Consider the following 56311-nt stretch of genomic DNA (forward strand, 5'->3'; position numbering starts at 1 on the left):
CCGACCCGCCCCTCGTTGGCGCGGAACTCCTCGATGATCTGCTGGTTGAACTCGTTGGCCATTGCGACTCCCGGTTAATCGGAGGACTCTCCGGTTCGGAGCTTAACCGGAGATCCCTCCGGTTGCCAGCGGTATGCTCCATCCGTGCGCGGACGTCGATTGCTGCCCGTGGTCGGGCAGCCCCAGCCGGAGCGGGCCGACGCCGCGCGGAACCGGCAGAAGATCATTGAGGCGGCGACCCGGATGCTCGCCGAGCGCGGCGCCGACGAACTCTCGCTCGACGAGGTGGCCAGGGTCGCGGGCGTCGGCGTCGGCACCGTCTACCGCCGCTTCGGCGACCGGGCCGGACTCCTCTACGCGCTGATCGACGAGCGGGAGCGGCGCTTCCAGGCCGCCTTCCTCTCCGGGCCGCCGCCGCTCGGCCCCGGCGCCCCCGCCGCCGATCGGATCGAGGCGTTCCTGTACGCGCTGGTCGACCGCATCGTGGCGCAGCAGGGGCTCTACGTGTCGCTGGAGAAGGGCGGCGGCATGAACAAGTTCTCCGGGCCGTACCGGGTGCACCACGTCCACCTGGCCACCCTGATCGCCCAGGCCCGCCCGCGCGCCGCCGCCCCCTACCTCGCCGACGCCCTCCTGGCGCCGGTCAGCGCCTGCCTGATCGCGTTCCAGCGGGAGGAGCGCGGCATGAACGTCGACGACATCAAGGCCGGCCTGACCTCGCTGACCGCGGCCGTCATACGCGGCCGCGTGCCGGGGTAGCAAAGTCACCCGTGCACGCCAGCGCGTGAGCATGTCACTGTGAGTACGAGGCCGACTCACGCCAGGCGAGGAGGAACATCGAAATGATCCCAGGCTGCGGCAACTGTGACTGTGGCGACGTGCTTCACGAAGGGACCCCGTCGCACTGGACGGCGCTGCACATCGAGTAGCCCCGGCAGATCAGCCCGCCGTCACCGCGGTCACGGCGGGCTGGCCGGTCAGCGGCGGCGCTTGCGGCGAGGTGGCTCCTTGACCTTGACGTCCCCCACGAGGTTCGTCGTGCGCACCTCGACGACCGGCGCGCCGGGGTCGGTCGGCTGCTTGGTCAGGCGGACGGTTCTGCCCTTGGCGACCCGGATCACCTCGAGTCCCTCCGGCACGTGGATCTCCAGCCCGCCGAAGACGAGGGTGGCGTTGATGATGACCTGCCGGTTCTGCAGGATCGCGTCGCGGAAGTCCAGCTTGGTGGTGCCAAACATGGCCGTCACGTCCAGCTCGGCCGGCACGACCCAGCGCCCCCCGCGCTGCTCCTGCTTGAAGATGGCCGACACGGGGCGGCCGTCCAGGTTGAGCGGCTGCTGGTCGGCGGGGAGCAGGTCGGTGGTGAGCTCGGCCAGTTGGCCGAGCGTGCGCGCGGAGTAGAGGACCCCCAGCCGCTCCTCCAGCTCGTCGAGGGTGAGCCGGCCGTCGGCGTGCGCGTCCTGGAGCACCTGGGCGATGCGCTCCCGGTCGGCGTCGGACGCGCGGAGCTCGTGGGGTGGCGGCACGTCGCCGGCCGCGTGTGGTCGCCGGGCCGACACGAACTCCTCGGCCAGCCGCTCTCCGACTTCCTGCAGCTTCGGCAACCACGATCCCGCGCGTTCGTTCACACATCCGACGATAACCGGCGCCCGCGGGAATCGCTCGCGCCGGACGGACCCGCATCACCGGATTCGCGCCAGAAGTCCGGCAATCTCCTCTGCCAACTCCGCGTTCACCTCGGCGTGGCGGTTGAGCAGCCGGTACCACATCGCGCCGAACACGAGGTCGACGGCCAGCTCCAGATCCACGTCCTCCGGTACGGCGCCGTGCGCCAGCACCGAGCGCAGGGCGGTGCGGCGCGGCTCGATGAGCTTCGCCCGCAGCTCGGCGGCCAGGGCGGGATCGGACTGGGCGTCGGCCATCAGCCCCACCACCACCTGCCCCGCGACCCCCTGCGCCAGCGTGAACGTCTGCTCCAGGAACGTCACGAGATCAGTTCGCGCGTCCCCCGTGTCCGGCGGATCGGGGATGTCCTCGGCCAGCACGTCGGTCAGGCTCTCGAGCAGGACCTGAGCCTTGCTCTGCCACCAGCGGTAGACCGTCTGCCTGCCGCTGCCGGACGCCTCGGCGATGCCCTTCATGGTGACGCCCTGGTATCCGTCGCGGGCGCACAGGTCGAGCGCCGCCTGAAGGATCGCTCTCCTGGCCACTTCGCTGCGTGGTCTGCCTACCATGGCGCCCACTTTACAAGACACGATGCCTCGTTTATATTCGAGGCATGATGTCTCGTATTGAGAGGGATTCAGAAATGCGCGTAGTGATCGTCGGCGGCACGTCCGGCATCGGTCTGGGGACCGCGGCCCGGCTGGCCGCGGGTGGCGCGGAGGTGTTCGTCACTGGCCGCTCGGAAGAGCGCCTGGAGGCGGCGTTGAAGCAGCTCGGCGACCAGGCGAGCGGTGAGGTGGTCGACGCCCGCGACACCGGCGCGATGCGGGCGCTGTTCGAGAGGCTGGGCGCCGTCGATCATGTCGTCATCACCGTGACGCGCCGCGGCGGCGCGGGGCCGCTGAGCTCCCTGACCAGCGACGCGATCACCGGGGCGGTGCAGGACAAGCTGGTCCCGCACCTGCTGACCGCACAGGCCGCGCTCGGCGCGCTGCGCCCCGGCGGCTCGATCACCTTCGTGACGGCGGCGTCCGCGGGCGCGGCTCTCGCCGGAGTCTCCGTGCTGGCGGCGGTGAACGGGGCGATCGAGGCCGCGGTGCCCGGCCTCGCGGTCGAGCTGGCGCCCATCAGGGTGAACGCGGTCTCCCCCGGCGTGATCGACACCGACTGGTGGTCGGGGCTGGGGGACGAGGCGCGGGCCGCGTTCCTGGAGGGCACCGCCGCCGCCCTGCCGGTCGGACGCGTCGGCACGCCCGAGGACGTGGCCGTCACGATCGAGTACGTGGTGCGCAACTCGTTCGTCACCGGGACCGTGCTGACCGTGGACGGAGGCGGGAGGCTCAAGGCCTGAGGACGGGACGGACGGAATCTCCGCGCCCTCCCCTCCGTTGATCTCGGCAAAGGGAGGTGTACGTGCATCAACCGGCGCGATGGGGTCTCGGCGCGGCAGGCGCGGGCATAGCGGTGATCGTGGTCCTGGAGCTGACCAGCTTCGACGAGATGAACCCGCTCAGGCGGACCATCAGCGAGCACGGCCTCGGCCCCGACGGGTGGATCTTCGGGCTGGCCGTGGGGCTGCTCGCGGCCGGGTCGGCGGCCATCGGGGTGTCGCTGGCGCGCAAGCGGCTGGCCGGGATCTTCGGCACCATCGCGCTCATGGGATGGAGCGTGGGGCTCTTCATGACGGCGTGGTTCGAGAAGAACGACTGGGCGGTGGGGCCGAGCCTGCACGGGAGCATCCACCGAGTGGGCAGCTTCATCGCCTTCCTCAGCCTGCCGCTGGCCGCCGTGATCATCGCGAGGCCCTGGCGGCACCGCGAACGGTCGAGGGCCACGCTGGTGGCGTTCGGGCTCGGGATCTGCTCGGTGCTGTGGGTCGTGGGCATCGCCACGGTCATGCTGGTCGGGGCGAGGCAGGGGCTGCCGTGGTGGCGCGCCATGCCGCTCGGGCTGGTGGAGCGCGGCATGGCCGTCACGGAGGTCTCCGCCCTCCTCGCGCTCGGCGTGTGGGCCGCCGCCCGGCAACTCGACACCACGGTGAAGGTCGCCTCGGAAGAGCCGCGCTGACGGGAGATACCGGGCGGACGGCGGGCCGGTCGTGGGTGGCGGAACGGAGTGGCGGGCCGCTAACCTGACCCCGCCTCACGTTTGATGTCCCCCCGATCAGGAGGCCGTAGTGCCGTCCGTGCGTGATTTCCAGGCCCGGCTCGCCACGTACGTCGTCTACGCCGTACAGGGCCTGTCGTTCGCCTCGCTCCTCATCCAGGTCGCCAACCTGCAGGCCAAGCACGGCCTCGATGACGGGACCCTGACGCTCCTGCTGCTGATCGTGCCGGTGTTCGCGGGGGTAGGCAGCGTGGCGGCAGGCACGTTCGCCAGCCGGTACGGCAGCAAGCTGCTCCTGCGCATCGCCCAGCCCGTCGTCGCGGCCGCCGTGGTGCTCATCGGGCTGGCACCGAACGTGCCGCTGCTGCTGCCGGTGCTCCTGCTCTTCGGGCTGGGCGTGGGCGCGGTGGACGCGGGCATGAACATGCAGGGCGTGGCGGTCGAGCGCAGGTACGGCGTGCAGGTGCTGAACGGGTTCCACTGCGTGTGGAGCGCGTTCAGCGTGGTCGGGGCGGCATGGGCGTCGGTGGCCGCCGATCTCCCACTCCCGTTGATCATGTCGATCCCGATGGTGTTCGCGGTGGCGGGCTCACTCGCCTGCGCTCGGTACCTGTGCACGCCCGAGGAGGAGAAGGTCGAGGACGCCCCGGCGGCCCCGGCCACCGGCGGGTTCCCCTGGCGGCCGATCATCCCGCTCTGCCTGGCCATGGCCTTCCTGTACGTCGGCGACGCCGCGGTGTCCAACTTCAACACCGTCTTCATGAAGAACGTGCTCCATGCGAGCGCGCAGGTGATCCCGCTGGCGTACGTCGCGTACCAGGCGACCACGCTGGCCGTCCGGCTCTGCGGCGACCTCGCGGTCAGGCTGTATGGCCCCGCCGCCATTGTCAGGATCGGCGGCGTGATCGCCACCGTGGGCTTCCTCGGCGTCGTCCTCGCCCCGAACCAGCCGCTGGCCATCGTCGCCTTCGGGCTGACCGGGGTGGGGCTGTCGGTGGTGGCGCCGCAGTCGTTCTCGGCGGCGGGCAAGCTCGACCCGGCCGGGACCGGGGTGGCCATCGCCCGGGTGAACCTTTTCAACTACGTCGGCTTCATCGTGGGCGCCGCACTGGTGGGCGGCATCGCGGACGCCACGGACATGCGGGTGGCCTTCGCCGCGCCCCTGGTGCTGGCCTCCGCCATCATCGCCCTCGCCGCGGGCTTCCAGCCCAAGCGCCAGGCCCCCGACCCCTCCACCGCCTGACCGCACGGCGATCAGTGCCGCACCTCCACCACCTCGACGGCACGGCGATCAGTGCCGCACCTCCGCGACCTCGACGGTACGGCGTTCGCGCAGCGACAGGTCGGCGGCCTCGGCCACGTAGAGCGCCTCGAGCGCGTCCTCGATCGTGCACAGGCTCTTGTCCCCGGCCAGGAAGGCGTCGATCTCCTCGCGGTAGGCGGTCTCGAAGCGGGTGACGAAGTCGGGCCAGGGCTCGCCAGGGCCGGGCAGGCCCTCGGTCGAGTGCAGCGGGGCGCGCGGGCCGAGGCCGACGGCCTGGGTGCGCCTGGTGCCGGCCAGCTCCATGCGCACGTCGTACCCGCCGCCGTTGTAACGCGAGCCCTGCAGGGTGGCCAGCGTGCCGTCGTCCAGGGTGAGCAGCGCGGCGCTGGTGTCCACGTCGCCCGCCTCCGCGAAGAACGACGCCCCGCGGTTCGCCCCCGTCGCGTGCACCGAGACCACCTCGCGGCCCGTCACCCAGCGCAGGATGTCGAAGTCGTGGATGTGGCAGTCGCGGAAGATGCCGCCTGAGGTCGCGATGTACTCGGCGGGCGGCGGCGCGGGGTCGGCGGTGATCAGGTGGACGCGGTGCAGCTCCCCCAGCTCCCCGGCGCGCAGGGCGTGCGCCGCCGCCACGTACCCGGGGTCGAACCTGCGCTGGAACCCGATCTGCACCCGGTTGCCCGCGCTCGCCTCCAGCACCTTGACGGTCTCGGCCACCGTGCTCGCGACCGGCTTCTCGCAGAAGGCCGGTATGCCCCGCTCGCAGGCCCTGACGATGAGCTCGGCGTGCGTGCCGGTCGGGGTCGCGATCACCACGGCGTCCGACTCGAAGGGATCCCCCGGCCTGCCGTACGGCGACGTACGCACGGGATCGGCCACGATCAGCTCGTCCACCAGCGGATGCGCGGCCAGGGTCGCGGCGTGAAAGGCTCCGATCCGGCCCAGACCCAGCAGTCCCACACGCATGACGCCTCCAATCGGAATCAGGCTTTCTTTCTAGGCGAGGTCTTCTCCCTCAGTCAACCTTTTGTCCTGACATTCTGACTTTTAAGCCTCGGACGGCCTCAGCGGCCTTGTGCGCCGGCAGCCGGGCGAACCCCACCACCACGGCCGCGGGCCCCGGCGACGCGCGCATCGGCCCCACGGGCTCGGTGGACAGGCCGAGCTCCTGCGCGGCCCGCGTGGTCCTGAGCTCGTCCCAGCCGTCCGGCAGCTCCAGGTAGACGTGCAGGCCCGCGTCGATGCCCTTGACCCGGACCTCGGGCAGCTCCTCGGCCAGCGACGCGACCAGGGCGTCCCGTCGGCGGCGGTACTCCCGGCGCATCCTGCGCAGGTGCTTGTCGTAGCCGCCGGTACGCAGGAAGTGCGCCAGCGCGTACTGCTCGATGACCGGCGAGCCCAGGTCCAGCTCGCCTCGCGCCACGCGCACCGCCTCGGCCAGGTCGGGGGGCGCCGCCACCCAGCCCAGGCGGAGGCCCGGCGCCATCGCCTTGCTCACGCTGCCCGACAGGATCACCCGGTCGGGGGCCAGGCCCTGGAGGCAGCCCACGGGGTCGCGGTCGAAGCGGAACTCGGCGTCGTAGTCGTCCTCCAGGATCGCCCGGTCGCCCGCGTACGCCCACTCCATCAGGGCGGCCCGGCGCGGCGGCGAGAGGACCACGCCGGTCGGGTACTGGTGCGCCGGCGTGACCACGACGGCGTCGCCGCTCAGCCGCCGCACGTCCAGACCCTCCTCGTCCACGGGGACCGGCACGAGCTGCGCGCCCGCCCGCCTGAGCAGCGGCACCTGACGGTGGCTCGTCGGGTCCTCCACGGCCAGCCGGAGCGGGCGCCGCCGGCCCAGCACGTGCAGGACCAGGCTCAGGCCCTGGGCCACGCCGCCCACGATGACGAGGTTCTCCGGGCGCACGTCCGCCGCCCTGACCCGCCTGAGGTAACCGGCCAGCTCTTCGCGCAGCTCGGGCACTCCCCCGGGGTCCCCGTAGTCGAGGGCGTCCGAGGGAACGGTGGTCAGGACGTGCCTGACGGAGGCGAGCCAGCGCTCGCGCGGGAAGTGGCCGAGGTCAGGAGAGGTGGGGCGATGCCCGTAGTACGGCCCGCACACGGTGGCGGCATTCGGGCGCGCCGGCTCGGGCGGGGGCGACGCCTTCGGCCGGGCGGCGGCCTTGGGGGCGGCCTTCGGGGTGACCTGGGTGCCGGCGCCCACCTTGGAGACCAGGAAGCCCTCGGCGACGAGCTGCTCGTACGCCTCCACCACCACGCCCCTGGAGACCTGGAGGTCGGCGGCCAGGTCGCGGGTCGCGGGGAGGCGGGTGCCCGGGGCGAGCCGCCCGCCCCTGATGGACTCGCGCAGTACGGAGGCGATCTGCCCAGCAATCCCGCCCTCATCACGATTTATCTGGATATGGAGGTCAGCCATATTGGTCCTGTCTTTTGGCGGGACATTGGACTGTTTGTGAGTGCCATTGTCTCCCTAGCATCCTCCGCATGAGAAACGGCATCTTTGGGGCCGCCTCCGCCATGTTCCTCGTCGGAACGCTGGCCGGGGTGTCCGGGCTCGTGGACGGCTATCCCCTGTACGGCGGACAGGCGATCCGGTATCTGGCGGCCGCGGTCATCCTGCTTCTCATCACGCGCGCGCTCGGCCTGCGATTCGTCCGGCTCACGCTGCGCGAGACCCTCTACCTCGGCGGGCTCACCCTGCTCGGCCTGGTGATCTTCAACGTCTGCGTGGTCGAGTCGACGCGCGCCGCCGGGCCCGCCCTGGTCGGCACCGTGCTCGGCACCGTGCCGCTGGCCCTCGCGCTGGCCGGCGGCCGCCCGGCGCCCCGGCTGCTGGCGGGGGCCTGCGTGGTGGTGGCCGGGGCGACGCTGGCCACCGGGCTCGGCAGCGGCAACCTGCCCGGGCTGCTGTGGGCGCTGGGCGCGCTCGTGGGCGAGGTGAGCTTCTCCATGCTGGCCATCCCGCTGCTGCCGAAGCTGGGGGCGATCAGGGTCTCGGCCTACTCGACGGCGCTGGCCGTGCCCCTGCTGGCCGTGGCCGGGCTGGCGGACGACGGGGTGGCGGGGATGTTCCGGCCGCCGACGTGGGCGGAGTCGCTGGGGTTCGCGTACCTGGCGGTGGTGGTGACGGTCGGGGCGTTCTTCCTCTGGTACAGCTCGCTGCCCAGGCTGGGCCCCGGCCGCGCGGGACTCTTCGCGGGGCTCATCCCGGTGGGCGCCATCGTGACGGGCGCGGTGCTCGGGGTGGCGGCGCCGTCCACGTACGACCTGCTGGGCGCGGGACTCGTGATCGTGGGCATCCTCGTGGGCCTCACCGCGGAGCACTCGCGAACGGTCTCGGAAGTGGCCGCCCCCGGAGGCGCGTAATCTCTTGGGGGATCGAAAGGATGGACATGGGCGACTTCGACTACACCGACCTGCTGCCGCTGGGAGCCGATGAGACCGAGTATCGGCTGATCACATCGGAGGGGGTGCGGAAGGTCGAGGCGGCCGGGCGTACGTTCCTCGAGGTCGAGCCGGAGGCGCTGCGCCTGCTGACCGAGACGGCCGTCCACGACATCTCCCACTTCCTGCGGGCCTCGCACCTCGCCCAGCTGCGGAAGATCGTCGATGACCCCGAGTCCAGCGGCAACGACCGGTTCGTGGCGCTCGACCTGCTCAAGAACGCCTCCATCTCCGCCGGCGGCGTGCTGCCCATGTGCCAGGACACCGGCACCGCGATCGTCATGGGCAAGCGCGGGCGCCACGTGCTGACCGACGGGCTCGACGCCGAGCACATCTCGCGGGGCGTGTACGACGCGTACACCAAGCTCAACCTGCGTTACTCGCAGATGGCCCCGCTGACCATGTGGGAGGAGAAGAACACCGGCAGCAACCTGCCCGCCCAGGTCGAGCTCTACGCCGAGGACCCGCACGGCCATCCGGACGAGTACAAACTGCTCTTCATGGCCAAGGGCGGCGGCTCGGCCAACAAGTCGTTCCTGTACCAGGAGACCAAGGCCGTGCTCAACGAGAAGCGCATGATGGCCTTCCTGGAGGAGAAGATCCGCTCGCTGGGCACCGCGGCCTGCCCGCCGTACCACCTGGCCGTCGTCGTGGGCGGCACGTCCGCCGAGTTCGCGCTGAAGACCGCCAAGTACGCCAGCGCCCGCTACCTCGACTCGATCCCGACAGAGGGGTCGGCCTCCGGGCACGGCTTCCGCGACCTGGAGATGGAGGCCAAGGTCTTCGAGCTGACGCAGAAGCTGGGGATCGGGGCGCAGTTCGGGGGCAAGTACTTCTGCCACGACGTGCGCGTCATCCGCCTGCCCCGGCACGGCGCCTCCTGCCCGGTGGCCATCGCCGTCTCCTGCTCGGCCGACCGCCAGGCGCTCGCCAAGATCACGCCCGAGGGCGTCTTCCTGGAGAAGCTGGAGACCGACCCGGCGCGCTTCCTCCCGGAGACCACCGACGAGCACCTCTCGGACGACGTCGTACAGATCGACCTCAACCGCCCCATGCCCGAGATTCTCGCTGAGCTGACGAAATATCCGGTCAAGACGCGCCTCTCGCTGACCGGCCCCCTGGTGGTCGCCCGCGACATCGCCCACGCCAAGATCGCCGAGCTGCTGGACAACGGCGGCGAGATGCCGCAATACCTGAAGGACCACGCCGTCTACTACGCCGGACCGGCCAAGACCCCCGAGGGGTACGCCTCCGGCTCGTTTGGGCCGACGACGGCCGGGCGGATGGACTCGTACGTGGAGCGCTTCCAGGCGGCGGGCGGGTCGATGGTCATGCTGGCCAAGGGCAACCGCTCCAAGCAGGTCACCGAGGCCTGCCAGAAGCACGGCGGCTTCTACCTGGGCTCCATCGGCGGGCCCGCGGCGCGCCTGGCGCAGGACTGCATCAAGAAGGTCGAGGTGCTGGAATATCCGGAGCTGGGGATGGAGGCGGTGTGGAAGATCGAGGTGGTGGACTTCCCCGCGTTCATCGTGGTGGACGACAAGGGTGACGACTTCTTCGCCGACCGCACCGGCCCGGTGCTGACCATCGGCCGCCGCGCCTGAGAAGCGCCCTCTTTCCGACGAACGGCCATCGCCGGGCGGACGCCCCGTCCCCCGGCCAAGGCCCGTAGTCGGGGGGCGGCGCCCATCGCGATGGGGGGTGATGGGGTCTCAGGCGGCCACCGGAGCCCGGTGCGGCGCCACCACGGTGCCGTCGGGCAGCAGCAGGCCGGTGTCCTCGAACAGCACGACGCCGTTGCAGAGCAGGCTCCAGCCCTGGTCAGGGTGGGCCGCGATCACGTGTGACGCCTCACGGTCGGGCGAGTCGGCACTGGGGCAAACGGGGTAGTGACAGCACATCGCGCACCTCTCAGATTGCGCTCCGGATTCGTGGCATTCAAAAGGGCAACGGGCGCCCCGATGGCGTGCGAAGGTCCAGCGTGGCTCCTGTCGGCTTCTTGGGCCGGGGGCGAACCTGGGTCTGGCGCATCTTCATCACGTCCCTCAATAGCCGGTCGTCAGTAGTGGAACCTCGGCGTACACCCTCAGTCTGACCATCGTGTCCGACAGTTTGCGGACCTTTGGAAGAACGCCCTCTCTCTTGGCTGTACCATGCCCCGCCCCCCTTTCGGCACCCTTACAAGTGGCTGACAGCATCCCTGAACTTCCTGACAAGCCTGGCCTGCCGTACCCCTTGAAAGGCCCCTACCAGGCATCATGCACATTTATCCGCGACGCGGGTGTGCCGCACGACACACATCCGGGGCGGTCGCCGCCGCCGGCTTCGGGCTGCGGCGGACCCTCTGGGGAGTACGCGTACTATCTCCAAGAGCCGAGAAACTTTGTGCCTTCGTGAACGGGACGGATGCGGCCGAGAGGTTTGCTGACGTGACGAGTCAGGCGGGTTGACTTAAGTTCGCAACAATTTATCGGCCGCGCCTCTACTGGTCGGTTTACACAAATAGGTAAGCTGCCAGGCATGCGTGCGCCCTCTGGTTACCTACTCGCCGCGCGCTACCGGCTTCTGGAACCGGTCGGACGCGGCGGCATGGGCACCGTTTGGCGGGCGCGTGACGAGCTGCTCGACCGCGACGTGGCGGTCAAGGAGGTGCGGCTGCCGACCGTGCTCGACGAGGAGCTGCGCGCCGAGCTCTGCGCGCGCACCGAGCGCGAGGGCAGGGCGACCGCGATGGTCGCGCACCCGTCGGTCATCACCGTCTTCGACGTGGTCACCGAGGACGACCGGCCGTGGATCGTGATGGAGCTGCTCCATGCCAAGTCCCTGGAGCAGCTCATCCAGGAGGAGGGACCGCTCCATCCGCGCCGGGCCGCCGAGATCGGCCGGCAGATCCTCGGGGCGCTGCGTGCCGTCCACGCCAAGGGCATCCTGCACCGCGACGTCAAGCCGAGCAATGTGCTGGTGACCGAGGACCGCGCGGTGCTCACCGACTTCGGGCTGGCCGCACTCGAAGGTGACGTTTCCATCACCCAGGTGGGCATCGTCCTGGGGTCCGCGGGCTACATCGCTCCAGAGCGGCTGCTCGGCTCGAAGGCCAGCCCCGCGGGGGACCTGTGGTCGCTCGGCGCGACCCTCTACACCGCCGTCGAGGGCAGGGGCCTGCACGGCCGCCGTACGGCCGCCGCCGCGCTGGCGGCGCTGACCAGTGGCGAGCCGATCCCGATGACCAAGGCGGGGCCGCTGGCTCCCGTGCTCGACGCGCTGCTCAGGATCGACCCCCAGACCAGGCTCGACTCCGTGCGGGCCTCGCTCATGCTGGCCAGGGTGGCCGCGGGAGGCTCGGCCGAGGAGCCCCTGCCGCCGCGCAAGTCCGTACGCATGGGCACCACGACCATCACGCCGCCGTCTTTCGCGCGCAGGCCCACGCACCGCGGGCTGCACAGGGCGGACGTCACCACGACAGCGCTGTCTTCTGTCCCGCCGCCGCGCCAAGAACGTAAATCCGGTGAAGGCGTGCACAGGAAACGCGTTGAAGCGCGGCCGACACCGTCCGCTTATGCCCGTTTCAAAGCGGCGGTGATAAAGTTGTGTCTCCCTCGACGGTTCTGGCCAAGAGAACTTCGCAAGCGAGGTTAAAGCACTTCCCAAGCGAGAATCGATATCTTCTTCTCATGCCGGAACAGCAGACACGCCTGCTCGCGGAGCGCTACGAGCTCATAGCCCCGCTCGGCCGGGGCACCATGGGCACGGTGTGGCGCGCCCGAGACCGCGCGCTCGGGCGCGAGGTGGCGGTCAAGGAGATCCGCCAGGACCCCGGTCTCACCGAGGAACAGCGGGCCGAGCTGCGCGAACGCATGGTCCGTGAGGGGCGCGTCGCCTCACGCATCAACCACCCCTCCGTCGCCGCCATCCACGACGTGCTGATCCAGGACGACAGCCCGTGGATCATCATGGAGCTCATCCATGCCCGCTCGCTGGAGCAGGTGATCGAGGAGGAGGGGCCGCTGCCGCCGCGCCTGGTGGCGGAGATCGGCGTGGACCTGCTCGGGGCGCTGCGCGCCGCGCACGCCCAGGGCATCACCCACCGCGACGTCAAGCCGGGCAACGTGCTCATCACCGAGCACGGGCGCGTGGTGCTGACCGACTTCGGCATCGCCAAGGCCGAGGGCGACTCGCGGCTCACCAAGACCGGCATGGTGATCGGCTCACCCGGCTACACGGCACCGGAACGTGCCAGAGGCGAGTACACCGGCCCCGAGTCCGACGTCTGGTCGCTCGGGGCCACGCTGTACTTCGCCGTCGAGGGGCGGCCTGCGTACGAGCGGGCCACGATCGCGGAGACGCTGGCGGCGCTGCTCACCGAGAGCGCCGACCCGCCGACGCAGGCGGGGCAGCTGCGTCCCATTCTGAACGGCCTGCTGAACAAGGACTACCGGCAGCGGCTCGGCGCTGCCAAGGCGGAGATGCTGCTGCGCATGCTCGCCGAGACCCCCACGAGCGAGATGCCGGTGCTCACGGCCGAGACTCTTATGGCGCAGGAGGGACCTATGCCCGATTCGTTCGCCGCCCCCAAGAGCTCCGCCGCTCCCCAGCCTCCCGCAGGCCAACCCTGGAGCCACGGCCCGGGGGCACAGGGCCCCGGTGGACCACAGGTGAGCGCTCCGGGCCACGGCCCGGGGGCGCAGGGCCCCGGTGGACCGCCTGTGGGCGCTCCCGGCCGCCCCGCGCCGGGAGGGCGCGGCAACCCGATGCCCGTGGGACCCGCATCGGGTGGGCCTGGCGCTCAAGGGCCCGGTGGGCCGGGACAGCGACCGGTTCCGGCGGCCGCGTCAGGGCCGCAGGGGCCGAGCGGCCCCGATGCGCCCACCGCCCCGCGGCTCACCCCGCCCGGCCGCCCGCTGCCGGGGTCCGGCGGCGCGCCGCAGGCCGGCGTCCAGGGCGCCGCGTCCCCTGAGGCGCCGTACGACCCCGAGCGGACGATCAGCATCGCCCGGCCCAAAGGACCGCTCCCTCCGGCTGTCGAGCGGCCCCAGCCCCCGCAGCAGCCCACCGACGAGGGCGCCGTCGCCACCCAGCGCATCCAGCTCCCGCCGCCGCCCGGCCAGCAGGTGTATCCGCTGCCCACGCAGCCGGCAGGCCAGCCCCAGCCCGCCCCCCAGCAGCCCGTCATGCCACAGCAGCAGGGCCGGCCGCAGGTCCCCCCGCAGGTCCCGCATCAGAGCAAGGGCCTGGGCACGGACCTGTTCGCCATCTCGGGAGCCCCGGAGCAGCAGACCACCGGCCGCCGCAACGGCATGCTGGTGCTCATGACCGTGGCCGCCGTCGCGGCCGTGGTGATCGCCGTCCTCATCGTGGCCCTGTTCTCCGCCTGAGTTCGCGAGCCGGCCACCCGCTCCTCGGGGAGCGCGCGGCCGTGGGCCAGACTGGAAGTCATGAGCGAGTTCAGAATCGAACATGACTCGATGGGCGAGGTACGCGTGCCCGCAGGCGCTAAGTGGCGCGCGCAGACCCAGCGGGCAGTGGAGAACTTCCCGATCTCGGGGCGCCCTCTTGAGCCGTCCCACATCGCCGCGCTCGGCCTGATCAAAGCGGTGGCCGCCGAGGTCAACGGCGAGCTGGGCGTGATCGACAAGGACATGGCCGAGGCCGTCGCCCAGGCCGCCGCCGACGTCGCCGAGAACGAGCACGACGCCCACTTCCCGATCGACGTCTTCCAGACCGGCTCCGGCACCTCGTCCAACATGAACGCCAACGAGGTGATCGCGACGCTGGCGGAGGAGCGCCTCGGCCGTCCCGTGCACCCGAACGACCACGTGAACGCCTCCCAGTCGTCCAACGATGTCTTCCCTACGTCGATCCACGTGGCGGCGGCGACCGAGGTGACGTTCCATCTGCTGCCCTCGCTCCAGCACCTGGCGGCGGCGCTGCGGGAGAAGGCGATCGAGTTCGACGGGGTGGTGAAGTCGGGGCGCACCCATCTGATGGACGCGACCCCGGTGACGCTCGGCCAGGAGTTCGGCGGCTACGCCACCCAGATCGAGCGGGGCGTCGTACGGGTCTCCGCGGCCCTCGAGCACGTCCTCGAGCTGCCGCTGGGCGGCACCGCCGTGGGCACCGGCATCAACACCCCGTCCGGCTTCGCCCAGGAGGCCATCGCGAAGCTCCGCGAGGCGACCGGCATCCCGTTCGTCGAGGCCGGCGACCACTTCGAGGCGCAGGGCGCGCGCGACTCGATCGTCGAGCTGTCGGGCCAGCTCAAGGTGGTGGCCGTCTCGCTCACCAAGATCGCCAACGACCTCCGCTGGATGGGCTCGGGCCCGAGGGCCGGGCTGGCCGAGATCAACCTGCCGGATCTGCAGCCCGGCTCGTCCATCATGCCCGGCAAGGTCAACCCGGTGATTCCGGAGGCCACGGCCATGGTCGCGGCCCAGGTCATCGGGAACGACGCGGCGATCACGTTCGCCGGCGCGTCCGGCAACTTCGAGCTGAACGTGCAGCTCCCGGTCATCGCGCGCAACATCCTGGAGTCGATCAGGCTGCTGGCGAACGTGTCGCGGCTGCTCGCCGACCGCTGCGTCTCCGGCATCACGGCGAACGTCGAGCGCCTGCGCGAGTACGCCGAGTCGTCCCCGTCGATCGTCACCCCGCTGAACAAGTACGTCGGCTACGAGGAGGCGGCGAAGATCGCCAAGCAGGCCCTGGCCGAGCGCAGGACCATCCGCGAGGTCGTCATCGAGCGCGGCCACGTGGCCAACGGCACCCTGACCGAGGAGCAGCTGGACGCCGCGCTCGACGTGCTGTCAATGACGAGACCCTGACGCCGGTGCCCGGGTGGCCTCGGCCCAGCGGGTGAGCAGGGCCATTGCGGCGCCGGAGTCGACCGCGTCCGCGGCCCGCTTGTAGGCGGCGTCCAGGGCGGCCGTGAGCTCGGGCGCGGGCGGCGTGCCCTCGCCGGCCACCACGGCGGCGGCCGCGTTGAGCAGCACGACGTCGCGCACCGGCCCCCGCTCCCCGGCGAGCACCGCCCGCGCCACGGCGGCGTTGTGCCGGGCGTCGCCGCCGCGCAGGTCCTCGGGGCGCGCCCGCGGGATCGACAGGTCGGCCGGGTCGAAGGCGGTACGCGTCACGGTGCCGCGGCGTACCACCCAGACCGTGGAGGGGCCCGAGGTGGTGAGCTCGTCGAGCCCGTCGTCGCCCCTGAAGACGAGCGAGGAGCAGCCGCGCTCGGCCAGCACGCCCGCGATGACCGGCGCCATCCCGGGATGGAAGACGCCGACCGCCTGGGCCGGCGGCAGCGCGGGGTTGGTGAGCGGGCCCAGGAAGTTGAAGACCGTGGGGACGCCCAGCTCGCGGCGCGGCCCCGAGGTGCGTCTCAGCCCGGGGTTGAACGCGGGCGCGAAGCAGAACGTGATGCCGACCTCGTCCGCGACCCGCACCACGGCGGCCGGCGGCAGGTCGACGACCACGCCCAGCTCCTCCAGCACGTCCGCCGCGCCCGCCATGGAGGAGGCGGCCCTGCCGCCGTGCTTGACCACCTTGACGCCCGCGGCGGCGGCGACGACGGCGGCCATCGTGGAGATGTTCACCGTGTTGGCGCGGTCGCCGCCGGTGCCGACGAGGTCGACGGGGTCGCCGGAGACCCTGATGGCGGCCGACCTGGACAGCATGCCGTCGGCCAGCCCGGACACCTCGGCCACGCTCTCGCCCTTGGCCCGCAGCGCGACCGCGAAGGCGGCGATCTGGGCGTCCGTCGCCGCCCCCGAGATGATCTGCTCCATGGCCCAGCGGGCCTGGCGTGAGGTGAGGGAGACGCCCTCGAGCAGCATGGTGAGCAGTGCGGGCCAGGTCGTCATGGGGTGCGCCCCTTTCGTCAGTGCTCGACGGGGGCGCCTGGCAGAAATGCCGACGGCCGCCTCGTCGAGGCGGCCGTTGTGCGTATACGCCGGGAGGTCCGCCTAGGAGGCGGGCCACCACTGGGACGAATACGCGATCACGCGCTCAACATAGCAGATTCCGTAGATCCACATAGATCGGCGCTCAGCTATGTCGTCCGCACCCATGCGTCGAAGCGCGGCGACCGCCTAGGGTTCGGGGTATGGCGAAGGAGCTGACGGGGCGGACCGCGCTTGTGACGGGGGCGGGAGGCGGCATCGGGGCGGCCTGCGCCCGGCGCCTGGCCGCCGAGGGGGCCAGAGTTCTGGTCGTCGACATGCGGGCCGAGCCCGCCGAGAAGGTGGCCGCCGAGATCGGCGGCGCGGCCGTGGTCGCCGATCTGAGCGATCCCGGCTTCGTGGCGTCGCTGCCGGACGAGCCGGTGGACATCGTGGTGAACAACGCGGGGTTCCAGCACGTCGCGCCGGTCGAGGAGTTCCCGCCCGAGGTCTTCTCGACGATGCTCAAGGTGATGGTCGAGGCGCCGTTCCTGATCGCGCGGAAGGTGCTGCCCGGCATGTACGCCAAGGGCTGGGGCCGGTTCGTGAACATCTCGTCGGTGCACGGGCTGCGGGCCTCGCCGTACAAGTCGGCCTACACGACGGCCAAGCACGCCCTGGAGGGGTTCTCCAAGGTCGTGGCGCTCGAAGGGGCGCCACACGGGGTGACCTCGACCTGCGTCTGCCCCGCATACGTGCGGACGGGGCTGGTCGAGGCGCAGATCGCCGACCAGGCTAAAGTGCACGGCATCGAGCCGGACGAGGTCGTGGGGGGCATCATGCTGCAGCCCGCCGCCATCAAGCGGCTGATCGAGCCGGAGGAGGTGGCCGAGTTGGTCAACTATCTGTGCGGCCCGGCGGGGTCGTTCATCACCGGCGTGTCGCTGCCAGTGGACGGCGGTTGGACGGCGCGCTAGTGAGCAGGCGCTATCTGGAACTGCTGGCCAGGGAGGCCTCCGCCGTCGAGTTCGAGGGGCCGATCATCGCGGCCCGGGCGGCCGGGGCGGACCCGGCGATGATCGAGGAGCTGGAGCAGGCCAAGGTCGAGGCGCTCAAGGTGCGCGAGCTGCTCAAAAGGCGTGCCAGGCGCGAGGCCGAGCTGTCGGCGCTGTACGACACGGCCGGCGACCTGGCCGCGCTGCGCGACCTCGACGCCGTGCTGGAGGCCATCGTGCACCGGGCCAGGCAGCTCCTGGCCACCGACGTCGCCTACATGACGCTGCACGACCCCGAGCAGGGCGACACGTACATGCGGGTCACCGACGGCTCGATCTCGGCCAAGTTCCGCGCGCTGCGGCTGGCCATGGGGGCGGGGCTGGGCGGGCTGGTGGCGCAGACGGCCACGCCGTACTCGACGGCCGACTACTTCGCCGACTCCCGCTTCCGGCACAAGGAGCACATCGACGAGGCCGTCACGGAGGAGGGCCTGGTCGCCATCCTGGGCGTGCCGCTGCGGCTGGGCCAGCGGGTGATCGGCGTGCTGATGGCGGCCAACCGCAGCGCGCGGCCGTTCCACCAGGAGGAGGTGTCGCTGCTGGCCAGCCTGGCCGCGCACGCCGCCGTCGCGATCGACAATGCCAGGCTGCTGCAGGAGACCAGGAACGCGCTGGAGGAGCTCTCCCAGGCCCACAGGGTCGCCAGGGAGCACGGGGAGGCCGTGGAGCGGGGCGCGCTGGCCCACGACCGGATGACCTCGCTGGTGCTGCGCGGCGGCGGGATCGAGGACGTGGCGGCCGTGGTGACCGACGTGCTCGGCGGCTCGCTGGCCGTGCTGGACGACCTGGGCCGCCCGCTCACCGGTGACGTGGGCGAGCTCGACGCGGGCGTGTTCGAGGCGGCGCAGGCGTCCAGGGCGCTGGGGCGTACCGTGCGAAGGGGCGACCTGCTGATCGCGTCCGTGGACGTCGGCGGCGAGCCGCTGTGCACGCTGATCCTGCGCAGCGACGACGCCGACGAGCGCATCCTGGAGCGGGCGGCGCTGGTGTGCGCGCTGCTCCTGCTGTTCCGCAGGAGCGTGGCGGAGGCCGAGGGCCGGGTCAGGGGCGAGCTGCTCGACGACCTGATCTCCCGGCCCGACTCCCCCGGGCTGGCCGACCGGGCGCGGAGGCTCGGCGTGGACCTGCACGCGCCGCATGTCGTGGTGGTCGCCAAGCACGGCGGTCAGCGGGAGCGGGCCGCGTTCTGGGCCTCGTCGCAGGCCGCGCTGAGGCACGGGCTGGCGGCGGGTCGGGGTGACGAGGTCGTGCTGCTGCTGCCCGGCGAGAACGCGGGCCGCGTCGCCCAGAACGTGGCCACCGAGCTGAGCGCGTCCCTGCACAGCCCGGCCACGGCGGGCGCGTCCAAGGCCACCCTCGACGGTGACGCCGCCGGTGACGCCGCTGGTGACGCCGCTGGTGACGTCGCTGGTGACGTCGCCGGGGCGTACCAGGAGGCCCGCAGGTGCGCGGAGGCGCTGATCGCGCTCGGGCGGGCCGGTGACGGCGCGAGCGCGGCCGAGCTGGGGTTCGTGGGGCTGCTCGTCGGCGACGGCCGCGACGTGCTCGGCTTCGTCAGCAGGGTGATCGGCGCCGTGATCGACTACGACGCCCGCAGGGGCACCGCGCTCACCGACACGATGGCCGCCTACTTCGGCTCCGGCGGCTCGCCCTCCCGTACGGCCGAGGCCATGCACATCCACGTCAACACCGTCACGCAGCGGCTCGACCGGATCGGCAAGCTGCTCGGCGACGGCTGGCTGGAGCCGGAGCGCGCGCTCGAGATCCAGCTCGCCCTCCGCCTGCACCGGCTCGGCCACACATCCACCCCATAGACTGTGGGCTCCGGCCCCATATGAGTGATGCCGGTCACTCCCTACCGTGACCGGCATGGCCACTTCCATCAAGAAGATCGTCGCCGCGAGCCTGATCGGCACCACCATCGAGTGGTACGACTTCTTCCTGTACGGCTCGGCAGCCGCCCTCGTCTTCAACAAGCTCTTCTTCCCCGAGTCCGACCCCCTGACCGGCACGCTGCTGGCGTTCCTCACCTACGCCGTCGGGTTCGTCGCCCGCCCGCTCGGCGGCCTGGTCTTCGGCCACTTCGGCGACCGGCTCGGCCGCAAGACGCTGCTGGTCGTCAGCCTGCTGACGATGGGCGCCGCGACGTTCCTGATCGGCTGCCTGCCGACGTACGAGACGCTGGGCCCGTCCGCGGCGCTGCTGCTGACCGCGCTCCGGCTCGTGCAGGGCTTCGCGCTCGGCGGCGAGTGGGGCGGCGCGGTGCTGATCGTCTCCGAGCACGGGGAGACGGACCGCCGCGGCTTCTGGGCCTCGTGGCCGCAGGCCGGCGCTCCCGGCGGCAACCTGCTGGCCACCGGCGTCCTGGCGGCCCTGGCCGCCTGGCAGTCGGACGAGGCGTTCCTGGCCTGGGGCTGGCGGGTGCCGTTCCTGCTGTCGGGCGTGCTGGTGCTGATCGGGCTCTGGATCCGGCTGACGATCAGCGAGTCGCCGGTGTTCCAGCAGGCGCCGCCGGAGAAGGCGCCGCCCATCAAGGGGGTGTGGCGGTATCACCGCAAGGACGTGCTCACCGCGATCGGCGCGCGTCTCGCGGAGAACATCTCGTTCTACCTCCTCACGGTCTTCGTCATCACGTACGCGAAGTCAGCCAAGATCGACAACTCCACCGTGCTGAGCGCGGTGCTGGTCGCCTCGGCCATCCACTTCGTCACGATCCCGATGTGGGGCGCGCTCTCCGACCGGGTCGGCCGCCGCCCGATCTACCTGGCGGGCGCCGCCGGCATCGGCGTGTGGATCTTCGCGTTCTTCCCGCTCGTGGACACGGGCAACTTCTTCGTGATCACCCTCGCCGTCACCGTCGGCCTGCTCTTCCACGGCATGATGTACGGCCCGCAGGCGGCCTTCTTCTCCGAGCTCTTCGGCACGAGGATGCGTTACACCGGCGTCTCCATCGGCGCCCAGCTCTCGGCGATCGTGGCCGGCGCGCTCGCCCCGATCATCGCGGTCGCGCTGCTGAAGAGCTACTCCACCAGCGTGCCCATCTCCGCCTACCTCGGTGTGGCGGCCGTGCTCACCCTGGTCGCCGTCTACGCCGCGCGCGAGACCCAGGGCCGCGACCTGGCCGAAAGGGTCCACGCGAAATGAAGGTCCGTACGCCGAGGCTCACCCAGAACGTCCTGACCGTCGAGGGCAGGGACACCGGCGAGCCCGTGCTGTTCGTGCACGGCAACGTCTCCTCCTCCGCCTTCTGGCGCGACAGCATGGCGGCGCTGCCCGACGGCTACCGCCCGCTCGCGGTGGACCTGCGCGGGTTCGGCGAGAGCGACCCCGCGCCCGTGGACGCCACGAGGGGCCTGCGCGACTACTCCGACGACGTGCTCGAGCTGGTCGAGGCGCTCGACCTGGACGGGGTGCACCTGGTCGGCTGGAGCCTGGGCGGCGGCATCGTCCTGCAGGTCCTGCGCGACCGGCCGGCCGCCGTCAGGAGCGTGACCCTGGTCAACCCGATCAGCCCGTACGGCTTCGGCGGCACGGAGGGCCCGGACGGCCGCCTCACGCACCCCGACGGCACGGGGGCGGGAGCCGGGGCCGCCAACCCCGACTTCGTGGCCCGGCTCAAGGCGGGCGACATGTCGGACGAATCTCCCACGTCACCCCGCAGCGTCTTCCGCTCCGCGTACGTCAAGCACCCCGAGGTCGCCGACGAGGACTTCTACGTACGCTCGATGCTCACCACCCACGTGGGCGAGGCCAACTACCCCGGCGACGCCGTGACCTCCTCCGAGTGGCCGGGCGTGGCCCCCGGCAAGACCGGCCTGCTCAACGCCATCGCCCCCACCAACTTCCGGCTGGACGACCTCCACGAGATCGATCCCAAGCCGCCCGTCCTGTGGGTCAGGGGCGCCGACGACGTGATCGTCTCGGACACGTCGCTGTTCGACCTGGCCCACCTGGGCGCGCTCGGCGTGGTGCCCGGCTCCCCCGGCACGCCCGCCCAGCCCATGGTGGCCCAGACGAGGGCCGTGCTCGAGCGTTACGGGCCGTACCGCGAGGTCGTGCTCGACGACTGCGGCCACAGCCCGCACCTGGAGCATCCGGACGAATTCGGTCGCCTGCTGGCCGCTCACCTCGGGGAGGCATGATGTTCGTCGCGCTGAGCCTGGTGGCCGGCCTGCTCACGGCGGTCCCGCAGCTCACGGTCCCGGGCGCGGAGCAGGCCGTGGTGGCCACGCTGGACGACCTGACCACCGCGGGCACGGTGAAGAGCGGCCACACCGACCCGGCCGACTGGGCGGGCCTGCACTCGGCCGCCACCGTCAACCCGACGGGCGTGCCCGGCATCCAGATCGACGGCTACTTCCCCGACACCTCCACCACCAACGCCACACACGGCTGGAACCACGACGCGCAGTTCGTGATCAGGCTCCCCGACAAGTGGAACGGCGGCCTCGTCGTCAGCGGCACCCCGGGCAACAGGGAGCAGTACGCCAACGACTACACGATCTCCGACTGGGTCCTGGCCAAGGGGTACGCGTTCGCCTCCACCGACAAGGGCAACGTCGGCGTCAACTTCTACGAGGACGGCCGCCGCCCTGGCGACGCCATCGCCGAGTGGAACGACCGCGTCACGCAGCTCACCGTGGCCGCCAAGGCGGTCGTCAGGCAGCGGTACGGCAAGCGGCCGCAGCGCACGTTCGCGGCGGGCATCTCCAACGGCGGCTACCTGGTCAGATGGCAGCTGGAGAACCGCGGCTGGCTCTACGACGGCGGCGTCGACTGGGAGGGCACGCTCTGGCGGGTCAAGGGCGACAACCTGCTGACCTTCCTGCCGCCCGCGCTGAAGGCGTACCCGGACGAGGCCGGGGTGCGGGCGGCCGGGTTCGCGGCGGGCTCGGAGTTCCTGTGGCCGTTCCACCGGCAGTACTACTGGGAGCTCACCCAGCAGCTCTACCAGAAGGAGCTGGACCCGTCCTACCAGGGCGCGGCGGCCGACTACGACTATGACGAGCGCAGGCCGTATCAGGCGGTGTCGAAGATCGCGCTGACCGGCCGGATCACCAAGCCGCTGATCACCATCCACGGGACCCTCGACACGCTGCTGCCGATCTCCCGCGACTCCGACGTGTACGCGAAGATGGTCGGCCCGCACCGGCCGTTCCGCTACCACCGCGTCGAGGGCGGCAACCACCTCGACAGCCTGGTCGACGTCTATCCGGACCGGCTGAAGCCCATGCTGCCGGTCTTCAGGAACGCCTTCGAGGAGCTGGAGGGCTGGATCAGTCCTTGAGATAGCGGTGCTTGCCCGCGCGCGCCAGGCGTACCAGGTGCCGCGCGCCGGGCAGCCGCCTGCCGATCCTGTGCAGCATGGTGTCGCGGCCCATGGGCGAGCGCCGGCGCTGGTCGGCGGCGGCGGGCCGGACCTGGATCCGCCCCCTGCGGATCTCCAGCGCGAACCTCAGCCCGATCTCCTCCTCCGACGCGCGCAGCGACGACAGCCACCGCCCGGGGCCGAGCTGGTCAGGGGTCGGCATCATCCACTTGACCGGCACCTTGGCGACGAGCTGCCCCGCGAACTTGCCCGGCACCCCCGCCTCGACCAGCGCCGGGGCGCACACCTCGCGGCCGCTCCGCCCGGTGCTGCGCAGCACCAGCTCCATGGGCGGGCCGCCGCTCGGCGGCACGTACGGGACCGGCAGCACGACGTACACGTGCCCGTCGAGCTTCTTGATCTCCACTCCCGGCGACACCAGGGCGATCGACTCGGAGAACGAGCGCGGCTCGACGGCCAGGCCGAGCTCGCCGTGGTCGGTCCAGCACGGCACCACCAGCCGCACCCTGGGGCGCTGGGCCAGCACGCCCAGGCAGTTGAGCGGGCCGTCGGAGCGCCCGACCCGGCTCCTGGCCTGGTTCGCGCCCCCGAACATGCGTACGTGCACCTCCCACTGGCCGGGCTTGAGCGGCTGCCCGTGGGCGGCTTTGGTCACGTCGAGCCTGGCCTCGCCCCTGATCTGCACCCTGATCTTGTTGCGGCCGTCGGGGACGCTCTCCACGTGCTGGGTCATCGGCAGGAAGTGGATCGCGCCCGTCTCTGAGTGGCGCACGTAGAGGTCGACGCGTGCCCGCTCGACCGCCTCGGTGACGTCGGTGACGCTGTCGTCGAGCGAGCCGGTCTCCAGGGCGCGCGGCGGGATCCAGTGCACGCGCTCGCCCTGCGTACGGTACCGGTCGGGCGTGCCGTCGCCCGCCAGGACCTCCACAGTCAGCCCGAGCACCAGCACGTGGGCGTCCCAGCGCACTTCGGTCAGGTCGGCGCGGAGACCGGCGCGCCTGGAGGAGTTCGACAGGAGCACGACCTGGTCCAGGCGGCCCATGCGGACGTACGCGGCCACCACGCGGAGCTGAACCGGGAGGTAGCGGTCGAGCCGGGCGGGGAACCGTTCCATCACGAGCTCCTGCGCCACCCGGAAGTGCAGGCCGCGATCGACGGAGGAGTCGGCGAACCTGGCGGTCAGCAGCGGGCGCAGGACGGCGTAGCGGAACCAGTGGGCGTACATGCGGTCGCGCTGGCGGCCCTCGCCGACGTAGGTGTCGATGTCGTCGAGAAGCCCGATCAGCTCCTTGACCATCGTCCGCGGCTCCTCCTCGTCCCCGCGCCGGTCGCCGAGGTGGCAGCAGACGTGCTCGGACAGCACGGCGATGACCTTGGCGCGCAGGTAGGCCCGCATCACGAACGCCTGCTCGGCCATCCGGCCGCCGGGCACGCCGAAGCCCAGGTCGTGCTCCTCCAGGAAGGCGCGGCGGTAGAGCTGCTGCGGCACGAGCAGGCTGAGCAGCCGGTCGCGCAGGATGTCGGCGCTGGCCGTGCCGCGCTCGAAGGCGGTCATCGGCGGCCCGAAGTCCCGGATCAGGCGGCCGATCAGGATGTCGGCGTCGGTCTCCACGGCGCGCTCGTACATGCGGGCGATCGCGTCCTTCTCCAGCCGGTCACCCTGGTCGAGGAAGTACACGTACTCGCCGGCGGCGGCCGCCAGGGCCACGTTGCGGCCGCGCGTGGGCGAGCCGGTGTGCGGCAGGTGCAGCACGCGGACGTTCTGGCGGGCGGCGGCGATGGTGTCGAGGCGCTCCCCAATCCCGTCGGTGGAGCCGTCGTCCACGAAGATCACTTGGTATTCGGCCGCCGGCATGGTCTGCTCCACGGCCGAACGGATGCACGCGTTGGCGGTGACACCCGGATTGTGGACATTGACGATCACGCTGACCTTCACACCCATGCGGCCAGCGTGCGCGGATATACCCCTTCCGGCGCGGTGGCTTGCCGATTAGAGAAGGAAAGTTGACCCTCTAATACCAACCCACCGACTGTGAATGGCCCCAGGCGGCGCAGGGCGTGCCGTAACGGCCCTTGATATAGCCGAGGCCCCACTTGATCTGGGTCGCGGCATTGGTCTGCCAGTCGGCGCCCGCGCTGGCCATCTTGCTGCCCGGCAGGGACTGCGGGATGCCGTACGCGCCGGAGTAGCGGTTCATCGCCCGCTCGTTCCAGCCGCTCTCCTTGGTCCAGAGCCGCTCCAGGCAGCCCCACTGGTCGCTCCAGCCCATGGAGGCGAGCATGGCCTTGGCGGTGGCCTTGTTGCTGCCCGGCGAGGGATCGCTGCCCGGCGGGAAGTTCATGGAGGGGAACCCGTCGCCGCCCGGCGCCTTCTTGGGCACGACCCAGTCGATGTCGTTCTTGCCCGTGCCGGACCGGCCCTGCTTCAGCTTGTCCGCCTTGGCTGCCTGCTCGGCGGCGTTCTTGAGCGCGTCGCTCTTGGGGTCGGGCACGTAGAGGTTGCCGCTGGCGATCGCGCCCAGCTGCTCCGCCGTGAAGGGATCCACGGGCGGCCTCTTGGCGTTCTCCATCGCACGGTAGGCGACGAAGCCGCCTCCGCCCACGACGACCACCAGGGAGGCGGCGATGATGACGACCCGCTTCGGGGTGAAACGCGCAGGCCGGCGCGCCGAAGGCAGGTCTTCCTTCGGAGGGCGCTCACTCAACTGCGGACCGGGACTCACGAACCATGAGCTTGCCGTGTCCCGGGGGGTGGTCCGCAACCGAAACGCGGTAATCGCTTGGCTCTACATTGATTAACCGGCTGGTAAGCACGGCGTTTCCGATCGGTGTGATTTTGGTCACATGAGCCACAGGCTCCCCTTCGGGCACCCGTGACCGAAGGGAAGCCAGTTCCAGGGTGTCGCCCTTACTTCGGGATCCCATCCACGACATGTCACAGTTTGGTGACTTAGTTCGGGCATTCGGGACATGGAATAATAATGTGCGCGTGGCCGGCATCCTCCTTGTTGAAGACGACCCCTCCGTCCGCACCGCTCTCGAGCTCGCGCTGACCCGGCAGGGGCACTCCGTCACGTCCTATGCCACCGGCGAGGAGGCGCTCGACCACATCAGGGCCCGGCGCCCGGAGATCGCGATCCTCGACGTGATGCTCCCGGGCATCGACGGGATCGAGGTGTGCCGCCGCGTACGCAAGCTCGACCAGCTGCCCGTCATCCTGCTCACGGCCCGCGGTGACGACCTGGACGTGGTGGTCGGGCTGGAGGCCGGCGCGGACGACTACGTGGTCAAGCCGGTCGAGCCCAGGGTTCTGGACGCGCGCATCCGCGCCATCCTGCGCAGGGCCGAGTCCGCCGCCTCCGATCGCATCACCTTCGGCGACCTCGTGATCGACCGGGGCGCGCTCAAGGTCACGCTGGCCAACAAGGAGATCCATCTGACGCCGACCGAGCTGCGGCTGCTGCTCGAGCTCGTACGCCACCCCGGCCAGGTGCTCAACCGCCGCTACCTGCTGCGCGAGGTGTGGGACCACACGCACATCGCCGACTCGCGGCTGGTGGACGCCTGCGTGCAGCGGATCCGTGCGAAGATCGAGCCGAAGCCGGCCGAGCCCGTGTTCATCCACACGGTGCGCGGGTTCGGCTACCGTTTCAGCCCTCCGTGATCCCGCTGCCCACCGGGCTGCGCGCCCGCCTCGTCATCACGTTCACGCTCGTCGCCGTCACAGCGTCGACGCTGGTCGCCACCATCGGCTTCGAGCTCGCCAAGACCGCGCTCGTGACCCGGGCCGAGAGCACCTCGCTCGACCTGGTCACCAGGGAGCTGAGCAGCATCACCTTCCCCGTCGGCAAGCTCAGGCCGGGCGAGGCCGCGCCGACGACCAAGGATCTGGACCGCGTGACCGCCGCGCTGAGCGGGCCGGGCAGAAGCGTGCTGATCGAGTACGGCAACATGGTCTCCGCCGAGGGGCCCATGACCATGAGCGACGTGCCCAACGAGCTGTACGGCCGGGCCAAGCAGAGCGTCGTCACCCAGCGCAAGATCATCGATGACCAGCTCTGGCTCATCGTCGGCGCCGAGGTCTACCGTGACACCGACAGCGTGCCCGAGGCCACGGGGCTGCGCGCGTTCGTCTTCTTCCCGATGCACGACGACGAGAGCCAGCTCGACACGCTCAGGACCACGCTCGTCCAGGGCGGCGCGGCCATCGTGCTGATCGCCCTGGTGGTGGCGCTGCTGTCGGCCAGGCAGGTGCTGCTGCCGGTCAGGCGGCTCAGCGCGGCCGCGCAGGCGCTCGGCCAGGGCAGGCTGGACACCCGCCTGCCCGTCCACGGTCAGGACGAGCTGGCCGAGCTGACCGCCAGGTTCAACGACGCGGCCGCGGCGCTGGAGCTGAGCGTGTCGGAGCTGCGCGCCCTGGAGGCCATGTCGCGCCGGTTCGTGGCGGACGTCTCGCACGAGCTGCGCACGCCCCTGACCGCGATGACGGCCGTGGCCGACATGCTCTCCGAGGAGGCCAACCGGCTGCCGGAGGCGCCGGCGGAGGCCGTACGGCTGGTGCTCAGGGAGATCGAGCGCCTGCGCGAGCTGGTGGAGCACCTCATCGAGATCAGCCGCTTCGACGCGGGCACGGCCACGCTCAACCTCGAGCCGGTGAACGTGGCCGACGCCATCATGGACTGCCTGGAGGTACGCGGCTGGAGCGAGCAGGTGGAGGTCAAGGCCTCCCAGGGCTTGACCGTGAACCTCGATCCGAGGAGGTTCGACGTCATCGTGGCCAACCTGGTGGGCAACGCGCTCAAGCACGGTGAGCGGCCGGTCGTGGTGAGCGCCAGGGGCACGGAGAACGGCCTGGAGGTGAAGGTGCGCGACCACGGCAAGGGCATCCCGCCCGAGGCGCTGCCGCACGTCTTCGACCGCTTCTTCAAGGCGGGCGCGGGCCGGGCCCGCAGCCAGGGCAGCGGCCTCGGCCTCGCGATCGCCAGGGCGAACGTCCACCTCCACGGCGGCACGATCTCCGTACGCCCCCAGAACCCCGGCACCCTGTTCACCGTCTGGCTTCCGCACTCATGAAAGCCGTCCTTACGCTGCTCTGCCTGATCGCCGTGGCGGCCTGTGGCATCTCGCCCACGGACGTCCAGGATCGCGGCAACGTGCCCACCGTCAACATCCCGCCGCCGTCCAAGACGATCTACCTGATCAGGGACGGCAAGCTCGCCCTTGAGCCGGCCGACGTCGAGAACGACACCGTCGCGAGCCTGCTCGGCGCGCTCTTCGCGGCCTCCGAACAGCCGCTCGGCGACCGGGACACCGCGCTGCGCGGCTTCACGTACCTGGGGATCAAGGACTCGCTCAACCCCGTGCAGCGGGACGAGATCCAGCTTCCGCGCACCTCGACGCTGACCGTCTACATCAGGGGCGACGGCACGCTGACCAGGCTCGGCAAGGCGCAGATCGTCTGCACGGCACAGCAGGACGCGGCGTTCGAGCTGGTCAAGATCGTCCGCGAGAACGCGCACCGCCCCTCTAAGTCGGAGGGGCGGTACACCTGCGGCGAGCTGAAATGAACGTGTAGGGGCTGTTAGAGGCTGAGGTCCTCCAGCATCTCCGTCACCAGCGCGGCGATCGGAGAGCGCTCCGAGCGGGTCAGCGTGACGTGCGCGAAGAGCGGGTGGCCCTTGAGCTTCTCCACCACCGCCACCACGCCGTCGTGCCGGCCGACCCGGAGGTTGTCACGCTGGGCGATGTCGTGGGTGAGCACCACCCGCGAGTTGGCGCCGATCCGGCTCAGCACCGTCAGCAGCACCCCGCGCTCCAGCGACTGGGCCTCGTCCACGATCACGAACGCGTCGTGCAGCGACCGGCCGCGGATATGCGTCAGCGGGAGCACCTCCAGCATGCCCCTGTCGAGCACCTCCTCGATCACCTCGGGCGAGGTGATCGCGCCGAGCGTGTCGTAGACCGCCTGCGCCCACGGGCCCATCTTCTCGCCCTCGGTGCCCGGCAGGTAGCCGAGCTCCTGGCCGCCCACCGCGTAGAGCGGGCGGAAGACGACCACCTTGCGGTGCTGGCGGCGCTCCAGGACCGCCTCCAGGCCCGCGCAGAGCGCCAGCGCCGACTTGCCGGTGCCGGCCCGGCCGCCCAGCGAGACGATGCCGATCTCCGGGTCCATCAGCAGGTCGAGCGCGATGCGCTGCTCGGCGGAGCGGCCGTGCAGGCCGAACACCTCGCGGTCGCCGCGCACCAGCCGTACGGACTTGTCCGGCTGCACCCGGCCGAGCGCCGAGCCCTTGGCCGACAACAGCCGCAGCCCGGTGTGCGTCGGCAGCTCCCTGGCCTCCTCGAGGTCGGCGGTGCCCTGTTCGAAGAGCGTCTCGACGTCCTCGGTGGTCACCTGGACCTCGGCCATCCCGGTCCAGCCCGACTCGTGGACGAGCTCGGCCCGGTACTCCTCGGCCGCCAGGCCGATCGAGGCCGCCTTGACCCGCAGCGGCAGGTCCTTGGAGACCAGCACGACGTCGCAGCCCTCGGCGGCCAGCGAACGGGCCACGGTCAGGATGCGGGTGTCATTGTCGCCCAGGCGGAACCCGACGGGCAGGATCGAAGGATCGCTGTGATTGAGCTCAACCCTGATCGTGCCGTCCCCCGTAGGCATCGCCTCGTCGAGCCTGCCGTACTGGATCCGCAGGTCGTCAAGGTAACGCAGGGCCTTACGCGCGAAGTAGCCGAGCTCTGGATGGTGCCGCTTGCCCTCCAGTTCGGTGATGACCACGATCGGCAGGACAACGTCGTGCTCGGCGAAGCGTGTCATAGCCGCCGGGTCGGCCAGCAGGACCGACGTGTCGAGCACGTACGTGCGCTTCGCCGACTGGTGAGTAGGGTTGCTCGAGGACACTGCCACACGTTCTCCCCCGGGCGCCCATTGGGGCGGGCACCCTGCAGACGAGGCGGGAATCGGACCGGGCCCGCTTCCCCGACCGCGAGCTGCCGTCGGCGCCGGGTCCCGGCCCCCCTCGGCAGTTCTTGGTGCAAAGGCGGGCCCTCTCCGGATATCCGACCTGCGGCCGGATATTTCCTACGTTACGTCGTGAATGCCCAGATGTCGCGTCATGAACCGTAACGTCGGTGTCTCGCAGCGTAGTCGCGCAGCGCCCGCAGGAAGTCGACCCTGCGGAAGTCAGGCCAGTAAGCCTCGTGGAAGTAGAACTCAGAGTGAGCGCTCTGCCAGAGCATGAAGCCGGACAGACGCTGCTCGCCCGAGGTCCGGATGAGGAGGTCCGGGTCGGGTTGGCCGCGAGTGTAGAGATGCTCCGCGATGTGCTCCACATCGAGCACCTCAACGAGGTCCTCGATGCTCGCCCCCTTGCTCGCGTGCTCCTGGAGCAGTGAGCGCACCGCATCGGCAATCTCACGTCTTCCTCCATACCCAACTGCAACGTTCACAATCAGGCCCGGACGGTGTGATGACGCTTCCTTTGCATTTTTTAGGACATTGGCCGTTCGATCGGGCAGCAGATCGAGCGCGCCGACCGGGATGATCCGCCAGCCCTCGTCCACCAGCTCCTGCGTCACGTCCTCGATGATGCGCAGCAGCGGCTCCAGCTCCTCCTTCGGCCGGTTGAGGTTGTCGTTGGAGAGCATCCACACCGTGACGACCTCGACGCCGGTCTCGCGGCACCAGCCGAGCAGCTCGGAGATCTTGTCGGCGCCCTTGCGGTGACCCGTGGAGACGTCACGTATGCCCATAGCGCGCGCCCAGCGGCGATTGCCGTCGATGATGACCCCGACGTGCCGGGGGATGCTGTCCTTCGAGAGCTTGGACTCCAGCCGATGTTCATACAGCCGGTAGACCAGATCGCGCAGGCCCACGGAGTTCCTCCCCAGCGGTCGCCTTTGGTCGCTTGACCCAACAGGCAATTATCACCGCGATTCGCCCGTGCCTGCTCCGCCTATCGGATTCCTCGCCAGATCTCTACCTTCCAGACATCCTTCCGCCTCATTCACGAGGCCCCGTACGAACCTCGCCAGCTCCGCCGACGTCAGCACCGCACGCATGCCCACCCCCGTCGAGCCCCACGCCTCCACGTACGCCCGCCTGGTCAGCCGCCACTGCCCCTTGGTCGCCTGCCACACGGGGATGGTCCTGAGCTGGCAGCGCAGCTCGCCGCCGCCCACCAGGCCCGCTCTCGTGCGGTAGCGGAAGGAGAACAGCTCGCTGTCCGGCTCGTCGTCGGGGAACCTGTCGTCCGGGTCGGCCCACCGCCTGGCCGCTCCCCGGCCCTCACGGGCCTCGTCCACACCGCGCGCCAGGCGCGCGAGCAGCCAGCCGCAGCGCTCCCCGACACTCCCGTACGGCGTGCCGTCCCTATGGAGCTCGAGGGTGACCTCGTACGGCGTGCCGACGCTGTCCTTGCATGCCACCGGCGTGACGGTCAGATAAGAGCCGTCAACGCAACGCAGTCCCCCCATTCCCTCACCATTTTCCGGCCCAATGTCGGCTAAACCGCCTATGCCGGATCCGCGGCCGCCTGGGGTGAGCGGCGAAGAAGTCCAGGTCAGGGCAGGAAGCGGGACCACCAGCGGGGCTTGCGGGGCGGGTCGGGCATGCGGCCGCGTTCGCGTAGCCAGGCGGCGAAGTCGTCGGCGTCGGTGCGGTAGTCGGGCGGCGGCGCGCTGCGCGACCGGGCGTAGGCGGCGAACTCCGCGACCAGGTCGGGGCCCGCCGCGGCGGCCGCGTCGGGCCGGAGCCTGGCCACGACGCTGCGCCGCTTGGCGACCAGGCTCGACGCCTGCACCCGCATCCGCTCGGGATCGAACCCCTCCGGCACGGCGGCCCCCGCGACGAGGGCCGCCACCACCCGCTCCTGCGCCTCCGCCAGCCGGCGCTGAGCCTCCGAAAGGTCCTGTGCCTCCGCCAGACGCCGCTGCGCCTCCGAGAGGTCCTGCGCCTCCGCCGGCCGGAGCTGAGCCTCCGAGAGGTCGTGACCGTCCGTCATCCGGCCTCCCGAGCCAGGGACATCGCGCCCCTGATCCTGGAGAGCTCGCCCTCCAGGGCCGCGTCGCTCGGATACTCGTCGTCCCACTCCAGCAGCACTCCCGGCGGGGCGGCACGGGAGCACAGCTCGGTGAGAAGGTCGAGGACGGCCTGCGGCGCGGAGGTGGTGTGCGTGTCGTGCCAGATGCCGTGGTGCTCGTACCCTCCGGCCACGTGGACGTACGCGAGGTGCTCGAGCGGCAGCGCGTCGAGGGCGGCCACGGCCGACAGGCCCAGGTTGACCTGGTTGGTGTAGAGGTTGGCCACGTCGATCAGCAGCCCCACCCCGGTGCGCTCGACCAGCTCGGCGAGGAACTGGGCCTCGGTCAGCTCGTCGTCGGGCCAGCCGAAGATCGCGGCCACGTTCTCCAGGGCCAGCGGCACCGGCAGCGCGTCCTGTGCCCGGCGCACGTTCTCGGTGATGACCCGCAGCGACTCGCGGGTGCGCGGCACCGGCAGCAGGTGCCCGGCCTCCAGCCCGCCGCCCCGTACGAACGCCAGGTGCTCGCTGACCAGCGGCGAGTCCAGCGCCTGCGCGCACGCGGCCAGGTGGGCCAGCCGGGCCGGGGAGGGCGGCTCCGCGCCGCCGATCCCCAGCGAGACCCCGTGCGGGATCACCGGCAGGCCCCTGGCACGCAGGAGGCGTAACGACTCGGGCAGGTCGGCGGGCCTGATGTTCTCGGCGACCACTTCGAGGAAGTCGACGCCGGGCATCCGCTCGATCGACAGGTCCAGCTCGGCCCGCCAGCCGATGCCCACCCCCAGCTCGGCCCCCGGGCCGTCCCCGGGCGCGGACCGCCGTCCCGCCTCCGGCTCGGACATGTCAGCTCCCTCCGCCGCAACCACCGCCGCCACAGCCGGACCCGCCGCCGCAGCCCGAGGAGCCGCCGCCGCAGCCCGACCCGGAGTGCGAAGCGCCGCCGCAGCTGCCTCCGCCGCAGCCCGCGACAGCACCGCCGCTGCCACCGTACGCCGCCTGCCGCCGCCCGCGCCGAGGCGTGGGCCGCGCGGCCGGGACGTGGGTGTCCAGCGCCCTGCTCAGGTCCGAGTCGCGCAGCGCCCAATGACCGTGCAGGGCGATGTGCACCGGCGTGTTACCCGAGCCCGCGGGGTGCGCCTCCCTGGCCCGGGCCAGCTCCTCGACCCCGGCCGCCGTGCGCGCGAACCCCTTCCTGAATCTCCTGACGCCGGAGAGCATCACGGCGGCGACGATCCCCGTTGCCAGCAGGAGCAGCACGGCCACGGCAGGAAGCGGCGCCAAACCTCCGGAGAGCACGACCACCCCCGCCACGAGCCCCGCGACCTCCAGGACCGCCACCACCCTCAGCCCGGTGGCCAGCCACTTGAGCCGGGTGAGGCGCGCATCCGACATGATCAGGCCCAGCTCGGCGAGCCGGCGCTGGAGTTCGCCCATGGCCGGGCCCCGGCCCACCGCCTGCTTCACCAGGAACCTGGCCGGGCCGGCGTTCTCCGCGACGGCGGTCAGGGTCTCCTGCTCGACGGGGTCGTCAACGGATCCCTTGGCGAGGATGTGGAAGCGCGGCCCCCGTGACACGCGCAGTTTCCCCTCTTCGGCCAGGAGCGTGAGGGCCGTGTCGACCACCCGCTCCGAGCCGCCCGCCAGATAGGCGAGCTCGTAATGACCGAGGTCGCGAGCGCGGGATCCGTCCGCGGCCGCCCGGGCGGCGGCGGCGTGCTCGCGTTTGATCGCGGAGGCGATGGTGACGGCGATCGCCGCCAGGGCCACCGAGAGAATCAGCAGGACAAGGTCCATTACGGCCTCCCTCCGTGCAGCCGTTCAAGGCTGGTTACTCGAGAGACGAGTAAGGAGAGGGTAAAGGTTTCGTTCTGCGCATTTAGCTCTCAAGAACTTTTTCAGCTGCTGCTGCCGCAACTCGACCCGCCACCGCAGCTCGACGAGCTCCCGCCGCAGCTCGACGACCCGCAGCTGGACGACCCGCAGCTGGAGGAGCCTCCGCCGAAGTCGTGGCCGCCGAAGGTGGCGCCGTCACCGCCACCGCTGTGGGTCCCGCAGGCGCCGGCGCAGTCGCCTCCGGGGTCGCCGGCCGACAGCTCGTCGCAGAGGCTCCGGTCCCCGGCGTCCTGCAGCCCGTACAGCGCGACGGGCACTCCGACCGCCATGGCCAGCGAGCTCTGGTCGCGCACGCCCCTCGGGTGGTGACTCCGAGCCGACCGCAGGACCTCGCGCCCCGCTCGCGTGACCACGTTCCGCAGCCTGCGCCGCTGCCACGCCGTCCCGAACGCGCCCTCCGGCACGATCAGGCCGCGCGCCTGGAGCCCGGCGGCCAGGCCGGCGAGCGCCGGATGCGCCTCCAGCTCCCGGCGCAGCTCGCCCGCCCGGTAGCCGCCCGGCCGGGCGGCCAGCGCGTCAAGCACGGCCTGCTCGATCGGCACGGGCGAGGGCCGCGCGCCGTGGACGGGGGTGACCTGCGAGCCGCGTGACACGCGAACGGCGCCGGCCGTCGCGAGGACGGCCAGCGCCGTGTTGATGGCCCGCCGCGGCCCGCCGGAGAGGTAGGCCAGCTCATATGAGGAAAGATGGTGGCCGTCGCCGCTCGGCGCGTCGCTGACGCGTCTTCGCTCGTGCTCGACGCTCTTCTCGGCCAGGCTGACCAGCACGACCACACCGATGGCGGCGAACAGCAGGACGTGGTCCATGAGGCCCCCTCCGAGCGGTACGGCAGTCCGTCAAGTCAGACCGCGCCGCCGTACCGCACAAGGGGGTCAGCCCAGCCGGTCCAGCAGGGCGTTGTACTCGTCCCACAGCTCCTTCGGCAGGTGCGAGCCGAACTTGTCGAAGTGGGCCGGGATCCGCGAAGCCTCCTCGCGCCACGCGTCCTTGTCGACCGACAGCAGGGTGCGCAGGTCCTCTTCCGACAGGTCCAGACCCTCGGTGTCGAGGTCGTCCGGGAGCAGGCCGATCGGGGTCGGCACGGCCTTGGCCTCGCCGTTGAGCCGGTCGACGATCCACTTGAGCACGCGGCTGTTCTCGCCGAAGCCGGGCCAGATGAACTTGCCGTCGGCGTTCTTGCGGAACCAGTTGACGTAGTAGATCCGGGGCAGCTTGGCGCCCTTGCGGCGGCCGATGTCCAGCCAGTGGTCGAAGTAGTCGCCCATGTTGTAGCCGCAGAACGGCAGCATGGCGAACGGGTCGTAGCGCAGCTCGCCGACCTTGCCCTCGGCGGCGGCGGTCTTCTCGGAGGCGACGTTGGCTCCGAGGAAGACGCCGTGCTCCCAGCTCAGCGACTCCGTCACCAGCGGCACCGCGGTGGCGCGGCGACCGCCGAACAGGATCGCTGAGATGGGCACGCCCTTGGGATCCTGCCATTCGGGTGCGATGGTCGGGCACTGGGAGGCCGGGGTGGTGAAACGGGCGTTCGGGTGGGCGGCCGGCTCGCCGCTGTCAGGCGTCCAGGAGCGGCCCTTCCAGTCGGTCAGGTGCGCCGGCGGCTCCTCGGTCAGCCCCTCCCACCACACGTCGCCGTCGTCGGTGAGCGCCACGTTGGTGAAGATGCTGTTGCCCCAGAGCGTCCTGATCGCGTTGGCGTTGGTGACCTGGCCGGTGCCGGGCGCGACACCGAAGAAGCCGGCCTCCGGGTTGATCGCGTAGAGGCGGCCGTCGTCGCCGAAGCGCATCCAGGCGATGTCGTCGCCGATCGTCTCCACCTTCCAGCCGGGAATCGTGGGCTGGAGCATGGCGAGGTTGGTCTTACCGCAGGCGCTCGGGAACGCGGCGGCGACGTAGCGGGTCTCGCCGGAGGGCGGGGTGAGCTTGAGAATGAGCATGTGCTCGGCCATCCAGCCCTCGTCGCGGGCCATGGTGCTGGCGATGCGCAGGGCGTAGCACTTCTTGCCGAGCAGGGCGTTGCCGCCGTACCCGGAGCCGTACGACCAGATTTCGCGGGTCTCCGGGAAGTGGCTGATGTACTTGGTGGAGCTGCACGGCCACGGCACGTCCGCCTGGCCGGGCTCCAGAGGCGCACCTACGGAGTGCACGCACTTGACGAAGTCGCCCCTCTTTTCGATGAGCCGGAGTGCCCTCTCCCCCATCCTCGTCATGATCCGCATGGAGACGGCGACGTACGGGGAGTCGGTGATCTCGACGCCGAGCTGCGAGATCTCGCCGCCGAGCGGCCCCATGCAGAACGGCACGACGTACATGGTGCGGCCGCGCATGCAGCCCTTGAACAGTCGGCCGAACGTCCGCCGCATCTCGTCCGGAGCGATCCAGTTGTTGGTGGGCCCCGCGTCCTCCTCACGCTCGGAGCAGATGAAGGTACGGTCCTCCACCCTGGCCACGTCGCTGGGGTCGGACTTGGCGTAGAAGCTGTTGGGCCGGGCGGCCAGCCGCGTGAACGTGCCCTGGTCCACGAGGAGGTTGGTCAGGCGCGTCCACTCCTCCTCGGATCCGTCGCACCATTCGATCCGGTCCGGCTGGGTCAGGGCGGCGATCTCGTTCACCCACGCGGCCAATTCGCTATTGCTGGTCGCTGCGGGCACTTCCACGGAAACGGACACGACTGTGACTCCTCCACTCTCTCAGGGCCCAGTCATCATTAACGACGGAGCGGCATTGTGGCCAATTGGCATAGACCTGTTGGCACTGGCCGTCGTCGCAGGCAGCGGCCCTGACGATTGGGGGAGCCTACCCACGGGGAGCGGATTTAAAAGAGAATTAACACACAGTGGTCCAGTCCAATAGAACTGGTCTAAACCAATTTCCCAAGTGGTTTAGTCCATTTGCGCGACCGTTTCCGCTGGACCGTCTCAGGAATTGACGTCCGGCCCTGCGGAGCGAACCCTGTCGACGTGCTGGAGAGCGTCCCGCAGATCCGCGAGCCACGTGTCGGTGTGCTTCCCGACCAGCCGGACGCACCAGGCAAGCGCGTCACTCCTGCTCCTTGCCACCCCTGCGGCCACGAGCGTGTCGAGAACCTGCCGCTCGGACTGGCGCAGCCTGGTCATGACCGGCACGGAGAGCGTGGTGAACATCACAGTCTCGCCGCCGCAGACCACGCCCCAGGAGACCTTCTGCCGGAACTTGCGCTCTGCCTCCCTGGCGATCTCGATCCGCTGCTCGCGCGTCTCTTCCCTGAACCTTCTGGCCAGCCCCTCGATCAGGGCGAGGCGCTCCGCCTCGGGCACATCGCCGGGGGGATCGGGCAGCGTGCCGAGCACCGCGATCTCCTCGCGGTCCCTGACGATCTCTGGCGCGTCGGTGAACCATCCTTCGGGCAAGCGCCCGGTGAACCAGCCGTGGATCTGCGCTGTCTCGTTGTCCGTTGCCATGTAATCACCATTACACAGTTGCACGAGAAATGCACGCACCGATTCCCGGCCCTGTCGGAGCAGGAGGGTGAGAGTGCGGTCAGCGGACCTTGGCCGCCACGATGGGGCTGACGCGGACGACGCCCGCCAGATTGCGGGTGTGCACCGGGGAGATCTTCACGACGTCTCCGGTACGGGGCGCCTGGATCATCTTCCCGCCACCCCAGTAGATCGCCACATGGGAGATGTAACCGGGATTGGTCGGATCGGAGCGCCAGAAGAGAAGATCGCCCGGTTGGGCCTGCGACAACGAGACCTGGGGCCCGGTCACCCACTGCTGGTGCGTCACCCGGGGCATCCGCACCCCCGCCTGGGCGAAGGCCCATTGGACCAGGCCGGAGCAGTCGAACGTGTCCGGCCCCTCGGCGCCCCACACGTACGGCCGGCCCAGCTTGGAGGCGGCGGCCTTCAGCGCCACGGTGATCTGCTCGCCGGTCATGAACGACCCTGCGGGCCAGCTGCGCGTCCGGGTCTGCGGCTGGGGCAGCACGGGGTTGACCATGGCCACCTGCGTGCCCTTGGGCAGCACCTTGAGTATGGACTTGCGCAGCGTGTCGGAGTTGGCGTCCGGGGCGCTCACGATGAGCGCGTTGTCGCGGGGGAGCCCCAGGGCGCGGCCGACGTCCTTGGACACGACGGCGTCCACCGCGCCGAACCCGGTGGTGGCGTACGCGCCGATCCGCAGCGTCCCCGCCGGGCCCGCCACCCGCCTGTGCAGCGTGAGCCCGCCGTCGTTGCCCAGTACGAACGACACGGCCACATCACCGGCGGCGACGTTCTGCCAGAGCGGGTCGGACGAAGCGGTCACCTTGGGCGTGTACGAGCGAAACGTGGATGGATTTACCGCGAGCGTCTGCACCCGCTTGCCGTCGAGCGTGATCGACGCCGCGTCGGCCAGCTCGAGCGCCCGCACCCCGCGCAGCTTCGCGACCTTCTGTAACAGCTCGTTGGTGAACGGCTTGCGGGTCAGCACGAACAGGTTGGGCTTGTGCAGCTTCTTCAGCGGCGCCACCGGCTGGAGCGTCATAGCGGGCTGCTGCTGCGCCGGCGGTTGCTGCGCCGGCTGCTGCTGCGCCGGCGGTTGCTGCCGGCGCTGCTGAGCCATCAGCGTCGACTTGGGCGTGGCCTGGGCGCGTACGGGCTGCCCAGCCTCCTGCTCGGGCCGCACCAGCAGCAGCACATCGGCGGTCAGCACCGCGACCAGCGCCACCACGATGAACGGCACCAGCTTGTACGTGTCGCGCCGCTTACGAGACTTGACCAGGAAGCTGAGGTCCTGCCGGATCCCCGTGGCACGCGAAAAATCCGCCGGGCCGACGTGGGCCCGGCGGTCGTCATGCGGGGGGGTCAGTTGCCGATGTACGGCACTGCCTCGAGGATCTCGACGGTGTTCTGGCGCCCGTTGGGCAGCGAGTAGGTCGCCTTCTCCCCGATCTTCTTCCCGTTGATCGCCGCACCCAGCGGCGACTTCGGCGAGTAGACGTCGATCGGTGCTCCGCTCTCCTCGCGGGAGGCGAGCAGGAAGGTGACCTCGTCGTCGTCGCCGACGAACCGGATGGTCACGGTCATGCCGGGGCCCACCACGCCCTCGGCCTTGGGCGCCTCTCCCACCTGGGCGTTGTCGAGGATCTGCCGGAGGTGGAAGATGCGGGCCTCCATCTTGCCCTGCTCGTCCTTGGCGGCGTGGTAGCCGCCGTTCTCACGCAGGTCGCCCTCTTCGCGGGCGGCTTCGATCTTCTTGGCGATGTCGACGCGCCCGGGGCCAGAGAGATATTCGTACTCCGCCTTCAGGCGGTCGTACGCCTCCTGCGTCAGCCATGTGACGTTCTCATCGCGAGAGTCGGCCACGGGTTCTCCTTGCTTGCCTAGGGGGCCCTGAGGTCACTTGAGGTTACGTGTGGTTGAATTGCGAAAGGCTAACAAGTCAACCGCTCCCACGCTTCCCCAAATGTCTCACTATACGAGATTGCAGTACTGGATGTGGACGGAAGTGGCCTGACCACTCGTGTCGAGGCTTTCCTTGATCTGCTTACTACCCTCCCCAGCCGGGATTCTTACTTCCTTGCTGCCCACTTCCGTGTGATAGACGTCCAGCGCCCTGATCCGGCAGACCGCCACCCTATCGTCTGGCTTGTACACCTCAAAGGTGATCTCAGCGCGATTCGCGCTTTCGATGTTGAACGTCACCACCTGCGACGGAGCCTCCGAGCCGCCGGCCGTCATGGACCACATGACGTACCCCCAGCCGCCGGCGATGATGGCCACCAGCACGCCGATCACGACGTGGACGACGAGCCGGCCGCCGCGCTTGGGACGGTCCGGGAAGTCGTCGGGTGTGCCGAGAACTGGTCCGTTCTCGACATCTCTGGTCGCCATGGCGGAATCTCCCTGCACTCCCTGAGCGTTATCCGAGACAATTGTCGCCCGCGGGGGGTGTGCCCTCGCGACCGCCCAGCAGAAACTAGCCTCTCTGGGCGAGTGACCGGTCCCGACTGAGGAGACATCGAGCCCGTGAGTGCACCGCTGAGGCTGATGGCCGTCCACGCCCACCCCGATGACGAGTCGAGCAAGGGCGCCGCCACGATGGCGCGTTACGTGCGCGAAGGCGTGGAAGTGCTGGTCTGTACCCTCACGGGCGGTGAGCGCGGATCCGTGCTCAACCCCAAGATGGACCGGCCGGAGATCGTGGCCAACATCGCCGCGGTGCGCAAGGCCGAGATGGACCGGGCCCGCGAGATCCTCGGCGTGCAGCAGCGTTTCATGGGCTTCGTCGACTCCGGCCTGCCGGAGAACGAGGACGAGGCCCTGCCTGAGGGCTGCTTCGCCTTGCAGAAGCTGGAGGACGCCGCTGCGCCCCTGGTGGCGGCCGTCCGCGAGTTCAGGCCGCATGTGATCATCACGTACGACGACGACGGCGGCTATCCGCACCCCGACCACATCATGACCAACAGGGTCTCCGTGGAGGCCTTCGAGGCGGCCGGAGACCCCGACCGCTACCCCGGCACCGGCGACCCCTGGCAGCCGCTGAAGCTCTACTACCAGATGGGCTTCACCAAGGAGCGCTTCGAGGCGCTGCACGAGGCGATGACCTCGCGCGGCCTGGGCTCCCCGTACGCCGACTGGATCGCCCGCTGGGAGGACCGCCCGGCCAAGTGGCCGGTGACCACGCGGGTGCCGTGCGCCGACTACTTCGACATCCGCGACCAGGCCCTGCTGGCGCACGCCACCCAGATCGACCCCGACAGCTGGTGGTTCGTCTGCCCGCGCGAGCTGCAGCAGGAGATCTGGCCGACCGAGGACTACCACCTGGCGCGCTCGCTGGTGGACACCGAGCTGCCCGAGGACGACCTGTTCGCCGGCATCCACGCCGAGGACGTCTCCCCCGCCTGCCACTGACGGGACCACCCGCCCTGAGTGGCAGACTGGAAGTGTGAACGTTCTAGCAGCAGGTGATGTGAGTCCGGGCCTGCTCGGCTTCCTCGTCGTCGCCTTTCTCGGGTTCGCCCTCTACTTCCTGATCAAGTCGATGAACAAGCAGATGTCGAAGATCCAGGTGCCGCACGAGGGCGACACGGACGACAAGAAGGCCGAGTAGATGTCGATCGAGATAGTCGACAACTCGACGGAGAGCCGGTTCGAGGTCCTCTTGGACGGCAAGGTCGCCGGCTTCGCCGACTACCGGCTGCTGCCCACGAAGATCGTGTTCACGCACACCGAGGTGCTGCCCGCGTACGAGGGGCAGGGGCTGGCGAGCAAGCTGGTCGGATACGCGCTCCAGGCGAGCGCCGACACCGGCCTGCGCGTCGTGCCCCTGTGCCCGTACGTCGCGAAGTACATCGAGCGCCACCCCGAGTTCCAGGAGCTGGTCGACGCCTCATTCGGCGGCAGGTGACCAGGCGCGTTCCAGGGCCTTGGGCAGCCCCCACCAGCCCAGCGGGGTGAGCACCTCGCTCCGGTCGACGATGCCGAGCTGGGCCCACAGGCCCACCACCGACGCGAACAGCGCCTCCGTCGTGTCGAGGTCGTCGTCGTCCTGGTCGTCGACGTCGATGTCCTCCGACTCGGCGATGAGCCGCGCGATCCGCTCGGGCGAGGCGAGCACGCCGGGGCCGAGCCTGGTCAGCGCCGCCACCCCGGCCAGCCAGTCGGCGTGCTGGATCGCGCAGAGGTTGGCCAGCGTGACGTCCTCCCTGCTGAGCTCCCTGTCGAGATCGGCGAACTCCTCCAGCGCGTCCCCGCCCTCCGACAGGTCCGAGATGGGTCCGGCGATGCCCGCCGCCACCGCCAGCCAGAGCTCCTCGTCGTCGTCCGGCATCGGGGCGTCGTCGAACCCGGCGCAGGCCCGCAGCACGTTGCCGGGATAGCCGGGCTCGGCGAGCAGCTCACGCAGGCGCGCGGCGGCCGCCTCCAGGTCACCGACCGGCCGCTCGGGCTGCTCGGGCAGGCCCGCGACGATGCGCCGCAGCTCCGACAGCGCGAACGCCTCCTCCTCGTCCCAGGCCGCGAACAGCTCCTCGTCCTGCTCGTCGCTCACCGCGTACCCGGGCACCCTGCCGTCGGGCAGCGGCGTGCTGAGCCAGCGCTCCTGCAGCTCCTCGTACGCGCCGCGGGCCTCCTGGTCGCCCGTGACCAGCGCGTCGGGGTCGATCTCGCCGGCCTCCATCCTCTCCTCCAGGTACGCGACGAGCCGCGCGAACATCTCCGCCGCCACGGGCCCGCGCTCGTCCTCCTCCGGCCAGACGAAGTAGCCGGGCGTCATAAGTATCGGCTCGGTGCCGGTGGACTCGACCCACCGCTGCACGTCACCGACCGTGGCGACGCCGGACTCGATGGAGCTGAGCGTGGCCTTGGCGGACTCCCAGAAGGGGACGGAGAGCGGGTTGCCCGCCGACATCATCGCCCGCCGCAGGTCGGGCAGCGCCACCAGCGCCACTCCCGACGGTACGGCGAGCAGCGCGCGTGCCACGTCCCTGCGCGTGACGGCGTTCGCGGGGCGTCCTGCGTGGGCGCAGAGGAAGTCCATATCCACGCCCTGTAACCTACGCCGTCCCACCCTCCCGGGTCAGCCGCCTGCCGGGTCACGGCCCGACTAGGCTGATCAGGGGAGGTCCTGATGAACCGCTTGAAAGACGCCACAAGCCCTTATCTGCTCCAGCACGCGGACAACCCGGTGGACTGGCACCCGTGGGGCGAGGAGGCGTTCGCGGAGGCCAGGCGGCGCGATGTGCCGCTGCTCATCAGCGTCGGCTACTCGGCGTGCCACTGGTGCCATGTCATGGCACACGAGAGCTTCGAGGACGCCGAAACCGCGCGCCTCATGAACGAGCACTTCGTCAACATCAAGGTCGACCGCGAGGAGCGGCCGGACGTGGACGCCGTCTACATGGGCGCCACGCAGGCCATGACCCGCCAGGGCGGCTGGCCGATGACGGTGTTCGCGACGCCCGAGGGTCACCCGTTCTACTGCGGCACCTACTTCCCGCGCCCCCACTTCCAGCGCCTGCTCACCGAGGTGCACAACGTGTGGGTGGGCGACCGGGAGACGGTGCTGGAGCAGGGCGCCAAGGTGGTCGAGGCGCTCAACGCGGGCACCACGCTGCCCAGCGGGGCCGTACCCGACGAGGAGACGCTGGCGCGGGCCGTGCGCAATCTGCGCGAGGAGTTCGACGCCGCGAACGGCGGGTTCGGCGGGGCGCCGAAGTTCCCGCCGTCGATGGCGCTGGAGTTCCTGCTGCGCTCCGGCGAGCGCGAGATGAGCGGCAGGACGCTCGAGGCGATGGCCCGCGGCGGCATGTACGACCAGCTCGGCGGCGGGTTCGCGCGCTACAGCGTGGACGCGGAGTGGGTGGTGCCGCACTTCGAGAAGATGCTCTACGACAACGCGCTCCTGCTGCGCGTCTACACGCACTGGTGGAAGGCGGGCGGCGGCGAGCTGGCGCGGCGCGTGGCGCTGGAGACGGCCGACTGGATGCTGCGCGAGCTGCGCACGAAGGAGGGCGGGTTCGCCTCGGCGCTCGACGCCGACAGCGAGGGCGTGGAGGGCAAGTTCTACGTCTGGACGCCCGAGGAGTTCCGCGACGTGCTCGGCGAGGACGACCGCCGCTGGGCCCAGGAGCTCTTCGTGGTGACGGTGACCGGCACGTTCGAGCACGGCGCGTCCGTGCTGCAGCTCCCGCGCGACCCCGACGACCCCGTGCGCTACGCGGGCGTCCGCGGCCGGCTGCTCGCCGCCAGGGACCAGCGGGTACGTCCGGGGCGCGACGACAAGGTCGTGGCCTCGTGGAACGGCCTGGCCATCGCGGCGCTGGCGGAGACCGGCCTGGCGTTCGAGCGGCCCGACCTCGTGGCCGCGGCCACGGACGCGGCCGAACTGCTCGCGAGCACGCACGTGGTGGACGGCAGGCTGCTGCGTACGTCCAAGGACGGCAGGGCCGGCACGAACGCCGGCGTGCTCGACGACTACGCCAACCTGGCAGAGGGCCTGATCTCCCTGTACGGCGTGACCGGCGACGCCAGGTGGCTGCGGCTGGCGGGGTCGCTGCTCGACACCGTGCTCGACAGGTTCGCCGACGGCAAGGGCGGCTTCTACGACACGGCGGACGACGCCGAGCGGCTCTTCCAGCGGCCGCAGGACCCCACGGACAACGCCACCCCGTCAGGCCAGTACGCGGCCGCGGGCGCGCTGCTCTCCTACGGCGCGCTGACCGGCTCCACGCGGCACAGGGAGGCCGCCCACGCCGCGCTCGGCACCGTGTCCGTGCTGGCCACGGGGCACGCCAGGTTCGCCGGGTGGGGGCTGTCCGTGGCACGGGCGGCGCTGGACGGCCCCGTGGAGGTCGCCGTGATCGGGCCGGCCGACGACCCGCGTACGGTGGCGCTGCACCGGCAGGCGCTGCTGGCCGACGTGCCCGGGCTGGTGGTCGCTCGCGGCCCCGGCGACTTCCCCGAGCTGCTGGAGGGCCGCGGGCTCGTCGGCGGGGCGCCGGCCGCCTACGTGTGCAGGGGATTCACCTGCCGCATGCCCGTGACCACGATCGAGGAGCTCCGGGCCGAGCTGGCCGGATGACCCCGCACGGCGTCGGCCGCCTGTCGGTCGCGGGTCAGCCGCGTGCCGGCCGGTCCGTGCGCTGGCCGGTCTGGGGGCGGCCCGTGTTCGGGTCGGTGCCCGTGTCGCCCCCGGTCGTCGGGACGGGGGCCTGCGTGGCCGGCGGCTCCGTCTGCTGGGGCGGCGGGTCCTGCTGCCCGTCCTGTCCGTCGCCGTTGTCGCTCGGCGGGCCGGTCGACGGCGGAGCCGTGGTCGTGGGATCGCTGGTGTGGGGGTCGGGCGTGCTGTTCCAGTCGTTCGGGTACGTCGGAGACGTGTAGTCCTGCCGGGGAACGTCCTGGTTGGTGTCGGGCGTCGAGTAGTCAGGTCCCCAGCCGTAGTCGGACGGCTCCGGGAACTCCTCCACCGGCTTGCCCGCCATCGCCTCGGTCATGAACGCCCGCCAGATCTGCGCCGGCAGCTGCCCGCCGAACTGCGTGCCGTACCCGGGGATCGTGACGGTGGCGTTGTCCTCCCTGAACATGTCGACCGCGACGGCGAGCTGCGGCGTGAAGCCGTTGAACCAGACCGACTTCGACTTGTCCGTGGTGCCCGTCTTGCCGGCCACCGGGCGGTCGTAGAGCCGGGCGGCGGTGCCGGTGCCGTACTTGACGACCTGCTGCATCGCGTACGTGGTGTCCGCGGCGGCCTGCTCGCTGACCACCCGCGTCGCGACCGGCTCGATGACCTTCTTCTTGCCCTTCGCGTCGGTGACCGACATCACCACGTGGGCCTCCATGTGCGTGCCCTTGTTGGCGAAGGTGGAGAAGCCCGAGGCGTTCTGGACGGCGCTGACCGAGGAGACGCCGAGCGGGAAGGACGCGTAGGCCTGCTGCTGCTCGATCTGCGCCTTGGGGATGCCCGCCTTCTCGGCGACGGCGGCGACCTTGTCCAGGCCGACCTTCTGGCCGAGGTCCACGAACGCGGTGTTGACCGAGTTCTGGGTGGCCCGCACCAGGTTGATCTGGCCGTACGAACGGTCGCTGTCGTTGGGGATCGGCTTCGGGTCCGACGCCACGCGCATCGGAGAGTTGCCGTTGACCCTGGTGGACAGGTCGAAGCCGTTGTCGAGCGCCGCCGCCAGCGTGTACGGCTTGAAGGTCGAACCGGCCTGGACCTTGGACGAGAACGCGCTGTCCCAGTGCTCCGACTGCGAAGGCTTGCCCCCGTAGAAGGCGACGATCTCACCGGTGGCCGGATCGACGGCCGCGAGCCCCGTACGGACCTTCTTGGGCGTCGAGTCGGGCAGCACGTCCTTGACGGCCCGCTGGGCCGCCTGCATGAGCTTCTTGTCGAACGTGGTGACGATCTTCAGGCCGCCGCCGTTGATGTCCTCGTCGGTGTAGCCGCGCCGGTTGAGCTCGGCCGTCACCTGCTCCAGCATGTACTGGGCCTGGCCCTTGAGCTCGAACGGCTTCTTAGGGGCGGCGAGCTGGGGGAAGCGCTGGGCGGCGACCTGCTCGGGCGTCAGCGCCCCCGTCTGGCCCATCGCGTCGATCACCGACTGCCAGCGCGCCTTGGCCGCATCGAGATCGGCGCCCTTGGGGTCGGCGAACCGGCTGGGCTGCTGGATCACCGCCGCGAGGTAGGCGCCCTCGGCCACGCTGAGCTGGTCGACGTGCTTGCCGAAGTAGGCGCGGGCGGCCGACTCGACGCCGTTGGCGCCGCGGCCGAAGTAGATCGTGTTGAGGTACTGCTCCAGCACCCAGTCCTTCGACTTGGACTGGTCGACCTTCATCGCGATCAGGATCTCTTTGAACTTCCGGGTGACGGAGCGCTCCTGGCTGAGGCCGCTGTAGTAGTTGCGTACGAGCTGCTGGGTGATCGTCGAGCCGCCCTGGAGCTGCTGCCCGCTGACGGTGGACCAGACGGCCCGCGCGGTGCCCTTGACCGACACGCCGCCGTCCTCGTAGAAGGAGCGGTTCTCCGCCGCGATGACCGCGTCGCGCACGTGCTTGGGCACCTTGGCCAGCTCGACGTTCTTGCGGTCGATGCCCTGGCGGGCGATCACGCTCTTGCCGTCGCGGTAATAGATCACCGACCCCTGAGCGGTGGCCTCCTTCTGCGTGGAGTCGGGAATGGGGGTCATGGCCCACGCGACCGCGAAAAGCCCGACGAGCACGAGGATCCCTGCACCACAAGAAATCAGTAGAAGCCGGAGAATCCGCCGTTTTCGCATCCCGTTACCACCGCCGCTCCGCACCCCGACCCCCTCGTCAACCCTTGGACAACCCCCGCAAGCTGGGCGAATGCCAAGGGTAAACGATCGATATCGGTGCCCCGTCCCACAGCGATAGTACGGCGGGAGCTAGCTTCTGCGCGGGACATCGGCGACCAACGGCAGCACTCTGTATGGAACCGGTGTGTCCAGGGCGATGATCGAATTAGTCCTGAGCACACCCTGAACGTCCACTATCCGGTCGATAACCCGTTGAAGATCGGCATTCGTCCGCGCGACCACGCGGCAGAGCAGATCGCTGTCACCGGTGATCGTGTGCACCTCCAGCACCTCGGGGATCGCGGCCAGCCGGTCGGCCACCGGATCGTGCCCGGCGACCTGCCGGATCTCCATGCTGACGAACGCGGTGACGCCGTAGCCGAGGGCCTCGGGCGACACGTCGGGCCCGAAGCCCGTGATCACGCCCCTGGCGATCAGCCGGTCGAGCCGGGCCTGCACGGTGCCGCGGGCCACGGCGAGCCGGCGCGAGCATTCGAGCACGCCCAGGCGGGGCTCCTCCGTCAGGAGCGCGATCAGCCGGGCGTCAAGGTCATCGATCGTCATACTGTACAGATTTACCGGACATTTCGCGGAGAAGCTAGGCAGCTTGTCCACCGGATCAGGTAACTGTTGCGCAGCTCGCCCAGGAAAATCGACAGTTGGTCTTATGAATGACGCTTTTCCGGTCAACGGCATGGACGCCGTCGTGTTCGCCGTGGGCAACGCCAAGCAGGCGGCCCACTATTACTCGGCCGCGTTCGGCATGAGGTTGGTGGCCTACCGCGGCCCCGAGAACGGCAGCCGCGACGAGGTCGCGTACGTGCTGGTCTCGGGCGGCGCCACGTTCGAGTTCCGTGCTTCCCTCCGCCCGGGCACGGACCTGGCCAGGCACGTGGCCGAGCACGGTGACGGGGTGATCGACCTGGCCATCGCGGTGCCCGACGTCGAGGCGGGGTACGCGCACGCGGTCGCCCACGGGGCCAGGGGGCTGGCGGAGCCGTACACGATGGAGGACGAGCACGGCAAGGTGCAGATCGCGGCCATCGCCACCTACGGCGAGACCCGGCACACGCTGGTCGACAGGTCCAACTACGGCGGCCCTTACCTGCCCGGATACGTGGCGGCCGAGCCGCTGGTCGCGCCCCCCGGCACCAAGAACGGGCGGCTCTTCCAGGCGATCGACCACTGCGTCGGCAACGTCGAGCTGGGCAAGATGGACGAGTGGGTGGAGTTCTACCGCAAGGTGATGGGCTTCACGAACATGGCCGAGTTCGTCGGCGACGACATCGCCACCGAGTACTCCGCGCTCATGTCCAAGGTCGTGGCGGACGGCTCGCGCAAGGTCAAGTTCCCGCTGAACGAGCCGGCCGTCAGCCGCAGGAAGTCGCAGATCGACGAGTTCCTGGAGTTCTACGGCGGGCCGGGCGTCCAGCACATCGCGCTGGCCACCAACGACATCCTGACCACGGTCGACCACATGCGGGAGGCCGGCGTCCAGTTCCTGGACACGCCCGACTCGTACTACGACGACCCCGAGCTGCGGGCGCGCATCGGGCAGGTGCGGGCGCCGATCGAGGAGCTCAAGCGGCGGAAGATCCTCGTGGACCGCGACGAGGACGGCTACCTGCTGCAGATCTTCACCAAGCCGGTGCAGGACCGGCCCACCGTGTTCTTCGAGCTGATCGAGCGGCACGGGTCGCTCGGGTTCGGCAAGGGCAACTTCAAGGCCCTGTTCGAGGCGATCGAGCGGGAGCAGGAACGGAGGGGCAACCTTTAGTTTGCCCCGACTTAGTGGTGGTGATCAGGACATCATGGGATCACCACCGGGGCTGGCGGGACGCTGGCGACGCCTGTTCGCCGGCGTCCTCGACTGGCTCATCGTCAACGTCGTCTCCGCCCTCTTCACGTTTCCGAGCTGGGAGTACGTCTGGGACCGGGGCAGAGGCGCGTGGGAACGCTATCCGGTGGAGCACACCTTCCTGGCCGGGCTCGTGGCCTTTCTGTACTTCTGGCTGCTGCACGCCTTCTGGAACGGCCAGACCCTGGGCAAGAGGCTGTTCGGCATGCGGGTCGTCCAGGAGCGCGGCGCCCGGATCACCGTGGCCCAGGCGGCGGTGAGGCAGGCCGTGGCGTCCGGGCTCGAGTGGCTATGCTGCGTCGGCATGCTGGTGGACCTCGCCTGGATCCTCTTCGACCCGCGCAAACAAGCCCTGCATGACAAGGTGGCCAGGACGGTCGTCGTCAACGCGTAACTCAGCGTAAGATTCTGGTCACGATTTGAAGGGGGCTCGTAAGCCGATGCGTTCCTACAAGCGCTGGGTGGCACTGACGGCGGCGCTGATCAGCGTGCTGGGCTGCGCGCCCGCGGACAAACCGCCGTCGCTCGCCGACCATCGGCTCGACGACCCGCCGCCGCTCACCGAATACCGGCCGGGCGCGGCCGGCATCGGCGACCCCGACTTCCCTACCGACGGCAACGGCGGCTACGACGTCTCCCACTACGACCTGGACATCGACTACGTGCCGGCGACCAAGCAGCTCCACGGGGTGGCCACCATCAAGGCCGCGGCCACCCAGGACCTGTCGAGCTTCAACCTCGACTTCTCCGGGCTGACCGTGAGCAAGGTCACTGTCGACAACGCCAACGCGACGTTCCGCCGCCAGGGCAGCGAGCTGACCGTGACGCCTTCCGAGCCGATCGACGTCAAGTCCCGCTTCACCGTCAAGGTCACCTACGCGGGGCAGCCTCAGCCGATCCGGGACAGCGCCAACCTGGGCACGTTCGGATTCGTCGCGACCCCTGACGGCGCTTTCGTGGCCTCCGAGCCTGACGGCTCCAAGACCTGGTTCCCCAACAACGATCACCCGGCCGACAAGGCCACATATGACTTCACGATCACCGTCCCCGCCGGGGTGACCGCCCTGGCCAACGGCGAGCTCGTCGGGCGGCCCACGACCGCCCAGGGTAAGACCACCTTCCGGTGGCGCGAGCGGCAGCCGATGGCGAGCTATCTGGCGACGGCCACGATGGGCAAGTTCGACCTGCGCGAGGGCCGCACGGCCGCCGGCATCCCGGAGACCGCCGCCGTCGATCCCAAGTTCAAGACCTCGCTCGACAAGCTCTTCAAGCTCTCCGGTGAGATCACCGACTACTGGTCCACGGTCTTCGGCCCCTACCCCTTCTCCTCGACCGGGGGCATCGTCGACGACTTCGCCGCCGGTTACGCGCTGGAAAATCAGACCAAGCCGCTCTACGGGGGCTTCGAGCCCGACCCGAGCATCATCGCCCACGAGCTGGCCCACCAGTGGTTCGGCGACAGCCTGTCCATCAAGCGCTGGAGCGAGCTCTGGCTCAACGAGGGCTTCGCCACGTACGCCGAGTGGCTCTGGTCGGAGCACAAGGGCGGCAAGACCGCCGAGGCGATCTTCAACCAGGAGCACGCCCGCCCGGCGGAAGACCCGATCTGGGCCTACCCGGCAGGGCGGGCCAAGCCCGAGGACCTGTTCAACGCGTCGGTCTACGCCCGCGGCGCCATGACGCTGCACGCCCTGCGCAAGGCCATCGGCGACGCCACGTTCTTCAAGCTGCTCAAGACGTGGACCGCCGACCACCGCTACGGTCACGTCACGACGGAGGAGTTCATCCGCCTCGCCGAGCAGCTGTCCGGCAAGAACCTCCGCCCGCTCTTCGACGCCTGGCTCTTCCAGCCCCAACGCCCCGCCTGAGCCGTACGGAAACGCTTCTCGTCGCTCGGTCCAAGTACGGATGTAAGGCGAACGACGAAGGGAGCGAGGCCAGTGCGCCTCAACGAGGACCCTGCGGCCTTTGAGGCCTTCTATCGCCGCCATGTCGATGCCGTCATGCGATTCGTGGTCCGGCGGGTGAGCGACCCTCACCTCGCGGCCGACCTGACCGCGGACATCTTCCTGGCGGTCCTGGACTCGGCGCACACCTACGTGCCGGGCCGGGGCAGCGAGATCGCCTGGCTGTACGGCATCGCGCGCAACGTCGTGTCGGCCCAGCATCGCAAGGCGGCGCGGGAGGCGCGGGCGACCGACCGCGTCGCCGGCCGCCGGCTGATGGACGATGACGATCTCGTCAGGATGGAGGAGCGGGTCGACGCCGAGCGCCGCATGCGCGGCGCCCTGGAGACCATGCGCCGACTGCCTGACGGCGAGCGGGCGGTGCTGGAACTGGTGGCGATCGACCAACTCACCGTCGCCGAGGCCGCCGCGGCCCTGAGCATCAGGCAGGTGACCGCACGGGTGCGGTTGCACCGGGCGAGACGTGCCCTTGGACGTGTCGCTGAGCTGGAAAACACGTCTTCACCCGCGTACGTGGAGGGACAGGTATGAGCAACTTCGAAGAGCGCCTTCTCAGCGCACTCAAGGAAGAGATCACCACGCGGAAGTCCGAGAACGCGACGGCGACGACGACCGTGACACCGGTCGAGCGCCCTTCCAGGCGGCGTCTCGTGGGGCTGTCGACCGCGGCGGCCGGGGTCGCGGTCGCCACCACCGCGATGGTGGTGCTGACCGGGCTCGACAGCACCCCGGCGTACGCGGTCACCAAGGGCGCCGACGGGGCGGTCGACGTACGGATCAACGAGTTCAGCGATCCGGAGGGGCTGGCCGGGGAGCTGGCCACGGCCGGGGTCAAGGCGGTCGTGGACTACCTGCCCGAGGGGCGGACCTGCAAGGAGCCGCGCGGCGAGCGCGGGTCCGGCACCGGGAGGTTCGCGGCGAGCGTCGGGCGGTCGAGCGGCGGGATCTCCTTCAAGATCGAGGAGGGGCAGGTGCCGGCGGGTGAGACGTTGGTGCTGGCCGTCTCCAAGAGCAAGGACGGCGACGACAGGCCGCCGTTCGCGATGTCGCTCACGGTCGTGAAGGGCCCGGTCGCGCCCTGCGAGCCCATCACGATGCCCGCACCCGGCACCGGCGCGGAGGAGGACGGCGGGCCCGGTCTGGTCACCAAGACGGAAGGCCCGAACCAGGGCTCCAGCTTCAACACCGAATCCGAGTAACCCTCTCCTCCCGGGCCGGCGCCTCTTCACCGAACCGCGCGAAAGTGCCCTGACCACCCCAGGCCCGGCCCCTCTGGGTGCCGCAGCCGTCCCAGGCCCGGCCCCTCTCGGGTGCCACGGCCATCCCAGGCCCGGCCCCTCTGGGTGCCGCAGCCGTCCCAGGCCTGGCCCCTCTGGGTGCCGCGGCCATCCCAGGCCCGGCGGCCTTCCCGAGCAGACGGGTCGCCGGGCCTTCAGCTCCAGTAGCGCTCGCCGGCCAGGATGAGCGCGGCGGCGCCGACCAGCCCTGCCTCCTGGCCCAGGGCGGCCGGCACGACCTTCACCCGCCGGGCGAAGCGCATCCTGGCGTGCTCCCGCAGCGCCTCCTCCAGCGGGCCGAACAGCGGCTCCCCTGCCTGCGACAGCCCGCCGCCGATCGTGACCAGCTCGAGGTCGCACAGGTGGGTGGCCGAGGCGATGGCGATGCCGAGCGCGCGCCCGGCGCGGCGCATCGCCAGCAGCGCCACCGGGTCCCCGGCCAGCGCGTCCGCCGCCAAGGCCCGCGCCGTGACCGCCCGACCCTCCCGGTACGCCTCTCCAGCTCCCTCACTCCACCCCGCCCCACCTACGGACCCACCGGACGCGACGGCGAGGCCGCCGGAGACGTCACCGGGCCCACGCGTCACCTCCGAGCCGCCTTTCCTCGCTCGCACGGGCTCTGGTGCCGCCTTCGGAGCCCGGGCGACCGTCGGAGCAGCGCTCGGAGCCCCAGCGGCCGTCGGAGCAGCGCTCGGAGCCCCAGCGGCCGTCGGAGCAGCGCTCGGAGCCCCAGCGGCCGTCGGAGCACCGTTTGCAGCCCGGGCGATCGTCGGAGCAGCGGTCTCGGGGCGGGGGGAGCCGGGGGTCCAGCCGTGGGACAGGGCCCACGCGGTCAGGGCGGGGCCCTGGGCCACGGCCTCGAGGCAGCCGTGGCCGCCGCAGCCGCACCGGGGGCCGCCGACCGGCTCCACGACCACGTGACCGATGTGCCCGGCGTTGCCCGTCCGGCCGTTGACCAGCCGGCCGTTCAGGATCAGGCCGCCGCCCACCCCCGTGGACACCACCATGCCCAGCATGTCGGAGGTCCCCCGCCCGGCGCCCTTCCAGTGCTCGGCCACGGCCAGGCAGACGGCGTCGTTGTGGAGCCGTACCGGAACGCCGGGAAAGCGGGCGGCCAGCCGGGCGCGCAGGGGGAAGTCGCGCCAGCCGGGGATGTTCAGGGGTGAGACGGTCCCGTCAGGCCAGGTCATGGGGCCGCCGCAGCCCACGGCCACCCCGTCGACGCCCGTGGCGAGCGGCTCCGCGAGATCCGCGAGGTCAACGAGGTCAACGAGGTCCACGAGGTCCACGAGCGTCTTCCATAGGGTCGAGGCGTCCGCGCCCTGTGGCGTGGCGACCCGGGCGGATCTGGTCACCGTGCCGTCGTCGGCGACCAGGCCGGCGGCCAGCTTGGTCCCGCCGACGTCGATCGCGAGGATCACCGGTGGCCTGCCGTACCGGACCGGCTCAAGGGCCGCCTCATGGACCGCCTCATGGACCGGCTCAAGGGCCGTCTCAAGGACCGGCTCATGGACCGGTGCTGGAGAACACCAGGACAGATGCCGTGAACCCGTGTACGTGGTTCTGGCCCGAGACCGGGCCGACCTCGCCGGCGGCGAAGAAGCCGGCCATGCCGATGGGCCCCAGCGTGTCGCGGAGGGCGACCGGGTCGTGGTCCGCCGTGCCGAACATGGCCGAGCCCCGGCCGTTGCACGAGAACAGCAGCGCCCCGTCCACCCTGCCGAGTTGCTCCCGGTGGGCGTCGAGCAGGTCGTACAGGTCCTCGTCGGCGGTGGCCGCGTCGCGCACCTGGAAGCGCACGGTCCTGCCGATCTCCACGATGTCGCCGATGGCCACGGCCTCGCGTTCGGGGTCGATGCCGATGACCCCCCTGATGAGGAAGTCGCCGCGCTCGTGGCGCTCGGCGTACTCGTTCATGGCCACGCCGATCTGCAGGCCGGAGGCGACCAGCTCGCGGTCGTCCTCGTCCAGCTCGCTGACGATGTCCTCCAGCCGGGCCAGCGCCGGCTGGCCGGCCAGCTCCAGCAGCAGGTTGTCCTCCGACGCGGTGACGACCATGCTGGGCCCGATCGGGCGGCAGCCTTGACTCACCACGGTGCTGATCTTGACCGGGCCGCTGATCAGCACGCCGATCGCGCCCTCGGTGTAGACCTCGCCGTCGGCGAAGAGCCGTACGGAGCCCCGGCCCTGCAGCCCGTTGGCCAGCCCGCCGATCAGCGGCAGGTCGCCGAGCACATCGACCGAGCGCTCGACGAAGGCGTCGGTCGGGAAGCTGTACGGATCGGCGAGCAGGATCGCCACATGGTCGTCCCCGCCCCGCTCGGGCAGCCCGACCACCACGAACCTGTCCTCGGCCGCCAGCGTCTCCAGCGCGAACGTCGTCAGCCTGGCGCCGTCCAACGTCGCCGCCCACGCGCTCACGGCAGGCGTCAGCTCGACTCCTTGCCCGTCGCCGATCACTCCCGTGGCGCTGCATCCGATCACGTGCGCGTCGGGCGCGAGCTTCATCGCGGCCTCACCGGCCCGCGCGACGGCGTCCGGATCGTCGCCGCAGATGAAGAAGCAGACCAGGTCCGCTCGGCCGCTGAGCCTCGACAGGGCCCGGCCGACGGCGGTCTCCGCGGCCTCCACCAGGTCGGAACCCACGGCGAGGCCGTCGGCGAAGCGACTAGTCATCAAGGCCACGCGTCTCGCCTCCCTCGACATGTCAAAGTTCCCTAGGCCGCATTCTCCCCACTAAAAGGACAAGCACGCGCACGAAGCATCACTCAATGGTTGAGATCCGAAATCTCCGCCAGATGCGAAAGTCTCTGCCGGTTTGCTCGCGGGGGACGTAGTCTCGATCCCGTGCATCAGCCACGTATTCTCCGCGAGTTGCGAGAGAGCGGCCACGTTCATCGCACCGTCAAGGCCGAAGTCCGGGAAAACCTGCTGGCCAAGCTGCGGGCGGGCGAGCCCCGCTTCCCCGGCATCGTGGGCTTCGACGACTCCGTACTGCCGCATCTGGAACGGGCGCTGCTCGCCGGGCACGACCTGGTGCTCCTCGGCGAGCGCGGCCAGGGAAAGACGCGGCTCATCCGCACCATCACGGGCCTGCTGGACGAATGGACCCCGGTCGTCGAGGGTTGCGAGATCAACGACCATCCGTACGCGCCGGCCTGCACGCGCTGCCAGGCCCTGGCGCGGGAGCTGGGTGACGAGCTGCCGGTCGCGTGGAAGCACCGCGACGAGCGCTACGGCGAGAAGCTCGCCACGCCCGACACCTCCGTGGGCGATCTGATCGGCGACGTCGACCCGATCAAGATCGCGGAGGGGCGCCGGCTCGGCGACCCGGAGACCGTCCACTACGGCCTGGTCCCCCGCACCAACCGCGGTGTCTTCTCCGTCAACGAGCTGCCCGACCTGGCCGAGCGCATCCAGGTGTCGCTGCTCAACGTGCTGGAGGAGCGCGACATCCAGGTACGCGGCTACAACCTGCGCCTGCCGCTCGACATCCTGCTCATCGCCAGCGCCAACCCCGAGGACTACACCAACAGGGGCCGGATCATCACCCCGCTGAAGGACCGCTTCGGCGCGGAGATCCGCACCCACTACCCCCTCACGGTGGAGGACGAGCTCACGCTCATCCGCCAGGAGTCCATGCCGGACATCGGCGCCGACGTCCCCGAGCACCTGATCGAGGTCATCGCCCGCTTCACCCGGCTGGTACGCGAGTCCACGGCCGTGGACGCCCGTTCCGGCGTGTCGGCGCGCTTCTCGATCGCGGCCGCCGAGACCGCCGCGGCCTCGGCCGTGCGCAGGGCGGCGATCGCGGGCGAGGAGCAGGCCGTCACGCGCGTGGTCGACCTGGCCTCCGTGGTCCACAGCCTGCGGGGCAAGGTGGAGTTCGAGGTCAGCGAGGAGGGCAGGGAGACCGAGATCCTCGCTCACCTGCTGCGCAGGGCCACGGCGGAGACGTTCAGGACCCGACTGGGCGGCATGGACCTGTCCGCGGTCATCGACAAGTTCTCCGAAGGCACCCAGGTGGAGTCGGGCGAGCTGGTCCCCGCGGGCGAGCTCCTGCACCGGATGGGTCCCGTCCCTGGACTGGCGAAGGTCATGTCCCGTCTCGGCATGGGAGCGGGCGAGGAGTCGCCCGGGCATGCGGCGGCGGCCCTGGAGTTCGCCCTTGAGGGGCTTTACCTCATGCGGCGCCTGTCCAAGGAGGACCTTGACGGAGTCTCCGTCTATCGCACCTGAACATCTTGGCGCTCTCCCGCGTCATAGTGGGTAGCTGATCTGCCCCGAGGAGGAGACCGCCCATGCGTCTGCTTGCCTGTGCCGCCGCTCTGGTCATGGGCTGCTCCGCCGCGCCTGCGCACGCGGAGGCCGCCAAGGTCGTGTACGGGTACGCGTGGGCCGACGGCACGGGGCACCTGCGCGTCGTGCCCAGGTCGGCCACCCTCGTGCGGAAAGACGGCTTCGTCGGTTACCGGCTCAAGGCGGTGGCGGGGGCCAAGGAGGTGCGGCTCGGCTACACCCGCGCCTCCTACGGCCGCGTCACGGTGGCCTGCGATCTGAAGGAGACCGAGGGCCAGGTGGCCCTCGACGCCAAGGGGCTGGGCCGGACGGCCTGCAAGCCCGGCGACCTGGACGACTCCCTGGCCCGCGGCCCCGTTCCGCTCCGCGTCGAGTACCTGGGCTCCCGTGCCGTCAGGATCAACGAGTTCCTGGTCTCGGGGTGGCCCGCGTCGCGTACCGCCCGTGGCACCCTGAAGCGCGTCGACGGCAGCACCGTCCTGTTCGCG

Annotated in this window: 54 protein-coding genes (2 of these 54 only partly in view); 28 read left to right on the forward strand and 26 right to left on the reverse strand. The window is 70.5% G+C overall.

From position 1 onward, the window contains the following. Positions 1 to 62, reverse strand: the beginning of a protein-coding gene (locus AB0H84_RS10765; protein ID WP_357601414.1) for a nitroreductase family deazaflavin-dependent oxidoreductase. 352 nt of this gene lie to the left of the window's left edge; the window shows 62 of its 414 coding nt (coding positions 1-62); its start codon is at positions 60 to 62; the stop codon falls past the left edge of the window. Between the two features lie 82 nt (positions 63 to 144). Between AB0H84_RS10765 and AB0H84_RS10770 the strand changes: the two genes are divergently transcribed. Next, positions 145 to 759, forward strand: coding sequence for a helix-turn-helix domain-containing protein (locus AB0H84_RS10770; protein ID WP_357601417.1), 615 nt, complete (start codon positions 145 to 147; stop codon positions 757 to 759). A gap of 218 nt (positions 760 to 977) precedes the next feature. Here the strand turns inward: AB0H84_RS10770 and AB0H84_RS10775 are convergent, their stop codons facing one another. After that, positions 978 to 1628, reverse strand: coding sequence for a DUF1707 domain-containing protein (locus AB0H84_RS10775; protein ID WP_357601420.1), 651 nt, complete (start codon positions 1626 to 1628; stop codon positions 978 to 980). Between the two features lie 54 nt (positions 1629 to 1682). Beyond that, on the reverse strand, positions 1683 to 2234 hold the full coding sequence (locus tag AB0H84_RS10780) for a TetR/AcrR family transcriptional regulator (RefSeq protein ID WP_357601423.1): 552 nt from the start codon (positions 2232 to 2234) through the stop codon (positions 1683 to 1685). 74 nt (positions 2235 to 2308) lie between these two features. Between AB0H84_RS10780 and AB0H84_RS10785 the strand changes: the two genes are divergently transcribed. From AB0H84_RS10785 to AB0H84_RS10795, 3 genes are all read left to right on the forward strand, one after another. Beyond that, positions 2309 to 3016 carry an SDR family oxidoreductase gene (locus tag AB0H84_RS10785; protein WP_357601426.1) on the forward strand — a complete coding sequence of 236 codons (708 nt, stop codon included), beginning with the start codon at positions 2309 to 2311 and terminating at the stop codon, positions 3014 to 3016. Between the two features lie 62 nt (positions 3017 to 3078). After that, positions 3079 to 3732, forward strand: coding sequence for a DUF998 domain-containing protein (locus AB0H84_RS10790; protein ID WP_357601428.1), 654 nt, complete (start codon positions 3079 to 3081; stop codon positions 3730 to 3732). 118 nt (positions 3733 to 3850) lie between these two features. Continuing rightward, complete coding sequence (locus AB0H84_RS10795; protein ID WP_357601431.1) at positions 3851 to 5014, forward strand: MFS transporter; 1164 nt, start codon at positions 3851 to 3853, stop codon at positions 5012 to 5014. 48 nt (positions 5015 to 5062) lie between these two features. Here AB0H84_RS10795 and AB0H84_RS10800 read toward each other — a convergent pair whose 3' ends face one another. Beyond that, complete coding sequence (locus AB0H84_RS10800) at positions 5063 to 6001, reverse strand: Gfo/Idh/MocA family oxidoreductase (protein ID WP_357601434.1); 939 nt, start codon at positions 5999 to 6001, stop codon at positions 5063 to 5065. A 49-nt stretch (positions 6002 to 6050) separates the two neighbouring features. Further along, positions 6051 to 7454, reverse strand: coding sequence for a PLP-dependent aminotransferase family protein (locus AB0H84_RS10805; RefSeq protein WP_357601437.1), 1404 nt, complete (start codon positions 7452 to 7454; stop codon positions 6051 to 6053). Between the two features lie 68 nt (positions 7455 to 7522). On the opposite strand from AB0H84_RS10805, the gene AB0H84_RS10810 reads away from it, so the two are divergent. Both AB0H84_RS10810 and AB0H84_RS10815 read left to right on the forward strand, forming a co-directional pair. Then, positions 7523 to 8404 (forward strand): DMT family transporter, encoded by an 882-nt coding sequence (locus AB0H84_RS10810; RefSeq protein WP_357601440.1) that lies wholly within the window; start codon positions 7523 to 7525, stop codon positions 8402 to 8404. A 26-nt stretch (positions 8405 to 8430) separates the two neighbouring features. After that, positions 8431 to 10086: a fumarate hydratase gene (locus AB0H84_RS10815; protein WP_357601443.1), complete on the forward strand. Its 1656-nt coding sequence runs from the start codon at positions 8431 to 8433 to the stop codon at positions 10084 to 10086. Between the two features lie 108 nt (positions 10087 to 10194). Here AB0H84_RS10815 and AB0H84_RS10820 read toward each other — a convergent pair whose 3' ends face one another. Next, complete coding sequence (locus AB0H84_RS10820) at positions 10195 to 10383, reverse strand: DUF5999 family protein (RefSeq protein WP_344992766.1); 189 nt, start codon at positions 10381 to 10383, stop codon at positions 10195 to 10197. A gap of 619 nt (positions 10384 to 11002) precedes the next feature. Between AB0H84_RS10820 and AB0H84_RS10825 the strand changes: the two genes are divergently transcribed. The 3 genes from AB0H84_RS10825 to AB0H84_RS10835 are packed head-to-tail and all read left to right on the forward strand — an operon-like array spanning position 11003 to position 15300. Next, positions 11003 to 12118, forward strand: a complete 1116-nt coding sequence (locus AB0H84_RS10825) for a serine/threonine-protein kinase (protein ID WP_357601446.1) — start codon at positions 11003 to 11005, stop codon at positions 12116 to 12118. A gap of 35 nt (positions 12119 to 12153) precedes the next feature. Next, positions 12154 to 13854, forward strand: coding sequence for a protein kinase (locus AB0H84_RS10830; RefSeq protein WP_357601449.1), 1701 nt, complete (start codon positions 12154 to 12156; stop codon positions 13852 to 13854). A gap of 60 nt (positions 13855 to 13914) precedes the next feature. Further along, entirely contained in the window at positions 13915 to 15300 is a 1386-nt protein-coding gene (locus tag AB0H84_RS10835) for a class II fumarate hydratase (protein ID WP_357601452.1), read from the forward strand. Here the strand turns inward: AB0H84_RS10835 and trpD are convergent. Next, complete coding sequence (gene trpD / locus AB0H84_RS10840) at positions 15283 to 16335, reverse strand: anthranilate phosphoribosyltransferase (RefSeq protein ID WP_357601455.1); 1053 nt, start codon at positions 16333 to 16335, stop codon at positions 15283 to 15285. The two genes, AB0H84_RS10835 and trpD, sit on opposite strands and share 18 nt — an antisense overlap. 242 nt (positions 16336 to 16577) lie before the next feature. On the opposite strand from trpD, the gene AB0H84_RS10845 reads away from it, so the two are divergent. From AB0H84_RS10845 to AB0H84_RS10865, 5 genes are read left to right on the forward strand one after another with little or no spacing between them, the layout of a single operon-like run. Beyond that, positions 16578 to 17330 carry a 3-hydroxybutyrate dehydrogenase gene (locus tag AB0H84_RS10845; RefSeq protein ID WP_357601458.1) on the forward strand — a complete coding sequence of 251 codons (753 nt, stop codon included), beginning with the start codon at positions 16578 to 16580 and terminating at the stop codon, positions 17328 to 17330. Then, positions 17315 to 19222: a GAF domain-containing protein gene (locus AB0H84_RS10850; RefSeq protein ID WP_357601461.1), complete on the forward strand. Its 1908-nt coding sequence runs from the start codon at positions 17315 to 17317 to the stop codon at positions 19220 to 19222. The genes AB0H84_RS10845 and AB0H84_RS10850 overlap by 16 nt, the downstream gene beginning before the upstream one ends. Positions 19223 to 19277: 55 nt before the next feature. Beyond that, positions 19278 to 20552 (forward strand): MFS transporter, encoded by a 1275-nt coding sequence (locus AB0H84_RS10855; RefSeq protein ID WP_357601464.1) that lies wholly within the window; start codon positions 19278 to 19280, stop codon positions 20550 to 20552. Next, positions 20549 to 21550, forward strand: coding sequence for an alpha/beta hydrolase (locus AB0H84_RS10860; protein ID WP_357601467.1), 1002 nt, complete (start codon positions 20549 to 20551; stop codon positions 21548 to 21550). Before AB0H84_RS10855 ends, AB0H84_RS10860 begins: the two co-directional genes overlap by 4 nt. Then, entirely contained in the window at positions 21547 to 22695 is a 1149-nt protein-coding gene (locus AB0H84_RS10865) for a tannase/feruloyl esterase family alpha/beta hydrolase (RefSeq protein WP_357601470.1), read from the forward strand. Before AB0H84_RS10860 ends, AB0H84_RS10865 begins: the two co-directional genes overlap by 4 nt. Here the strand turns inward: AB0H84_RS10865 and AB0H84_RS10870 are convergent. Then, complete coding sequence (locus AB0H84_RS10870; RefSeq protein WP_357601473.1) at positions 22685 to 24679, reverse strand: glycosyltransferase family 2 protein; 1995 nt, start codon at positions 24677 to 24679, stop codon at positions 22685 to 22687. The two genes, AB0H84_RS10865 and AB0H84_RS10870, sit on opposite strands and share 11 nt — an antisense overlap. Positions 24680 to 24749: 70 nt before the next feature. Continuing rightward, complete coding sequence (locus AB0H84_RS10875) at positions 24750 to 25442, reverse strand: lytic transglycosylase domain-containing protein (RefSeq protein ID WP_357601476.1); 693 nt, start codon at positions 25440 to 25442, stop codon at positions 24750 to 24752. Positions 25443 to 25726: 284 nt separating this feature from the next. Between AB0H84_RS10875 and AB0H84_RS10880 the strand changes: the two genes are divergently transcribed. From AB0H84_RS10880 to AB0H84_RS10890, 3 genes are read left to right on the forward strand one after another with little or no spacing between them, the layout of a single operon-like run. Then, positions 25727 to 26401, forward strand: a complete 675-nt coding sequence (locus tag AB0H84_RS10880) for a response regulator transcription factor (protein ID WP_357601479.1) — start codon at positions 25727 to 25729, stop codon at positions 26399 to 26401. Further along, on the forward strand, positions 26398 to 27810 hold the full coding sequence (locus AB0H84_RS10885) for a HAMP domain-containing sensor histidine kinase (protein ID WP_357601482.1): 1413 nt from the start codon (positions 26398 to 26400) through the stop codon (positions 27808 to 27810). Before AB0H84_RS10880 ends, AB0H84_RS10885 begins: the two co-directional genes overlap by 4 nt. Next, a complete protein-coding gene (locus tag AB0H84_RS10890; protein ID WP_357601485.1) occupies positions 27807 to 28304 on the forward strand; it encodes a hypothetical protein in 498 nt (165 codons plus the stop codon). Before AB0H84_RS10885 ends, AB0H84_RS10890 begins: the two co-directional genes overlap by 4 nt. A 14-nt stretch (positions 28305 to 28318) precedes the next feature. Here AB0H84_RS10890 and AB0H84_RS10895 read toward each other — a convergent pair whose 3' ends face one another. The 12 genes from AB0H84_RS10895 to AB0H84_RS10950 form a co-directional block, all read right to left on the reverse strand. Further along, positions 28319 to 29587 carry a PhoH family protein gene (locus tag AB0H84_RS10895; protein WP_357602024.1) on the reverse strand — a complete coding sequence of 423 codons (1269 nt, stop codon included), beginning with the start codon at positions 29585 to 29587 and terminating at the stop codon, positions 28319 to 28321. Positions 29588 to 29844: 257 nt separating this feature from the next. Beyond that, positions 29845 to 30606 (reverse strand): isoprenyl transferase, encoded by a 762-nt coding sequence (locus AB0H84_RS10900; RefSeq protein ID WP_357601488.1) that lies wholly within the window; start codon positions 30604 to 30606, stop codon positions 29845 to 29847. A 51-nt stretch (positions 30607 to 30657) separates the two neighbouring features. After that, complete coding sequence (locus AB0H84_RS10905) at positions 30658 to 31158, reverse strand: hypothetical protein (RefSeq protein ID WP_357601491.1); 501 nt, start codon at positions 31156 to 31158, stop codon at positions 30658 to 30660. A 134-nt stretch (positions 31159 to 31292) separates the two neighbouring features. Then, on the reverse strand, positions 31293 to 31733 hold the full coding sequence (locus tag AB0H84_RS10910; RefSeq protein WP_357601494.1) for a hypothetical protein: 441 nt from the start codon (positions 31731 to 31733) through the stop codon (positions 31293 to 31295). Continuing rightward, a complete protein-coding gene (locus tag AB0H84_RS10915) occupies positions 31730 to 32593 on the reverse strand; it encodes a DUF692 domain-containing protein (RefSeq protein ID WP_357601496.1) in 864 nt (287 codons plus the stop codon). The genes AB0H84_RS10910 and AB0H84_RS10915 overlap by 4 nt, the downstream gene beginning before the upstream one ends. A 1-nt stretch (position 32594) precedes the next feature. Beyond that, positions 32595 to 33545, reverse strand: a complete 951-nt coding sequence (locus AB0H84_RS10920) for a TIGR04222 domain-containing membrane protein (protein WP_357601498.1) — start codon at positions 33543 to 33545, stop codon at positions 32595 to 32597. Positions 33546 to 33646: 101 nt separating this feature from the next. Next, positions 33647 to 34450, reverse strand: a complete 804-nt coding sequence (locus AB0H84_RS10925; RefSeq protein ID WP_357601500.1) for a TIGR04222 domain-containing membrane protein — start codon at positions 34448 to 34450, stop codon at positions 33647 to 33649. A 66-nt stretch (positions 34451 to 34516) separates the two neighbouring features. Further along, positions 34517 to 36310 carry a phosphoenolpyruvate carboxykinase (GTP) gene (locus tag AB0H84_RS10930; RefSeq protein ID WP_357601503.1) on the reverse strand — a complete coding sequence of 598 codons (1794 nt, stop codon included), beginning with the start codon at positions 36308 to 36310 and terminating at the stop codon, positions 34517 to 34519. Between the two features lie 249 nt (positions 36311 to 36559). Further along, positions 36560 to 37081: a hypothetical protein gene (locus tag AB0H84_RS10935; protein WP_357601506.1), complete on the reverse strand. Its 522-nt coding sequence runs from the start codon at positions 37079 to 37081 to the stop codon at positions 36560 to 36562. A 79-nt stretch (positions 37082 to 37160) separates the two neighbouring features. Next, a complete protein-coding gene (locus AB0H84_RS10940) occupies positions 37161 to 38345 on the reverse strand; it encodes a C40 family peptidase (RefSeq protein ID WP_357601509.1) in 1185 nt (394 codons plus the stop codon). 122 nt (positions 38346 to 38467) lie between these two features. Continuing rightward, positions 38468 to 38968: a transcription elongation factor GreA gene (gene greA / locus AB0H84_RS10945; protein WP_043628806.1), complete on the reverse strand. Its 501-nt coding sequence runs from the start codon at positions 38966 to 38968 to the stop codon at positions 38468 to 38470. A 108-nt stretch (positions 38969 to 39076) separates the two neighbouring features. Continuing rightward, positions 39077 to 39496 (reverse strand): DUF4307 domain-containing protein, encoded by a 420-nt coding sequence (locus AB0H84_RS10950; RefSeq protein WP_357601512.1) that lies wholly within the window; start codon positions 39494 to 39496, stop codon positions 39077 to 39079. Between the two features lie 135 nt (positions 39497 to 39631). On the opposite strand from AB0H84_RS10950, the gene mca reads away from it, so the two are divergent. Genes mca through AB0H84_RS10965 form a run of 3 tightly spaced genes read left to right on the forward strand, consistent with a single transcriptional unit; the run spans position 39632 to position 41012 of the window. Beyond that, positions 39632 to 40516 carry a mycothiol conjugate amidase Mca gene (gene mca, locus AB0H84_RS10955; protein WP_357601514.1) on the forward strand — a complete coding sequence of 295 codons (885 nt, stop codon included), beginning with the start codon at positions 39632 to 39634 and terminating at the stop codon, positions 40514 to 40516. A gap of 34 nt (positions 40517 to 40550) precedes the next feature. Then, positions 40551 to 40715, forward strand: coding sequence for a hypothetical protein (locus tag AB0H84_RS10960; RefSeq protein ID WP_357601517.1), 165 nt, complete (start codon positions 40551 to 40553; stop codon positions 40713 to 40715). Continuing rightward, a complete protein-coding gene (locus AB0H84_RS10965) occupies positions 40716 to 41012 on the forward strand; it encodes a GNAT family N-acetyltransferase (RefSeq protein ID WP_357601520.1) in 297 nt (98 codons plus the stop codon). Here the strand turns inward: AB0H84_RS10965 and AB0H84_RS10970 are convergent. Beyond that, complete coding sequence (locus AB0H84_RS10970; protein ID WP_357602027.1) at positions 40995 to 42143, reverse strand: hypothetical protein; 1149 nt, start codon at positions 42141 to 42143, stop codon at positions 40995 to 40997. The genes AB0H84_RS10965 and AB0H84_RS10970 overlap by 18 nt on opposite strands. A gap of 90 nt (positions 42144 to 42233) precedes the next feature. Between AB0H84_RS10970 and AB0H84_RS10975 the strand changes: the two genes are divergently transcribed. Then, positions 42234 to 44186: a thioredoxin domain-containing protein gene (locus AB0H84_RS10975; protein WP_357601522.1), complete on the forward strand. Its 1953-nt coding sequence runs from the start codon at positions 42234 to 42236 to the stop codon at positions 44184 to 44186. Between the two features lie 34 nt (positions 44187 to 44220). Here the strand turns inward: AB0H84_RS10975 and AB0H84_RS10980 are convergent, their stop codons facing one another. Continuing rightward, a complete protein-coding gene (locus AB0H84_RS10980; protein WP_357601525.1) occupies positions 44221 to 46326 on the reverse strand; it encodes a transglycosylase domain-containing protein in 2106 nt (701 codons plus the stop codon). 186 nt (positions 46327 to 46512) lie between these two features. Next, positions 46513 to 46986: an Lrp/AsnC family transcriptional regulator gene (locus AB0H84_RS10985; RefSeq protein WP_357601527.1), complete on the reverse strand. Its 474-nt coding sequence runs from the start codon at positions 46984 to 46986 to the stop codon at positions 46513 to 46515. A 103-nt stretch (positions 46987 to 47089) separates the two neighbouring features. Here AB0H84_RS10985 and hppD point away from each other — a divergent pair, with 103 nt between their 5' ends. From hppD to AB0H84_RS11010, 5 genes are all read left to right on the forward strand, one after another. Beyond that, complete coding sequence (gene hppD, locus AB0H84_RS10990) at positions 47090 to 48199, forward strand: 4-hydroxyphenylpyruvate dioxygenase (RefSeq protein WP_357601530.1); 1110 nt, start codon at positions 47090 to 47092, stop codon at positions 48197 to 48199. 34 nt (positions 48200 to 48233) lie between these two features. Further along, the gene (locus tag AB0H84_RS10995; protein ID WP_357601533.1) at positions 48234 to 48674 is read left to right on the forward strand and encodes an RDD family protein; all 441 of its coding nucleotides are present in this window, start codon (positions 48234 to 48236) and stop codon (positions 48672 to 48674) included. 46 nt (positions 48675 to 48720) lie between these two features. Beyond that, entirely contained in the window at positions 48721 to 50148 is a 1428-nt protein-coding gene (locus tag AB0H84_RS11000; RefSeq protein ID WP_357601536.1) for a M1 family metallopeptidase, read from the forward strand. Positions 50149 to 50220: 72 nt separating this feature from the next. Beyond that, on the forward strand, positions 50221 to 50778 hold the full coding sequence (locus AB0H84_RS11005; protein WP_357601539.1) for an RNA polymerase sigma factor: 558 nt from the start codon (positions 50221 to 50223) through the stop codon (positions 50776 to 50778). Continuing rightward, on the forward strand, positions 50775 to 51446 hold the full coding sequence (locus tag AB0H84_RS11010) for a hypothetical protein (RefSeq protein WP_357601541.1): 672 nt from the start codon (positions 50775 to 50777) through the stop codon (positions 51444 to 51446). Before AB0H84_RS11005 ends, AB0H84_RS11010 begins: the two co-directional genes overlap by 4 nt. A 233-nt stretch (positions 51447 to 51679) precedes the next feature. Here AB0H84_RS11010 and AB0H84_RS11015 read toward each other — a convergent pair whose 3' ends face one another. Beyond that, positions 51680 to 52945, reverse strand: a complete 1266-nt coding sequence (locus AB0H84_RS11015) for an ROK family protein (protein WP_357601543.1) — start codon at positions 52943 to 52945, stop codon at positions 51680 to 51682. Between the two features lie 85 nt (positions 52946 to 53030). Then, complete coding sequence (locus AB0H84_RS11020; protein ID WP_357602029.1) at positions 53031 to 54200, reverse strand: FIST N-terminal domain-containing protein; 1170 nt, start codon at positions 54198 to 54200, stop codon at positions 53031 to 53033. A 171-nt stretch (positions 54201 to 54371) separates the two neighbouring features. Between AB0H84_RS11020 and AB0H84_RS11025 the strand changes: the two genes are divergently transcribed. Further along, positions 54372 to 55763 carry a sigma 54-interacting transcriptional regulator gene (locus tag AB0H84_RS11025; protein ID WP_357601546.1) on the forward strand — a complete coding sequence of 464 codons (1392 nt, stop codon included), beginning with the start codon at positions 54372 to 54374 and terminating at the stop codon, positions 55761 to 55763. 62 nt (positions 55764 to 55825) lie between these two features. Next, on the forward strand, positions 55826 to 56311 hold the 5' portion of the coding sequence (locus AB0H84_RS11030; protein ID WP_357601549.1) for a hypothetical protein. It continues 255 nt past the right edge of the window; the window shows 486 of its 741 coding nt (coding positions 1-486); the start codon lies at positions 55826 to 55828; its stop codon lies off the right edge, out of view.

The organism is Nonomuraea sp. NPDC050786, assembly GCF_040654115.1.
Lineage (GTDB): Bacteria > Actinomycetota > Actinomycetes > Streptosporangiales > Streptosporangiaceae > Nonomuraea.

Excerpts from the sequence above, each read along its gene's own strand:
- AB0H84_RS10890 (WP_357601485.1), top strand. The coding sequence starts at position 27,807 with ATGAAAGCCGTCCTTACGCTGCTCTGCCTGATCGCCGTGGCGGCCTGT.
- AB0H84_RS10965 (WP_357601520.1), top strand. The coding sequence starts at position 40,716 with ATGTCGATCGAGATAGTCGACAACTCGACGGAGAGCCGGTTCGAGGTC.
- hppD (WP_357601530.1), top strand. The coding sequence starts at position 47,090 with ATGAATGACGCTTTTCCGGTCAACGGCATGGACGCCGTCGTGTTCGCC.
- AB0H84_RS10925 (WP_357601500.1), bottom strand. The coding sequence starts at position 34,450 with ATGGACCACGTCCTGCTGTTCGCCGCCATCGGTGTGGTCGTGCTGGTC.
- AB0H84_RS10995 (WP_357601533.1), top strand. The coding sequence starts at position 48,234 with ATGGGATCACCACCGGGGCTGGCGGGACGCTGGCGACGCCTGTTCGCC.
- AB0H84_RS10810 (WP_357601440.1), top strand. The coding sequence starts at position 7,523 with ATGAGAAACGGCATCTTTGGGGCCGCCTCCGCCATGTTCCTCGTCGGA.
- AB0H84_RS10845 (WP_357601458.1), top strand. The coding sequence starts at position 16,578 with ATGGCGAAGGAGCTGACGGGGCGGACCGCGCTTGTGACGGGGGCGGGA.
- AB0H84_RS10870 (WP_357601473.1), bottom strand. The coding sequence starts at position 24,679 with ATGGGTGTGAAGGTCAGCGTGATCGTCAATGTCCACAATCCGGGTGTC.
- AB0H84_RS10970 (WP_357602027.1), bottom strand. The coding sequence starts at position 42,143 with ATGGACTTCCTCTGCGCCCACGCAGGACGCCCCGCGAACGCCGTCACG.
- AB0H84_RS10815 (WP_357601443.1), top strand. The coding sequence starts at position 8,431 with ATGGGCGACTTCGACTACACCGACCTGCTGCCGCTGGGAGCCGATGAG.
- AB0H84_RS11010 (WP_357601541.1), top strand. The coding sequence starts at position 50,775 with ATGAGCAACTTCGAAGAGCGCCTTCTCAGCGCACTCAAGGAAGAGATC.
- AB0H84_RS10920 (WP_357601498.1), bottom strand. The coding sequence starts at position 33,545 with ATGGACCTTGTCCTGCTGATTCTCTCGGTGGCCCTGGCGGCGATCGCC.
- trpD (WP_357601455.1), bottom strand. The coding sequence starts at position 16,335 with ATGACGACCTGGCCCGCACTGCTCACCATGCTGCTCGAGGGCGTCTCC.
- AB0H84_RS11020 (WP_357602029.1), bottom strand. The coding sequence starts at position 54,200 with ATGACTAGTCGCTTCGCCGACGGCCTCGCCGTGGGTTCCGACCTGGTG.
- AB0H84_RS10935 (WP_357601506.1), bottom strand. The coding sequence starts at position 37,081 with ATGGCAACGGACAACGAGACAGCGCAGATCCACGGCTGGTTCACCGGG.
- AB0H84_RS10865 (WP_357601470.1), top strand. The coding sequence starts at position 21,547 with ATGATGTTCGTCGCGCTGAGCCTGGTGGCCGGCCTGCTCACGGCGGTC.
- AB0H84_RS10835 (WP_357601452.1), top strand. The coding sequence starts at position 13,915 with ATGAGCGAGTTCAGAATCGAACATGACTCGATGGGCGAGGTACGCGTG.
- AB0H84_RS10975 (WP_357601522.1), top strand. The coding sequence starts at position 42,234 with ATGAACCGCTTGAAAGACGCCACAAGCCCTTATCTGCTCCAGCACGCG.
- AB0H84_RS10785 (WP_357601426.1), top strand. The coding sequence starts at position 2,309 with ATGCGCGTAGTGATCGTCGGCGGCACGTCCGGCATCGGTCTGGGGACC.
- AB0H84_RS10910 (WP_357601494.1), bottom strand. The coding sequence starts at position 31,733 with ATGACGGACGGTCACGACCTCTCGGAGGCTCAGCTCCGGCCGGCGGAG.
- AB0H84_RS10800 (WP_357601434.1), bottom strand. The coding sequence starts at position 6,001 with ATGCGTGTGGGACTGCTGGGTCTGGGCCGGATCGGAGCCTTTCACGCC.
- AB0H84_RS10855 (WP_357601464.1), top strand. The coding sequence starts at position 19,278 with ATGGCCACTTCCATCAAGAAGATCGTCGCCGCGAGCCTGATCGGCACC.
- AB0H84_RS10830 (WP_357601449.1), top strand. The coding sequence starts at position 12,154 with ATGCCGGAACAGCAGACACGCCTGCTCGCGGAGCGCTACGAGCTCATA.
- AB0H84_RS10820 (WP_344992766.1), bottom strand. The coding sequence starts at position 10,383 with ATGTGCTGTCACTACCCCGTTTGCCCCAGTGCCGACTCGCCCGACCGT.
- AB0H84_RS10825 (WP_357601446.1), top strand. The coding sequence starts at position 11,003 with ATGCGTGCGCCCTCTGGTTACCTACTCGCCGCGCGCTACCGGCTTCTG.
- AB0H84_RS10985 (WP_357601527.1), bottom strand. The coding sequence starts at position 46,986 with ATGACGATCGATGACCTTGACGCCCGGCTGATCGCGCTCCTGACGGAG.
- AB0H84_RS10805 (WP_357601437.1), bottom strand. The coding sequence starts at position 7,454 with ATGGCTGACCTCCATATCCAGATAAATCGTGATGAGGGCGGGATTGCT.
- AB0H84_RS10950 (WP_357601512.1), bottom strand. The coding sequence starts at position 39,496 with ATGGCGACCAGAGATGTCGAGAACGGACCAGTTCTCGGCACACCCGAC.
- AB0H84_RS11000 (WP_357601536.1), top strand. The coding sequence starts at position 48,721 with ATGCGTTCCTACAAGCGCTGGGTGGCACTGACGGCGGCGCTGATCAGC.
- AB0H84_RS10915 (WP_357601496.1), bottom strand. The coding sequence starts at position 32,593 with ATGTCCGAGCCGGAGGCGGGACGGCGGTCCGCGCCCGGGGACGGCCCG.
- AB0H84_RS10780 (WP_357601423.1), bottom strand. The coding sequence starts at position 2,234 with ATGGTAGGCAGACCACGCAGCGAAGTGGCCAGGAGAGCGATCCTTCAG.
- AB0H84_RS10860 (WP_357601467.1), top strand. The coding sequence starts at position 20,549 with ATGAAGGTCCGTACGCCGAGGCTCACCCAGAACGTCCTGACCGTCGAG.